The sequence below is a fragment of the Paenibacillus humicus NBRC 102415 genome (assembly GCF_004000905.1).
GTDB lineage: Bacteria > Bacillota > Bacilli > Paenibacillales > Paenibacillaceae > Paenibacillus_O > Paenibacillus_O humicus.
Genome location: NZ_BIMD01000044.1, coordinates 1 through 41,780, shown reverse-complemented (window position 1 = coordinate 41,780; position 41,780 = coordinate 1). Strand labels below are relative to the sequence as shown.

Annotated in this window: 42 protein-coding genes and 4 tRNA genes; 38 read left to right on the top strand and 8 right to left on the bottom strand. The window is 57.2% G+C overall.

The window, feature by feature from the left end; translation table 11 throughout:
* Positions 1 to 7: 7 nt before the first annotated feature.
* From PHU01S_RS20665 to PHU01S_RS20650, 4 genes are all read left to right on the top strand, one after another.
* Positions 8 to 82 (top strand) — tRNA-Gly (locus PHU01S_RS20665).
* Between the two features lie 7 nt (positions 83 to 89).
* Positions 90 to 163 (top strand) — tRNA-Cys (locus PHU01S_RS20660).
* Between the two features lie 13 nt (positions 164 to 176).
* Positions 177 to 253, top strand: a tRNA-Arg gene (locus PHU01S_RS20655).
* Positions 254 to 328: 75 nt separating this feature from the next.
* Positions 329 to 411: transfer RNA gene (locus PHU01S_RS20650), tRNA-Leu, on the top strand.
* 71 nt (positions 412 to 482) lie between these two features.
* Here the strand turns inward: PHU01S_RS20650 and PHU01S_RS20645 are convergent.
* Positions 483 to 1,457, bottom strand: coding sequence for an alpha/beta fold hydrolase (locus PHU01S_RS20645; RefSeq protein ID WP_127509650.1), 975 nt, complete (start codon positions 1,455 to 1,457; stop codon positions 483 to 485).
* A 228-nt stretch (positions 1,458 to 1,685) separates the two neighbouring features.
* On the opposite strand from PHU01S_RS20645, the gene PHU01S_RS20640 reads away from it, so the two are divergent.
* The 6 genes from PHU01S_RS20640 to PHU01S_RS20615 all read left to right on the top strand — a co-directional run bounded on the left by PHU01S_RS20640 (position 1,686) and on the right by PHU01S_RS20615 (position 5,765).
* Positions 1,686 to 1,982 carry a LiaF transmembrane domain-containing protein gene (locus PHU01S_RS20640; protein WP_021879193.1) on the top strand — a complete coding sequence of 99 codons (297 nt, stop codon included), beginning with the start codon at positions 1,686 to 1,688 and terminating at the stop codon, positions 1,980 to 1,982.
* Between the two features lie 67 nt (positions 1,983 to 2,049).
* Positions 2,050 to 2,730: a PspA/IM30 family protein gene (locus tag PHU01S_RS20635; protein WP_127509646.1), complete on the top strand. Its 681-nt coding sequence runs from the start codon at positions 2,050 to 2,052 to the stop codon at positions 2,728 to 2,730.
* Positions 2,731 to 2,734: 4 nt separating this feature from the next.
* Positions 2,735 to 3,223 carry a PspC domain-containing protein gene (locus tag PHU01S_RS20630; RefSeq protein ID WP_049869309.1) on the top strand — a complete coding sequence of 163 codons (489 nt, stop codon included), beginning with the start codon at positions 2,735 to 2,737 and terminating at the stop codon, positions 3,221 to 3,223.
* A gap of 4 nt (positions 3,224 to 3,227) precedes the next feature.
* Positions 3,228 to 3,941 carry a PspA/IM30 family protein gene (locus PHU01S_RS20625; RefSeq protein ID WP_048745076.1) on the top strand — a complete coding sequence of 238 codons (714 nt, stop codon included), beginning with the start codon at positions 3,228 to 3,230 and terminating at the stop codon, positions 3,939 to 3,941.
* A 139-nt stretch (positions 3,942 to 4,080) separates the two neighbouring features.
* Positions 4,081 to 5,073, top strand: coding sequence for a sensor histidine kinase (locus tag PHU01S_RS20620; protein ID WP_048745075.1), 993 nt, complete (start codon positions 4,081 to 4,083; stop codon positions 5,071 to 5,073).
* A gap of 38 nt (positions 5,074 to 5,111) precedes the next feature.
* A complete protein-coding gene (locus PHU01S_RS20615; RefSeq protein WP_373864551.1) occupies positions 5,112 to 5,765 on the top strand; it encodes a response regulator in 654 nt (217 codons plus the stop codon).
* Between the two features lie 27 nt (positions 5,766 to 5,792).
* Here PHU01S_RS20615 and PHU01S_RS20610 read toward each other — a convergent pair whose 3' ends face one another.
* Complete coding sequence (locus tag PHU01S_RS20610) at positions 5,793 to 6,473, bottom strand: hypothetical protein (protein WP_164763139.1); 681 nt, start codon at positions 6,471 to 6,473, stop codon at positions 5,793 to 5,795.
* A gap of 121 nt (positions 6,474 to 6,594) precedes the next feature.
* Positions 6,595 to 6,981 carry a hypothetical protein gene (locus PHU01S_RS20605; protein ID WP_127509640.1) on the bottom strand — a complete coding sequence of 129 codons (387 nt, stop codon included), beginning with the start codon at positions 6,979 to 6,981 and terminating at the stop codon, positions 6,595 to 6,597.
* Positions 6,982 to 7,117: 136 nt separating this feature from the next.
* Between PHU01S_RS20605 and PHU01S_RS20600 the strand changes: the two genes are divergently transcribed.
* The 4 genes from PHU01S_RS20600 to PHU01S_RS20585 all read left to right on the top strand — a co-directional run bounded on the left by PHU01S_RS20600 (position 7,118) and on the right by PHU01S_RS20585 (position 12,275).
* On the top strand, positions 7,118 to 7,975 hold the full coding sequence (locus PHU01S_RS20600) for a hypothetical protein (RefSeq protein WP_164763137.1): 858 nt from the start codon (positions 7,118 to 7,120) through the stop codon (positions 7,973 to 7,975).
* Between the two features lie 111 nt (positions 7,976 to 8,086).
* Positions 8,087 to 9,643: a glucose-6-phosphate dehydrogenase gene (zwf, locus tag PHU01S_RS20595; RefSeq protein WP_021879184.1), complete on the top strand. Its 1,557-nt coding sequence runs from the start codon at positions 8,087 to 8,089 to the stop codon at positions 9,641 to 9,643.
* Positions 9,644 to 9,963: 320 nt separating this feature from the next.
* Positions 9,964 to 10,590: a cyclase family protein gene (locus PHU01S_RS20590; protein ID WP_127509634.1), complete on the top strand. Its 627-nt coding sequence runs from the start codon at positions 9,964 to 9,966 to the stop codon at positions 10,588 to 10,590.
* 101 nt (positions 10,591 to 10,691) lie between these two features.
* The gene (locus tag PHU01S_RS20585; RefSeq protein WP_048745072.1) at positions 10,692 to 12,275 is read left to right on the top strand and encodes a peptide chain release factor 3; all 1,584 of its coding nucleotides are present in this window, start codon (positions 10,692 to 10,694) and stop codon (positions 12,273 to 12,275) included.
* 51 nt (positions 12,276 to 12,326) lie between these two features.
* Here PHU01S_RS20585 and sspI read toward each other — a convergent pair whose 3' ends face one another.
* Entirely contained in the window at positions 12,327 to 12,539 is a 213-nt protein-coding gene (sspI, locus tag PHU01S_RS20580; RefSeq protein WP_021879181.1) for a small acid-soluble spore protein SspI, read from the bottom strand.
* Positions 12,540 to 12,689: 150 nt separating this feature from the next.
* On the opposite strand from sspI, the gene PHU01S_RS20575 reads away from it, so the two are divergent.
* From PHU01S_RS20575 to PHU01S_RS20565, 3 genes are all read left to right on the top strand, one after another.
* The gene (locus PHU01S_RS20575) at positions 12,690 to 13,373 is read left to right on the top strand and encodes a potassium channel family protein (protein WP_048745071.1); all 684 of its coding nucleotides are present in this window, start codon (positions 12,690 to 12,692) and stop codon (positions 13,371 to 13,373) included.
* On the top strand, positions 13,370 to 14,173 hold the full coding sequence (locus tag PHU01S_RS20570; RefSeq protein WP_049869316.1) for a TrmH family RNA methyltransferase: 804 nt from the start codon (positions 13,370 to 13,372) through the stop codon (positions 14,171 to 14,173). The genes PHU01S_RS20575 and PHU01S_RS20570 overlap by 4 nt, the downstream gene beginning before the upstream one ends.
* Before the next feature lie 266 nt (positions 14,174 to 14,439).
* Positions 14,440 to 14,895 carry a DinB family protein gene (locus PHU01S_RS20565; protein ID WP_049869318.1) on the top strand — a complete coding sequence of 152 codons (456 nt, stop codon included), beginning with the start codon at positions 14,440 to 14,442 and terminating at the stop codon, positions 14,893 to 14,895.
* A 129-nt stretch (positions 14,896 to 15,024) separates the two neighbouring features.
* On the opposite strand, the gene PHU01S_RS20560 is transcribed toward PHU01S_RS20565, so the two are convergent.
* Positions 15,025 to 15,771 (bottom strand): SDR family NAD(P)-dependent oxidoreductase, encoded by a 747-nt coding sequence (locus PHU01S_RS20560; protein ID WP_127509631.1) that lies wholly within the window; start codon positions 15,769 to 15,771, stop codon positions 15,025 to 15,027.
* Positions 15,772 to 15,901: 130 nt separating this feature from the next.
* Here PHU01S_RS20560 and PHU01S_RS20555 point away from each other — a divergent pair, with 130 nt between their 5' ends.
* The 16 genes from PHU01S_RS20555 (at position 15,902) to PHU01S_RS20480 (ending at position 33,601) form a co-directional block, all read left to right on the top strand.
* Positions 15,902 to 16,798: a LysR family transcriptional regulator gene (locus tag PHU01S_RS20555; RefSeq protein WP_127509627.1), complete on the top strand. Its 897-nt coding sequence runs from the start codon at positions 15,902 to 15,904 to the stop codon at positions 16,796 to 16,798.
* A gap of 125 nt (positions 16,799 to 16,923) precedes the next feature.
* Complete coding sequence (locus PHU01S_RS20550; protein ID WP_127509623.1) at positions 16,924 to 18,687, top strand: glycoside hydrolase family 13 protein; 1,764 nt, start codon at positions 16,924 to 16,926, stop codon at positions 18,685 to 18,687.
* Positions 18,688 to 19,041: 354 nt separating this feature from the next.
* Entirely contained in the window at positions 19,042 to 20,250 is a 1,209-nt protein-coding gene (locus PHU01S_RS20545) for a branched-chain amino acid ABC transporter substrate-binding protein (RefSeq protein WP_048745068.1), read from the top strand.
* A gap of 85 nt (positions 20,251 to 20,335) precedes the next feature.
* A complete protein-coding gene (locus PHU01S_RS20540) occupies positions 20,336 to 21,319 on the top strand; it encodes a branched-chain amino acid ABC transporter permease (RefSeq protein ID WP_048745067.1) in 984 nt (327 codons plus the stop codon).
* A 9-nt stretch (positions 21,320 to 21,328) separates the two neighbouring features.
* The gene (locus PHU01S_RS20535) at positions 21,329 to 22,609 is read left to right on the top strand and encodes a branched-chain amino acid ABC transporter permease (RefSeq protein ID WP_049869838.1); all 1,281 of its coding nucleotides are present in this window, start codon (positions 21,329 to 21,331) and stop codon (positions 22,607 to 22,609) included.
* A 24-nt stretch (positions 22,610 to 22,633) separates the two neighbouring features.
* The gene (locus PHU01S_RS20530; RefSeq protein ID WP_127509620.1) at positions 22,634 to 23,419 is read left to right on the top strand and encodes an ABC transporter ATP-binding protein; all 786 of its coding nucleotides are present in this window, start codon (positions 22,634 to 22,636) and stop codon (positions 23,417 to 23,419) included.
* The gene (locus PHU01S_RS20525; protein ID WP_049869323.1) at positions 23,416 to 24,120 is read left to right on the top strand and encodes an ABC transporter ATP-binding protein; all 705 of its coding nucleotides are present in this window, start codon (positions 23,416 to 23,418) and stop codon (positions 24,118 to 24,120) included. Before PHU01S_RS20530 ends, PHU01S_RS20525 begins: the two co-directional genes overlap by 4 nt.
* Positions 24,121 to 24,213: 93 nt before the next feature.
* Complete coding sequence (locus tag PHU01S_RS20520; RefSeq protein WP_048745066.1) at positions 24,214 to 25,119, top strand: ArsR/SmtB family transcription factor; 906 nt, start codon at positions 24,214 to 24,216, stop codon at positions 25,117 to 25,119.
* A gap of 203 nt (positions 25,120 to 25,322) precedes the next feature.
* Positions 25,323 to 27,092: an ABC transporter substrate-binding protein gene (locus PHU01S_RS20515; RefSeq protein ID WP_127509618.1), complete on the top strand. Its 1,770-nt coding sequence runs from the start codon at positions 25,323 to 25,325 to the stop codon at positions 27,090 to 27,092.
* Between the two features lie 75 nt (positions 27,093 to 27,167).
* Entirely contained in the window at positions 27,168 to 28,121 is a 954-nt protein-coding gene (locus PHU01S_RS20510; protein WP_049869325.1) for an ABC transporter permease, read from the top strand.
* Positions 28,122 to 28,138: 17 nt separating this feature from the next.
* Complete coding sequence (gene opp4C, locus PHU01S_RS20505) at positions 28,139 to 29,074, top strand: oligopeptide ABC transporter permease (protein WP_049869326.1); 936 nt, start codon at positions 28,139 to 28,141, stop codon at positions 29,072 to 29,074.
* A gap of 9 nt (positions 29,075 to 29,083) precedes the next feature.
* Positions 29,084 to 30,070 carry an ABC transporter ATP-binding protein gene (locus PHU01S_RS20500; protein WP_048745085.1) on the top strand — a complete coding sequence of 329 codons (987 nt, stop codon included), beginning with the start codon at positions 29,084 to 29,086 and terminating at the stop codon, positions 30,068 to 30,070.
* Positions 30,063 to 31,028 carry an ABC transporter ATP-binding protein gene (locus PHU01S_RS20495; protein ID WP_048745063.1) on the top strand — a complete coding sequence of 322 codons (966 nt, stop codon included), beginning with the start codon at positions 30,063 to 30,065 and terminating at the stop codon, positions 31,026 to 31,028. Before PHU01S_RS20500 ends, PHU01S_RS20495 begins: the two co-directional genes overlap by 8 nt.
* A 200-nt stretch (positions 31,029 to 31,228) precedes the next feature.
* Positions 31,229 to 32,194, top strand: a complete 966-nt coding sequence (locus tag PHU01S_RS20490; protein WP_127509653.1) for an acetylxylan esterase — start codon at positions 31,229 to 31,231, stop codon at positions 32,192 to 32,194.
* 112 nt (positions 32,195 to 32,306) lie between these two features.
* A complete protein-coding gene (locus tag PHU01S_RS20485; protein WP_021879416.1) occupies positions 32,307 to 33,128 on the top strand; it encodes an alpha/beta hydrolase in 822 nt (273 codons plus the stop codon).
* Between the two features lie 35 nt (positions 33,129 to 33,163).
* Positions 33,164 to 33,601 carry an RDD family protein gene (locus tag PHU01S_RS20480; RefSeq protein ID WP_048745082.1) on the top strand — a complete coding sequence of 146 codons (438 nt, stop codon included), beginning with the start codon at positions 33,164 to 33,166 and terminating at the stop codon, positions 33,599 to 33,601.
* Between the two features lie 91 nt (positions 33,602 to 33,692).
* Here the strand turns inward: PHU01S_RS20480 and PHU01S_RS20475 are convergent, their stop codons facing one another.
* Positions 33,693 to 34,544 (bottom strand): SDR family oxidoreductase, encoded by an 852-nt coding sequence (locus PHU01S_RS20475; protein ID WP_048745062.1) that lies wholly within the window; start codon positions 34,542 to 34,544, stop codon positions 33,693 to 33,695.
* 195 nt (positions 34,545 to 34,739) lie between these two features.
* On the bottom strand, positions 34,740 to 36,563 hold the full coding sequence (locus PHU01S_RS20470; protein ID WP_053086946.1) for a galactose-binding domain-containing protein: 1,824 nt from the start codon (positions 36,561 to 36,563) through the stop codon (positions 34,740 to 34,742).
* 447 nt (positions 36,564 to 37,010) lie between these two features.
* Between PHU01S_RS20470 and PHU01S_RS20465 the strand changes: the two genes are divergently transcribed.
* The 3 genes from PHU01S_RS20465 to yunB all read left to right on the top strand — a co-directional run bounded on the left by PHU01S_RS20465 (position 37,011) and on the right by yunB (position 39,012).
* A complete protein-coding gene (locus tag PHU01S_RS20465) occupies positions 37,011 to 37,445 on the top strand; it encodes an RrF2 family transcriptional regulator (protein ID WP_048745061.1) in 435 nt (144 codons plus the stop codon).
* A gap of 80 nt (positions 37,446 to 37,525) precedes the next feature.
* Positions 37,526 to 37,891, top strand: coding sequence for a hypothetical protein (locus tag PHU01S_RS20460; RefSeq protein WP_048745060.1), 366 nt, complete (start codon positions 37,526 to 37,528; stop codon positions 37,889 to 37,891).
* Between the two features lie 194 nt (positions 37,892 to 38,085).
* The gene (gene yunB, locus PHU01S_RS20455) at positions 38,086 to 39,012 is read left to right on the top strand and encodes a sporulation protein YunB (protein WP_021879411.1); all 927 of its coding nucleotides are present in this window, start codon (positions 38,086 to 38,088) and stop codon (positions 39,010 to 39,012) included.
* 131 nt (positions 39,013 to 39,143) lie between these two features.
* On the opposite strand, the gene PHU01S_RS20450 is transcribed toward yunB, so the two are convergent.
* Complete coding sequence (locus PHU01S_RS20450; RefSeq protein WP_373864550.1) at positions 39,144 to 40,166, bottom strand: M23 family metallopeptidase; 1,023 nt, start codon at positions 40,164 to 40,166, stop codon at positions 39,144 to 39,146.
* Between the two features lie 163 nt (positions 40,167 to 40,329).
* Here PHU01S_RS20450 and lipA point away from each other — a divergent pair, with 163 nt between their 5' ends.
* Both lipA and PHU01S_RS20440 read left to right on the top strand, forming a co-directional pair.
* The gene (gene lipA / locus PHU01S_RS20445) at positions 40,330 to 41,226 is read left to right on the top strand and encodes a lipoyl synthase (RefSeq protein WP_048745058.1); all 897 of its coding nucleotides are present in this window, start codon (positions 40,330 to 40,332) and stop codon (positions 41,224 to 41,226) included.
* A gap of 34 nt (positions 41,227 to 41,260) precedes the next feature.
* Positions 41,261 to 41,780 (top strand): YutD family protein (locus tag PHU01S_RS20440; protein WP_127509615.1); only part of this gene is annotated, 520 nt, incomplete at its 3' end.

Sequence of the window (41,780 nt, the reverse complement as noted above, 5' to 3'; positions counted from 1 at the left end):
TTTATTTGCGGAAGTGGCTCAGCGGTAGAGCATCGCCTTGCCAAGGCGAGGGTCGCGGGTTCGATTCCCGTCTTCCGCTCCAATTTTGTGGCGCCATAGCCAAGTGGTAAGGCAGAGCTCTGCAAAAGCTCTACCCCCAGTTCGAGTCTGGGTGGCGCCTCCATCTTATCTAACGTGTGCCCTTAGCTCAGCTGGATAGAGCATTTGACTACGAATCAAAAGGTCAGGAGTTCGAATCTCTTAGGGCACGCCATTTTATCTCCATTTAAAATGAAGTTTGATTCCTCTGCCTCTTGAATATATAGAGTGAAGAGGAAATTTTATATGTGCTGGTGTGGCGGAATGGCAGACGCGGCGGACTCAAAATCCGCTTCCGGAGACGGAGTGGGGGTTCGAGTCCCTTCACCAGCATTCCAAAAGGCTTGTAGAATCGCTTATGCGGTTCTGCAAGCCTTTTTCTTTCGCATCCATGAAAAGAAGCATTAAAGGTTGGAACTCAGCCAAAGCCGGAGATCTTCCCGAATTTCTTTCCGATTCCATTCTTGTATAGCCTCATGACGGACATCGGGGTAAAGATTCATCGTGACGTTTCTCATCCCGGCATCCAAAAAAGCTTGGAACGTACGTTCAACGCCTTTGCCATACTGGCCGACCGGATCATCGGCGCCGGAAAAGAAGTATACAGGCATCGTTTTGTTCATTTTAGCCAGATGCATTTGATTTTGGATGTAGGGAATTCCGGTTGCAATCAAGCTGCTGAAAAACCCGACGGAAGGGATGAATCCGCAATACGGGTCCGCCATATAACGGTCAACATTGCCTTCATCTACCGAAAGCCAGTCATGACGGGTTCGATTGGGCTTGAATTTCTTGTTGTAGGAACCGAAAATGATTTTGTTCAACAGCTCGGAGCGGGCATGCTCACCTCTCAGCATCATCTCAAGCCGAATCAAGGTTTGGCCTGCCGCCAACGCAAAAGCAGGATTCCAGGCTGTCCCGCTCAAAATGCAAGCCTGCCATAAGTCCGGAGCATCGATCAGGCAGGTTCTCGCAAGAAAAGAGCCCATGCTATGACCGAATAATAGGAGTTGCAGTTCCGGAAACCGATCCTTCGCATGAAGCGCTATTCGCTGAAGGTCCATGGATGCCTCCTGCCATCCTCCCGAGGCCGGCATATGGCCTAACCCGCCTGCTGCTGCAGACCGACCATGTCCGATGTGGTCATGGCCGATAAGGATGTATCCGTCATGGGCCATCTCCCTTGCAAAAGAGCCATACCTTCCGACGTGTTCGGCCATGCCATGGCTTAATTGAATGATGCCTCTAGCTGTCCCGGACGGGCGCCATTCCATTACATGGAGCCGTTTGGGTTTTGTTGCGGAATCAATGAAATAGGAATCATGCTCGACGGTGGACTCCATAGCTGCACCCCTTGCCTGGATATAGCCCTTCTTCATTACTAGTATATACCTGTATCCCTCAAATATGGACCTCTGAATTCGACCGTTTCAGGCTTGTCTTAAGCAGGTCGCAATCCTTCCCAATTCCAGGACGGAGACCCTCCCCGACCTGAGTCCAGGTACAGAAACGTTCGCAAGTCCGTTTTGAACTTTGCCGGGATGGCCTAAAATAAGGACATAAGCAAGAGAGCATATTCGCGAATCGAAAGGCGGTGGCAATCAGAGATGAAACGCAATTCAACGGTAGGCATCATTTTGGTTGTGGCGGGCGCATTGCTGGCCATGAAATTTCTCGGTTTAGGTCATTTGATCAGCTGGGCCGTATCCTTGATCTTCCCTCTTATTGTTCTGGGACTTGGAGTCATCGGCTGGAGGAACGGCAACCGGATCGTAGGCGGAGTTCTTCTCTTCGTAGGAGCCATCTGGCTGCTTGGAAAATTAACGCCTCTGATCATGCTGCTGTTCGCAGTGGGACTGATCGTATGGGGAGTCTCCCTCTTTAAAGGAAAAAGGCTTCATTAACGAAAGAAAGAAAAACGAACGAAAGAAAAACGAAAGAAAGAGAGCAACCGGCTAGAGGAGGACAAATATGAGTATTATCCGCAGGGTCAGAGACATAACGATCGCAACGCTGAACGAGCACCTGGAGAAAGCGGAAGATCCGGTACGGCTGATCGATCAGTTCCTGTGGTCGACACGGGAAGAGATCATTCAATCGGAGCGTCTGTATCAGCAGTATTCTTCCCATAACCAGCAATTGAAAATGCAATGGCTCACCGCTGAGCAGCAGAAGGAAAAGCGGGAGCAGCAAGCCGTTACCGCACTCAAAGCCGGTGAAGAGCAGCTGGCCCGCATAGCCCTTCATGAGAAAGCATCCGCAGAGGAACGCGCCCGGCAGTATCGCGATCTGTACGAGCAAGGCCGCCAGAGCGTGGAAGACCTGGAAAGAAATCTTCAGGAGATGAGAAGCGAGTACCAGATCGTGTATGACAAGCGAGAGTACTATTCGGCCCGTATGGAATCCTTGAAGCTGCAGCAGCGTATGAACGCCCGTTACTCAGGAGCCGTATCCGGCCAGCCCGGCGGCAAACCTGACGGCATGTTCCGCAGGCTTGACGACCGGATCACGGATATGGAGCACGAAGCCCGCAGCCTCAGGGATCTTCGCAGCGAAGGTACCGCAGGTCATGGTGGAAACTCTTCCTACCAATCGGCGGTAGAAATGGAATTGGAACAGCTGAAGAGAAAGCTGGGACAAGGAGGAACCTAACATCATGAAGCAATTATATCGCTCCAGACGCAAAAAAGTTCTGTTCGGATTATGCGGCGGGCTGTCGGATTACTTCAATGTAGATGCCAATCTGCTTCGTATTCTGACGATCATCCTTGCCGTCTGCACTAGCGGCGCAGCCATTGTCATCTATATCCTGGCGGCGCTGGTCATTCCGAAGGAGCATGACTATAACCAGTTTCCTCCAGGAAACTTCGGGTCTTATCAGAATGGACGGGGCGGCGACTTCTACGGAGGACACAACGATCCGGGCCGCCCCGGATTCGGCCAAGGCGCAGGAGGCGGCCAGCATGGCGGCCCTTACCGCAACCCTCCGCAATACCAGGAAGGTCCGACAACGGCAGGATGGCAGTCCGACAGCAACCGCCAGGCAGACTTGGACAAGATGATGGATGACCTGGAGAAGAAAGCTCTGCGCAACGAGCTGGAAGAACTGAAAGCCAAACTTTCGAAGTATGAGAAGGGAGAATAACAACATGGGTATTTTCAAACGCCTGAAAGATATTACAAAAGCTTCAATGCACGAGGCGCTGGATAAAATGGAAGATCCGGTCGTTATGCTGAACCAGTACCTCCGCGACATGGAGCAGGAAATCCACCAGGCCGAGGTTACGGTAGCCAAGCAAATGGCCAACGAGCGCCGCATGCAGCAGCGCTTCGACGAAGCGGCAAGAAGCGCCTCGGATCGTGACAGCAAAGCGGAAACGGCGCTTCGTTCCGGCCAAGAGGATCTTGCCCGCAAGCTTTTGGAAGAGAAGCTGTATTTCGAGGAGAAGGTGCAAGAATATAGCCAGCTTCATCTGGAAGCGAAGAGCCAAGCAGACGAGCTGAAGCAGCAGCTGTACGGCATGAAGGACGAGTATTACCAGCTCCGCAATAAACGCAACGAGCTGGCCGCCCGTGCTCAAATGGCCAAGGCGAAAAAGCAGATGTCTCAGGCTTCCGCCAATGTCGGCTCCCTTGATACAGGCACTGCATCCCGCGGATTCGGACGCATGGAAGAGAAAATTATGCAGATGGAAGCCGAAGCCGATGTTCTCCGCAGACCTTACGGAAGCGGCTATAAAGCGGAGGGAGCTGCCTCCATCCGTCCGGAGAATCAGCTGAAGGTAGAAGAACAGCTGCAGCAGCTCAAAAACAAGCTGAATCCTCCTCAGGCAGCTGCTGCACAAGAAGACGCAGCGAATTAATTAAGCTTTGCTTTCGCAAGCCTCGGACATGGCGGCGCAGCCGCCGGGTTCCGAGGCTTGTTTGCTTGCGGCGGAGGAACGCTTGAACCGTTGACGACGGAAAGGTAAAGTAGAGAGAGAAAGAAGGGGGAGTATCACTGTGGCTGCCAAAAAGCCTCCAGGAAAGGGTCAGGGACCTACAAAGAAAAACGTTCTTGAAACGGTACTGTGGCTGCTTATCATTCTTGGACTGCTGCTCATCGTGCTGCAAGGAACCGGATATGTCGAATTCTTTGCCATACAAGGAAAAGGGGCCTTATACGGGCTGGCGGTCATCGCGGCTGCGCTCGCCGGGGCTGTGCTGAACAGCTACCTCCAGACGTCCAAGCTTAGGGAAGCTCTCCGCAAGCTGAATCAGCAGCAGAGCAGGCGCAAATCGATTACCATTCCGCATTCTCCCGAAGGAGAGGGAGCACGTCCGGAAGAAACCGAGGAGCAGGAGGAGTGGCGGGAGCAGGTCAAGTTCACCGCTGTCATCGAAGAGCGGCAGCGCCTGGCTCGCGAACTCCATGACGCCGTAAGCCAGCAGCTGTTCGCCATATCCATGACCGCAACGGCGGTAAGCCGGACGATCGAGAAGGATTGGGAGCGCGCACGCAGGCAGGTGCAGCTGATCGAGGAGATGGCGGCCGTGGCCCAATCCGAAATGAGAGCGCTTCTGCTGCATTTGCGTCCCGTTCATTTGGATGGCAAAAACTTGGCCCAGGCGCTCGAACGGCTGGTTGGAGAGCTGAAAGCGAAAGTCCCGATGGACATCACGGTTGATGTGGATTCGACCATTCTGTTCCGCCCCAGCGCCGAGGACCATTTGTTCCGGATTGCGCAAGAGGCGTTGTCCAACGCCCTGCGCCATGCCAAGGCCAGCAAGATGGTCATGAGGCTGGAGCGGGATGGAGCCAAAGCCAAGCTGAGCTTTGCCGATAATGGCGTCGGCTTCGATCTGGAAGAAAAGAAACAGGCCTCCTATGGCTTGCTGACGATGGAAGAACGGATTCATGAGCTTGGCGGCAACATACAAATTCATACGGCTCCGGGCGAAGGAACGGCCATTGAAATGTGGCTTCCCCTGGAAGACGGAAAGGGCGGATTCTAACCATGAGCATGCCGGAACGAATGGAGCGCGACAGCGGAATGGCAAGGCCCATCAAGGTGCTGCTTGTAGACGACCATGAGATGGTTCGGATCGGTCTTGCAGCGGTTCTCGATACGGAGGAAGGCATCGAGGTTGTGGGAGAGGCCGGCAACGGTGCCGAAGGAATCAGGCTGGCTACCGCCTATGCCCCGGATGTCGTGCTGATGGATCTGGTCATGGAAGAAATGGACGGAGTCGAAACGACCCGGAGGCTGATGGAGATCATGCCGGAATGCAAGGTCATCGTGCTTACAAGCTATCTCGATGACAGCAAGATGTACCCCGTCATTGAAGCGGGAGCGTTCAGCTACCTGCTCAAAACTTCCCGGGCAAGCGAAATCGCCGAAGCGATTCGCGCTGCGGCAAGAGGACAATCCGTGCTGGAATCCCAGGTGGCAGCCAAAATGATGAGCAGGCTCCGTCAACCCAAGCAGCCGGTCCAGAAACCGCCTCATGAAGATCTTACCGAGCGGGAAATGGACGTGCTCATGCTGGTCGCGCAGGGCTTGTCCAACCAGGATATTGCCGACAAGCTGTTCATCAGCATCAAGACGGTCAAATTCCATGTGACCAATGTGCTCAACAAGCTCGGCGTAGAGGACCGCACGCAGGCGGCTATATATGCGCACAAGCATGATTTGGCCGTGGATTGAGAATTCACCGCGAAGCACGGAAGAGATTCAAGCCAAGCAGCTGAATGAAGACACCTGACGATGAATCATATCATCGAGAACCCCGTCCTCGTTATAGGTTCCCGCCGAAGGCAGATGGGCATGATCGATAAGGGATGACGCAGGCTGCGCTTCGAATGAGGCGAGCAGCTGATCGGCGTAAGGAAGCAGTCCTTCCGACGAGAACAAGGCTCGAAGCACCGCATCGGGGCGGTTCTCAAGCTGCTGGTTGAGGGCGACGGGGTTGACCCTCCATTCCCCTTGCCTGTTCATGTCCAATCCGGCTTGACGTGCGGCAGGATGGGATCGCATGGAGCGCAGGTCGGTCTCGATGGAAGGATTGAGGCCAGGTCTGCAGCGGAAATAAAGCAGCTCCAGATCGTTCCATCGTTCTGCGAGCTCGTATACGGTATCGGCCAGTCCCGAGAGATCAATACCTGCCGTTCCGTCGCTCAGCAGCTGCTGGCGCCGGCGGCGCATGTCCTGGATAAGCGGATGCAGCCGGCTCGCAGCCTGGAGCCAGGATGCAGTCAGGCGAAAGTCGGAGACGAACCGGGTTGTCATGCCATCCATGCCATAGTCGGACAGGCTGGGATCTACCCGCTCTCGAGCGGCTGGGGCAACGGGGACGGTCGGCGCTACTTTTTCCACATGGAAGATGCGGTTCATTCGACGCAAAGGACCTATCATCAGGAAGCCTCCCTCAGGCTGGAATTGAAATCCATTACCCCTATAAGGTGCATAGAGAAACAGCCTGCCGAAGCTTCCTGTCCCGGAAACGTCGGCGGGCTGTTCAACTATCGCCGGATGGTCAGATCAGCAGCAGCAGAAAGGCGAGGAAAGCGAGGTCAACGCCGACCGCAGCGCCGTACCCGTATCCATATGGACCTCTGCCTCCATAGAACCCAGGGCCGTAAGGACCTGCTCCGGGGCCGTATGGATAAGCCTGAGTGTGGGCTTCCTGCTCCAGAACTTGCTCCTGCACGGGTTTGGATGCTTTGGATTTTTTCGCTTTGCCCTTTGCCGGCTTCCCTAAAATCCCGATTCCTTGCTGCTGGCGCTTATGATGCTCTTCGCCGCCGTTCAGATAAATCCGCCCGCCATGGCAAGCGGTGAGAATACCCATATGGCGTGTACCGTCCTTGAGAATGGCGCACACCGGCATTCCGCAGAAACGCTGGACATGTTCTTCGTGCAAGGGCCGAATAGGTTCCATTTTCTGTTGTTCATCCTTTCTGGTTTTCCTTGATGGATGGAATGATGCATTATATTCACCTACGGGCTGATGCGTATGGTCAAATACCCAGTCAACGGGCCAAGGGAATGGAGGGACTATGATGAGCAATCCGCGATCCAAACAAAGCGCAGGCGTTATGCTGGCCTTCCTTGCGCTGGCCGTTCTCGTTACAATTTATACAGCCGGGGGCAAAGGCTCCATCGGCTGGAGCGTGCCGGCATCGAAAAAGCCGGACGTTCAGATGTCTTCCGCAACCGGCGAGGATATGGAGAAGCTGTGGAACTGGGCCGACGGCGAGCTGGGAGGCGGCTCCAGGGCGGCCTCCTGGCATTTGCGCTGGAGCGTGGAAGGAGTGACGTCGGATCAAGCGGCCAAGACCGCGGAAGCGCTAGGCATGACCGCTGACGCGAAAGACCTTGCCGGCGGGAAGGATGAAAACAAAACCAGCGGGGGCATCCTATGGGAAGCGGTGCGTACCACTGCGAACGGCACGCTTAAAATGCAGCTGCTCGGCACGGATCAAAAGAACAGGGATGCGGCGCGGCAAGCCGTCATGACCTACCACGCTCCGCCGGCAGCGGAGCTTCAAGCTATCTTGAATGAAATGATCGAGGTCAATGCCGCTCTGACCGAGACGGGCACGGGCGGCAAGCGGATGATGAGCATCAAGCTTTACGGCAAGGCTATTCGGGTCGGCGCCGCTGGCCGCATCGCGCAAAAGGCGGCAGGAGTCGTTCTGGATGAGTATAAGGATTCCCAAACGATTGTCCGGACGTACAGCTCCCCTGCAGTGGCGGGAGCTATGCGGCTTGGAGAAGGCAAGGAAGGGAGCCGCTCCGCCAATATCCAGCTGGCGGAGCATGGCGGAGGCGATGCGGACTTCGCGGCGGAGATCACGGCCGGCATTCCGCTCATTACGGGAGACCTCTCGGAGAGCGGGGCAGAGGGAACGTGAAGGCCCCATGAAGATTGGCCGCCATGAATGGCGATTCCCGCAACGTTATGATACACTACATACCATATCAAGCTGATGCATCCAAAATTTATGACGAAAGAATGAGGGAACATGAACTACTCTAGCAAACAGGAATCATCGGCCGCTGAAGGCGCGGTCTATTATCTGTTCGGAGCCACGGGCGATCTGGCGCGGAGGAAGCTGTTCCCGGCGCTGTTCTCCTTATATAAAGAAGGCAAGCTGGCAGAGAATTTCGCGGTTGTCGGACTCGCCCGCCGTCCGCGGGACAATGAGCAGTTCCGCCAGGACGTATACGAGTCCATCATGGAGTTTTGCCGGTACAAGCCGACCGATGTCGAGGTATGGCAGAAGTTTGCCGACCACTTCGTCTACAAGCCGCTCGATATCCATAACGTCGATGGCTTCCGGGAGCTGAACCAGCTCTCCTCGGAGCTCGACGAGAAGTTCGGCATCGAAGGCAACCGGCTTTTCTATCTTGCTCTCGCTCCGGAGCTGTTCGGTCCGGTGTCGTTCAACCTTCGCGACGGAGGCCTGCTGGAATCCAAGGGATGGCACAAGCTCGTCATCGAGAAGCCGTTCGGCTATGATTTGGAATCGGCCCGCGAGCTGAACGGACAGATCAGCCAAGTGTTCAAGGAAGAAGAGGTCTACCGGATCGATCACTACCTCGGCAAGGAAATGGTCCAGAACATCCAGGTTCTGCGTTTTGCCAACCAGCTGTTCGAACCGCTCTGGAACAAGGATCATATCGCCAACGTCCAGATTACGCTGTCCGAAACGGTCGGCGTAGAGGAGCGGGGCGGTTATTACGACAATTCCGGCGCGCTTCGGGATATGGGGCAGAACCATATTCTGCAGATGATTACGATGATTGCCATGGAGCCCCCGGGACGGCTGCATCCGGAAAGTCTCCGCGACGAGAAGGTCAAGGTTCTGCGCTCCCTTCGCCAGTATGCGTCAAGCGAGGAAGTCCGTGATAATGTCGTGCGGGCGCAGTACTCCTCCGGTCAATCCAAAGGCAAGGAGCTTCCGGGCTACCGCCAGGAAGACAGCGTGAATCCGGAATCCAAGACGGAGACGTATTTTGCCGCCAAAGTGCTTGTGGACAACTTCCGCTGGGCCGGAGTTCCGTTCTTCATCCGCACGGGCAAGCGGCTGCCGGTCAAGACGACCGAGATCGTCATCGAGTTCAAAAACGTTCCGGACAACGTCCTGTTCGCCAAGCGGCATAAGCTGGGTCCGAACCTGCTCGTCATCCGCGTCAATCCGACGGAGGGCATCTACCTGAAGATCAACGCCAAGAAGCCGGGAGCGGACAACGAGGTTCAGCCTGTCGCCATGGAGTTCTGCCAAAGCTGCCAGGTCGGCATCAACACGCCGGAAGCTTATGAGCTGCTGATCTACGATGCGGCGCGCGGAGATTCGACGTACTTCACCCGCTGGGATGAGGTTGCGGCAGCGTGGACGTTCGTGGACCGCATAGCGGCTGCCTGGAGAGAATCCGGAGAGGATCTGCTTTCCTATCCAGCGGGATCCTGGGGACCGGAAGCTACGGATGAGCTCCTTCACAAAGAAGGCTTCTTCTGGTGGCCGGTCAACGGCCAAGCGGAAGACAACGTCATCTGGATCAGCGGCGGAGCGCAGTAAGGGGGCGTCTGTCAGAGAGGCGGATGCAATCAAGCTTGCTTCTCTCAAAGGGGGATGCGATCAATGCTTGCATCTCCCAGAGTGGGAATTCGATCAATACTTGCTTCTCTCAGAGGCGGACTCGATCAAATCTGCTTCTCTCCGAGGAGGATTGCGATCAAGCTTGCGCTTCTTGAGGGCGTGCCGATGCATGCGCCACTCGAGCGTCGACTTAACCGCCTGGAAAATTAACTAAGTATGGAACCCATAAGCTTCAACATCAATCCTGTCCGGCTACGGACAGGATTGAAGCGTTATTTGACGAGAGGACGGAATGAAGCATGTTTAAAATCTACGATATTTCCATGCCCATTCATTCAGATATGGCGGTATGGGCCAATGTCGAGGCCAAAAAGCCGGAGATCCGCAATATTGCGCCATTCGCCCAGGGAGGCGTGTATGAATCGGAGCTGCGGATGAATCTGCATACCGGCACGCATGTGGATGCGCCGATGCATATGCTCGAGGATGGAGCGGGAATCGAGACAATAGGGCTGGAAGAGCTGGCGGGAACGGCCCGCGTCGTCGATCTTACCCATGTATCCGATTCCATCACGAGGGCGGACTTGGAGCCTCTTGGGCTTGTGCGAGGCGATTGGGTCCTTTTCAAGACGGCCAATTCGTTCAGCAGCCGGTTCGAGGATGATTTTATTTACTTGCGCGAAGACGGCGCACGGTATTTAATTGAAGTAGGGGTTCGCGGCATCGGTACGGACGGTCTCGGAATCGAGCGTTCGCAGCCTGACTATCCGACCCATCGCCCGCTCTTCCGCAATAATATCGTTATCGTGGAGGGACTGAGGCTGGCGGATGTGTCGGCCGGAACCTACTTCATGGTCGTAGCCCCGCTCAAGCTGAGCGGAGTCGAGGCGTCGCCGGCCCGGGCGATCCTCATCGGCAGGCCGTAGGAGCGACAGCATGCAACCGATTTGATCCCGCAGGCAGCGAATGGATATGCGGCCCGCTAGCCTGATTCATGAATAATAAAGCGCGATATAAGGGGAATACCATGACTAAACTGCTCGACGAAATCAAGCAAGAAGTAGACAAACGGCGTACATTCGCCATCATTTCTCACCCGGATGCGGGGAAAACGACGCTGACGGAAAAGCTGCTGCTGTTCGGCGGCGCCATCCGCGAGGCCGGCTCGGTCAAAGCCCGCAAAGCCAACAAGCACGCCACCTCCGACTGGATGGAGATCGAGAAGCAGCGTGGAATCTCGGTAACCTCTTCCGTCATGCAGTTCGACTATAAGGGACACCGCGTCAATATCCTGGATACGCCTGGTCACCAGGACTTCAGCGAGGATACGTATCGGACGCTGACCGCGGCCGACAGCGCTGTCATGCTGATCGACGTGGCCAAAGGCGTCGAAGCCCAGACGATCAAGCTGTTCCAGGTTTGCCGAAGACGCGGCATCCCGATCTTCACGTTCATCAACAAGCTGGACCGCGAGGGCCAAAGCCCGTTCGATCTGATGGAGGAGCTGGAGCGGGTGCTCGGCATCCGTTCCGTTCCGATGAACTGGCCGATCGGCATGGGACGGGAGCTTTGCGGCGTCTACGACCGGATGAAGAATCAGGTCGAGCTGTTCCAGGGCAATGACCATTCCACCATCGAGGTGCGCAAGGTCGGAGATTACAAGGACCCCGTCATTCGGGAGATGGCAGGCGATTATCTCGCCGATCAGCTCGAGCAGGATCTGGAGCTGCTGGATGTAGCCGGCGACCAGTTCGACTTCGAGAAGGTACGCGCTGGCGAGCTGACTCCGGTGTTCTTCGGCAGCGCCGTCAACAACTTCGGCGTGCAGACCTTCCTCGAAAACTTCCTGCAGCTCGCTCCTAAGCCCGAGCCCCGGAACAGCACGGAAGGCCCGGTCGAGCCGACGAGCGAGAAGTTCTCCGGATACGTGTTCAAGATCCAAGCGAATATGAACCCGGCCCACCGAGACCGCATCGCTTTTCTGCGCATTTGCTCCGGGCGGTTCGAGCGCGGCATGAGCGTCAAGCATGTGCGGATCGGGAAGGACATCAAGCTGGCCCAGCCGCAGCAGTTCCTCGCGCAGGACCGGGACATCGTCGAAGCGGCCTATCCGGGAGATATTATCGGGCTGTTCGATCCGGGGATTTTCCGCATCGGCGATTCTCTCTCGCAGGGCAGCTCGATCGTGTTCGACGAGCTGCCGACGTTCTCGCCGGAAATTTTCGCCAAGGTCTCGATCAAGAACGCCTTGAAGAAAAAGCAATACGAAAAAGGAATCGACCAGCTGACGGAGGAAGGCACTATCCAGGTGTTCCAGTCCGCCAGCGGCTTCGAGGATACGATTCTAGGCGTCGTCGGCCAGCTGCAGTTCGAGGTTTTCGAATATCGGATGAAGGCTGAATACGGGGTGGACGTCATCCTCCAAAGGATGCCTTTCCAGTTCGCGCGCTGGATCGTGGACGACAAGATCGATCCGACCAAGTTCCGGATCAACTCGACGCTCGTCAAGGACAAAAAGGACAATTACGTCGCCTTGTTCGAGAACGAGTATGCGATGCGCACCGCTGTCGACAAGAATCCGACCTCCAAATTTCTGGAGACGGCTCCATAACCACGGAATGAAAACAGCCCCTGCCGCGAAAATGCGGCAGGGGCTGTTCCTTTACGATGAATGGAGATGCCCGTACAGCTTGCCGATCAATTGCTGCTGTTCCTGGCCGCCGCTGTCTTTCCAGATCATCTCGAACAAGACGCCGAGACCGGGAAGAGCTTTTTCGTCGCCGTCGATGGATTCACGGATGATATCGCCGAGCTCATTCTCCGACTTGTCCTTGACAATCTGGGCGATGGCTTGGCGAAGGTCGAACTCATTCATGGACGCATTTCCCCCTTGAGTCATTTCCTCCATAGCATGCCCCCATCGGATTCGTTCATGTAAAGAATGCGGTCCGCATGAGGGAAAGAAAGGAGCTGGATATGGTATACTGAACGGTATGCAGCCCTTAAGAAAGGCGGAGAACTATTCATGCGCAAAAAACAATATACCGTGATCGGCATGGGCCGTTTCGGCTCCAGCGTAGCCCAGTCCCTGTCCGAGATGGGATTCGAAGTGCTTGCCATCGACAGCGACGAGCAGCGGATCCAGGAGATCTCTCCCGTCGTCACCCATGCGGTCACGGCGGACACGACGGATGAAGAAGCTCTGCGCGCACTCGGCGTCCGCAACTTCGACGTCGTCGTCGTCGCCATTGGAGAGGACATTCAGGCCAGCATTCTGACCACGCTGATTCTGAAGGATCTGGGAGTCCCCTATTTGATTGTCAAAGCCCAAAACGAGCTGCACGGCAAAGTGCTCAGCAAAATCGGAGCGGACCGTGTCGTCTTCCCGGAGAGGGACATGGGCCTGCGCGTGGCGCATCACCTCATCTCGCCCAATGTGCTGGACTTCATCGAGCTGTCCCCGGATTACGGCATCATCGAGATCCAGGCTCCCCCAGCCATGGTCGGGCGCACGCTCAAGCAGCTGGATATACGGGCCAGGCATCGCTGCAACGTCATGGCCATCAAAACGCATGGAAAGCTGGATATATCCCCGATGCCGGATCATGTCATCGAAGCGGATGAAGTGCTTGTCGTCGTCGGAGCGAACCGCGATCTGACCGGCCTCGAGGTCGCTTATTCCGTCGAGGAGGAATTGAACCGGAAGTGATTAGCGAACCGTTGACCTCAACCTCCAATTCCCGCGTAAAAGCATGGACGGCCTTGCTGGATGCCAAGGGCCGCAAGCGCAGCGGCCAATTCCTGGCTGAAGGCGTCCATATGGTCAAAGAAGCGCTTCTATGCGGAGCCTCTGTCGGCACGATCGTATACGATGCCGGGCGAGGCATGCCTGCCGAGCTGGAGCCCCTGCTTCGCGATTCGTCGGCGGAGCTTGTCCCTGCTTCGGCAGCGGTCATGGCCAAATGCACCGGAACGGATTCGCCGCCGCCGGTGTTCGCCGTCGTCGACAAGCCGTCCCACGACGAAGCGGCGCTGCACAAGCCGGACGCGCTTGTCGTCGTGCTCGATGCCGTCCGCGATCCCGGCAATGCGGGCACAATCATTCGCAGCGCGGATGCGGCCGGAGCCGATGCCGTCATTCTCGGCCGCGGCTGCGTCGATCTCTACAACCCCAAGACCGTCCGCTCGACGATGGGCAGCCTGTTCCATCTTCCGGTGCTGGAGATGGATCTCGCCGAGGCGCTGCCGAAGGCTCGGGAGCGGGGCATGCTGCTGGCAGGAACGAGCCTGCAGGCGGCAAGAAGCTGTTATGAATGCGACTTCACCGGGCCGGTATGGCTGCTCTTCGGCAATGAAGCCGAAGGCCTGTCCCCGCAGACGTTGAACCAGCTTGATCTCGGCATCATTATCCCGATGAAGGGCCGAAGCGAATCGCTCAACGTCGCGATGGCGGCGACCGTGGTGCTGTATGAGGCGCTGCGCCAGCGGGAGCATGCAGCCGGCAAGTAGCCATCGTTGGTGTGCAAGCTGCAATTCGTTTGACACCAGCTTGGGGCTTGTCATAATGTCGATTTGCAAGGCGAGCCGGGCACCTTTTGTCAGTCCTGATAATCAAGAATCTCTTGATTTATCAGGACTTTTTTCATCTTCTATGACTCGAATGAATGGACAGAGTTCTCATTAGTCAAATAAATTCAAATAAATTCAAATAAATTCAAATATGGGACGCTTGAAACCTACGCCATTCAAGGAATCAAAGACGAGGGGGAACCCGAATGAAGACGATTAAGAGCATGATGGACCACCTGTACTGGGCGGACGGACGAATCCTGGACGCGCTCGAGGAGAGCGGGACGAACAACAAGGACCTTCTGAAGCTGGTTCGGCACATCGCGGTCGCGGAACAAGTCTGGCTGTCCCGGCTGCAAGGCAAGGGCAGCGCGCACTATACGTTGTGGGAGGTTGAGGAAAACCTGTCGGCCATTCGGACGATGTTCCAAGAAAACGCCGTGCAATACCGCGTCTATATCGATGAGCTTAAGGAATCCGAGTTGGACGGGGTGATCGACTATGCGAACCAGAGCGGGGTTTCATACCGGGCATCCGTCCGGGACATCCTGCTGCAGGTTCTCCTGCACGGGCAATATCATCGGGGACAGATCAACCGGGCACTTCGGATCGAATCGGCAGAGCCTGTCCCAGTCGATTACATCCTGTTCGCGAAGCTTTAACAGAGCCGAACAATAATAGGCAAGCGATGACAACGCTGTACTCCAGCAGCTGGTGCACGCGAAAAGGAAAGCCCGCAAACTGGCGATTGCCGGAATGCGGGCTTTTCTGACCTTTTAACGCTTATGCGTTTATTTGAACGATGCGTATCCTTGATCGACCATGACGACACTGCCATTGATGGCGTCAGCTTCCTCAAGCGACAGCAGGTACACCGAGCTTGCGACGCTCTCCGGCTTGGTCAGCTCGCCCCCCATGACCTTGGCTTTCATGCTGTCGAGCAGGCCGGATCTTTTGTAGCCTTGGATAATCGGCGTGTCGACCGCTCCGGGAGCGACGGCGATGACGCGGATTCCGTGCGGGGCAAGCTCGAGAGCGGCCGATTTGCTCATCATGATGACCGCGCCTTTCGTGGCGTGGTAGGCGAAGGTTCCGGGGGAAGCGAGGAAGCCGAATACGGATGCCGTATTGATGATGGCGCCTTTGACGCCCAGCTCCTTCATCTTGCGGCCGGCCTCGATGATGCCGTAGGCGACGCCGTGCTGGTTGACGGCAATCGTTTTATGATAAAGGTCCATGTTCTGGTCCAAAACCGGACCTGCGCCGCCGATGCCGGCGTTGTTGAACATGACTTCCAGGCTGCCGTAAGTGACGACAGCTGTTTCCACCAGATTTTTCACGCTTTCCTGAGAGGAAACATCGACCTGGACAAAAGCCGCTTCGCCGCCGCCGTCGCGGATGAGCTCGACCGTTTCGCTGCCGCCGGCTTCGTTGAAGTCCGCCACGATGACCTGATCACCCTTGGATGCGAATTTGAGCGCGGCCGCCCTGCCGATGCCGCTGGCTCCGCCTGTAATAACCGCTGTGCGTTTGGACATGATAACAGCCTCCTGTTTGTTCTGAATCGATGCCGTTCCATTTCTGCTCCATTGTATCTCTGTCTCCGGAAAGCGTATACTTCCTATTGGTCAAGCTGCCTTAACCTGGGGTTAACGAAGGGGTTTCAACATGAATTTCGATCAGCTGGAAATGATAACTGAAGTTGCGAGAACGGGAACGGTGTCGGAGGCTGCCGCTCAGCTTCATCTCAGCGCAGCCGCCATCAGCCGCGCCATTACGAGGCTGGAGCAGGAGCTGGGCGTGCAGCTGTTCGTGCGCTCGCGCACGGGAGCCGCCATAACGGAGGAAGGGCGCCGGATCGTCAGACTGGCGGAGCGGATTCTGGGCGAGGCGGAAGAGCTGCTTGCCGAGGCGGGGAGATGCCAAAAGCTGGTCAATGCGAAAGTGCGCATTTCCACTGTCCCGGCTCCTACCTGGCTGCTCGTCCATGCTTTGCTTGAGCTTAGAGAGGATATTCCTTCGCTGGAGCTGGAGATCGGGGAAAAGGGCACTCAGGAGGTCATTGAGGACATTCGTCAAGGCAAGGCGGATATCGGCCTCATCGTGTCCGAAGCCGATGCGAAATACCCGGATATAAGGCTGGAGAAAATCGCCGACGGCCAGATGGCGCTTGGAGTCGGCAGGGAGCATCCCCTGGTGTCGCGTGCTTCCGTAACCATGAAGGATTTGGAGCAGCTGCCCCTGGTCATCTATCCGGACAAACATCTTGAAGCGATCATTGCCGCATTGGGACCGGCGGCCACGGTGCTGTTCCGCACAAACAACCGCGATGCGCTCCTGCTGGCCGTGCGAAGGAATATGGCCGCCACCCTCGGGACGGATTACTCCTTCCGCGGCATCCAGGAAGAAGCCGGTTCGGATATCATCGCGGTGCCGCTGTCGATCCAGACGGACTCGGATCTAAGCCTATGGCTGGTCAGGCCGCGCGACCGCAAGCCGTCCCAAGCGGTCCGCCTGCTGGCGGGAAGGCTTCGCAGACTGCTGAAGAAGCGCATGCAGGAATAGGCGGCGCGACCGGCGTCAATCATGAAAATGAGGCTTTTTCCACTCCTTTGAATTATGCTATAATTGCTTTTATGCAAACGTTTGTACAAAGAAAATTCCGGTCTATATAAGAGGAGACAAGCACCATGCAAACCGCATCCATTCAATGGTGGAAAGAAGCCGTGGCCTATCAGATTTACCCGCGTTCCTTCATGGACAGCAACGGAGACGGAATTGGAGATCTGCAGGGCATCATCTCCAAGCTCGATTATCTCAAGGGGCTGGGCATCGGCATCATTTGGATCTGCCCCGTCTTCAAATCCCCGAATGACGACAACGGCTACGATATTTCCGACTATCAGGATATCATGGCCGAGTTCGGCACGATGGAGGATTTCGATCTCCTGCTGGAAGAAGTGCATGCCAGAGGGATGAAGCTTATTCTCGACCTGGTCATCAACCACACCTCCGACGAGCATCCATGGTTTATCGAGTCGCGCTCCGGCAAGGAGAATCCGAAGCGGGACTACTACATTTGGCGTGATCCTGCGGCAGACGGCAGCGAGCCGAACAACTGGGAGAGCATCTTCAGCGGCCCGGCATGGGAATTCGACGAGAAGAGCGGACAATATTTCATGCATATCTTCTCCCGCCGCCAGCCGGATCTGAACTGGGAAAATCCCGAGGTCCGCAAAGAGCTGTACGGAATGGTCAACTGGTGGCTGGACAAGGGCATCGACGGCTTCCGTGTGGACGCCATCTCGCATATCAAGAAGATTCCGGGACTTACGGATATGCCGAATCCCGAAAATCTGAAGTATGTCCCTTCCTTCGACGGGCACATGAATCGCGAGGGAATCCATGAGTTTCTGAAAGAGCTGAAGCAAGAGACGTTCGCGAAATACGATATCGTCACCGTCGGCGAAGCCAACGGCGTCAAGGTTCAGGATGCCGAGGTATGGGTGGGCGAGGACAACGGCGCTTTCAACATGATTTTTCAATTCGAGCATCTGGGCCTATGGAACAAAAGCGTTGCCGGAGGCATCGATCTGGCGCAGCTGAAGTCCACGCTTACCCGCTGGCAAAAAGGGCTGGAAGGAATGGGATGGAACGCTTTGTTCCTGGAAAACCACGACCAGCCGCGTTCCGTATCCACCTGGGGCGACGACAGCGTCTATTGGAAGGAATCGTCCAAGTCTCTGGCGACGATGTATTTCCTGATGCAGGGAACGCCGTTCATCTATCAGGGCCAGGAGATCGGCATGACGAATGTCCAGTTCCCTTCCATCGATGATTACAATGACGTAGCCATCAAGAACCTGTACCGGTTCGAAACGGAAAACGGCATGAGCCATGACGAAATCATGCGGATCATCTGGAAAACCGGACGCGACAACTCCCGCACGCCGATGCAGTGGAGCCGGGAAGAGAACGGCGGCTTCACGGAAGGAACGCCATGGCTCAAGGTCAATCCGAATTATTCGGAGATCAACGTCGAGCAGGCGATGGAGGATCCGGATTCCATCTACCATCATTACAAGCGCCTGATTCGGCTGCGTGCGGAAAATCTCGCCGCCGTATACGGGACTTACGACCTGATTCTGGCCGACCATCCGCAAATATACGCCTATACGAGAACCTATGGAGACGAGAAGCTGCTCGTTCTCTGCAATCTGTTCCCTGTCAAGGCGACCGCACAGCTTCCTGAGGAATATGCCTTCCGCCCTTCCGAGCTGCTGCTTGCCAATTACCTGACGGATGCCGATGAGAATATCGCCGAAATCGCGCTGAAACCTTACGAGTCCAGAGTGTACAAGCTGGTCGGCGTGCAGGGGAGCGCAGGCTTTGCAGCCGGAATGAAGCCTCCTGCTGCAGCGGATGGCCAATCGCCCATCACCGAAACGGTTTAGTTCCTAAACAGCCTTCGACAACGAAAGACCTTCATCGTCCCCGATTGAGTCGGAAGACGGCGAGGGTCTTTATTTGCGTTGAAACCATTCCATGGCCCAGCAGAATTTGTTGGCAAAATCGGATTAATGATATAAATAATCTTCGTTTCAATAATAATTTGAAATTTCATTCCATAAATGAGAGGGATAACTCTTCCTGTTAATATCCCGTTCCCTATTTATGGGAATTATATTTTTACAAACTGTAAAAGGATAGGTTACACCGGATTGCTGAACGTCATCTTCGTAGGTATACTAACCTTGCGTTCGTCACATATGCGTCAAGTAATATTACACGAAACGGGAGGGCAATGAATGAAATCAAAGGGGATTGGAAAAGGAAAAGGGCTTGCCGCGATTGTTCTGGTGATGGCATTGGCAGCCGGATGCGGCTCCGGAAACGGCAATTCGTCATCGAATCAAGAGAGCGGGGCCAAAAGCGGCGGACAGGTCATCAAGATCGCTTCGCAGTCTCCGCTGTCGGGCGGAAGCTCGATTCAGGGAGAGGCGATCAAGCTCGGAGCCCAGCTGTCGCTCGACGACCACAAGGACGAGTTCTCCAAGCTGGGCTTTACGCTTGAGCTGGTCCCGTATGACGACCAGAGCGATGCCAAAAAGGGTGTCGCCAACGCCGAGCAGATCGGCGCCGACCAGGCCGTCGTGGGCGTCATCGGCCATCTGAATTCCGGCGTTTCCATTCCCTCCTCTGTCGTCTATGAAAAATACAATCTGCCGATGATCTCGCCCGCCAGCACGGCGACGGAGTTCACCGACCGCAAGCTCAAGGTGGCCAACCGCGTCGTCGCGCGCGACGACTTCCAGGGCCCTGCCGGAGCCCAATACGCGGTGAAGACGCTGAATGCCAAAAACATCTTCGTCATTCAGGACAAGACGGCTTACGGCCAGGGACTGGCCGAAGCTTTCCGGGATGCGGCCAAGGAAGCGGGAGCATCCATCGTCGGGTATGAGGGCATAACGGTCGGTGAGAAGGATTTCAACGGCGTGCTGACGACCGTCCAGAGCAAGAAGCCGGATCTCATCTTCTTCGGAGGAATGTACGCCGAAGGCGCCCTGCTTGTGAAACAGGCGAAGGACAAAGGGATCACGGCCCCGCTCATGGGCGGCGACGCGCTGGATTCCTCCGGCATGGCGGACATCGCCGGACCGGATGTCGCCGGCACCTTGTACAGCTCCGTCGCAGGGGACATAACGAAGTCCAACAAAGAGTGGGCGGACAGCTACCAGGCGAAATTCAGCAAAGGACCGGAAGGCTACTCGGTTTATGCCTATGATTCGATGTCGGTCATGCTTGCCGCCGTCAAGAAGAGCATCGAGGACAACGGGGGCAAGTTGCCTGCCCGCGAGAAGATCCGGGATGCGGTGCGGGCGACGAAGGACTTTGAAGGCGTAGCGACCAAAGTGAGCTTCGACGACAAAGGCGACAATAAGTATGCCAAGGTGTTCATCTACAAATTCGAAGGAGCTTCCTATCCGGGCAGCATGATTTCGGAAGTCAGCCAGTAGCAGCCGGACAAGCCGTGCAGGCGTGCGCGATTCCCGCAAGGAACCGTTCCGCGCCTGCTTTTTGAATCGGAGAGGAGCCCATAAGATGAACGACATCCTGCATACGCTTCCCCAGGTGCTGATCGACGGCTTGGCGCTAGGAGCCATTTACGCGGTTGTAGCGCTGGGCTACACGATGGTATATGGAATTCTTGAGCTGATCAATTTTGCGCACGGAGAAATTTTCATGACGGGCGCTTTCGTCGGCACGGCTGTGCTGCTCGCTGCCCAAGGAACGGGACTCGCCGCCAGCCTGCCGCCGTGGCTCTTCTATCTGCTCATCATGCTGATCGCGATGATGTTCACCGGCGCGCTCGGGGTGGGCATCGAGCGGGTGGCTTACCGCCCGCTGCGCAAGGCTCCGAAGCTGATCTCGCTCATTGCCGCTTTCGGCGTCTCCTTCGTTCTCCAGGACGTCGTCCGCTTCATCGCAGAGCTGCGGACAGGCAATTATATCGTGAGCAGCAGCTCCCTTTACGGGGAGCGGATGAGCCTGCCCGCCTCCTCCATCAGCAGCCTATTCGGCGATGCGACCGTCAAAACCAACACCCTCATTATTCTCGGCGCGGCCCTGCTGCTCATGGTCGCCCTGGACCGGTTCGTCAACCGGAGCAAATGGGGAGTTGCGATGAGAGCCGTTGCCCAAGACCGCGAGACGGCATCCCTCATGTCGATCAATGTGAACAAGGTCATCGTCCTGACGTTCTTCATCGGCTCTGCGCTCGGCGGAGCTACCGGCGTGCTGTTCGCCCAGCAGTACGGAACAATCGATCCCTATATCGGCTTCATTCTCGGCATGAAAGCGTTCACGGCAGCCGTTCTGGGAGGTATCGGCAACATCCGCGGCGCGATGTTCGGCGGCTTCGTCATCGGCATTCTGGAGATGTTCGCCTCCTCGAACCTCGGGACGCTGACCGGCGGCAGCTTCGGAGCCGAATACAAGGACGTCTTCGCCTTCTCCATTCTCATCATCGTCCTGATCTTCAAACCCGAGGGCTTGTTCGGCAGAGCCGTCAAAGAGAAAGTGTAGGTGGCGGATATGGAAATCAATTCAACCCGCGAGAGGCTTGCCGGCAGCAAGTCCCTGCAGGCCGGGCTTCTGGCCGCTTTTGTCGTCGTGACATCCGGTGCCGTCTATCTGATGGACAAGTCCGTCCTCGCCTTCCTGCTGCTGCTCGGCTCGCTGCTGCTGCTGTATTACACCGGCTTTTCAAACGGCATCAAGTGGGCGTCTGCCGGCATCCTGCTGCTGCTGGTCATTCCCTTCGCGGCCTCCGGGGGATCGTCGCACGAGGCTTATATGGAAGTCGCGGCTCAATGCGGCATTTATGTCGCCATGGCGCTCGGCCTCAACATCGTCGTCGGCTTTGCCGGCCTTCTGGATATGGGCTTCGTCGCCTTTTTCGCGGTCGGAGCGTACACGTACGGCATCTTCGCCACAGCGCAGGCGAACAATTTCATTCCCGGCAGCCTGTTCCCGCTCCCGGGCGGCAGCTTCTGGATCTTCATCCTGCTGGGCGGCTTCATGGCCGGCATCTTCGGCATTCTGCTCGGTCTGCCCGTGCTTCGCGTCAAAGGCGACTATCTGGCCATCGTCACGCTTGGATTCGGGGAAATCATCCGGATCATCTTCAACAATATGGAGAAGCCGATCAATATCACCAACGGCGCCATGGGCCTCTCCTCCATCCAGCCGCCGGATTTGTTCGGCTTCAAGTTCACGTTTCCCCATCAATTTTACTTTATCGTGATCGGGATTCTTGCCGTTGTCATCTTCGCGGTGCGCAGGTTGGAGCATTCCCGGCTCGGTCGATCGTGGAAGGCGGTCCGCGAGAACGAGATCGCCGCGCAGTCGATGGGCATCCCTTTGATTCGGACCAAGCTGACCGCCTTCGCGATCGGAGCGTCCTTCTCCGGCATGATGGGCGTCGTATTCGCAGCCAAGCAGACCTTCATCGATCCGACGAGCTTCACGCTCGTGGAATCCACGACCATTCTCGTCATGGTCGTGCTGGGCGGAATGGGCAGCGTGCCGGGGGTGATATTGGGAGCGAGCCTCGTTACGATCCTGAATCTGCAGGTGCTGACCGAACTGACGAGCGCGCTGAACGCCCTATCCAACAACGGCTACATCGGGATCCCTACGGCGTTGTCTCCTTCCAAAATGCAGCGGCTGATTTTCGGGCTGATCCTGATCCTGTTCGCGATATTCCGGCCGAACGGCCTGATCCGGGCGCGCAACCGCAAAGTCAGTCTGGAATCCGTCGCGGGAAGCGGCGTCTATCCGGCGCCTGCCGGCAGGGCGGCCATCCGCAAATGAAGAGTTCGATAGGGGAGGTGCCTCATGGCGATACTGACGGTTGCAAGTCTCAAAAAGCGCTTCGGCGGCCTCGTTGCCGTCAATGGAGTTGATTACAGCTTCCCCAGTGGAGAAATATCTGCGGTCATCGGTCCAAACGGGGCAGGGAAAACGACCTTTTTCAATCTGATCACCGGCATCTATGTTCCGGACGGGGGCCGCATCGAGCTGGACGGGAAATCCTTGGTACGGGTCAAGCCGCATGTGATCGCAAAGCTCGGCATCGCGCGGACGTTCCAGAACATCCGTCTGTTCGGAAGCATGAGCGTCCTGGAAAACGTCATGGTCGGCATGCATATCCATCTCAAGTCGGGGACGCCCGGCACTATTCTTGGATGGGGCAAAGTGCGCCACGAGGAGCAGGAAGCGAGGCGGAAGGCTTACCGGCTGCTCCAGTATGTAGGCCTTGAAAGGCACTTCAACGAGGAGGCGTCCAGCTTGCCCTACGGCGCGCAAAGGAAGCTGGAGGTCGCCCGGGCTCTTGCCGTCCAGCCGAAGGTGCTGCTGCTGGACGAGCCGGCGGCGGGGATGAATCCGCGCGAGACGGCCGAGCTGACTGCGCTGATCCGCAGGATGCAGCGGGAGCTCGAGCTGACGATCATCCTGATCGAGCACGACATGAAGCTGGTCATGCAGCTGGCCGAGCATATCCTCGTGCTCGATCATGGGGAGAAGATCGCGGAAGGAGGCCCGGCCGCCATCCGCAACAATCCGAAGGTCATTGAAGCCTATTTGGGCAAAAACGCCGTGGAAGAGGGGGTGATGGCATGAGCTTGCTGGAGCTGAACCGGGTGCAGGCTTATTACGGAGGAATCGAAGCGCTGAAGGGAATATCGCTGACCGTCGGCGAAGGCGAGATCGTCACCTTGATCGGATCCAACGGAGCCGGCAAGTCCACCACGCTCAAGTCGATATGCGGACAGGTCAAAACCTCGGGAGAAATCCGCTTCAAAGGGGAGGCGATCTCCTCCTGGCTGCCCCATCAGATCGCGGCCTCCGGCATCGCCCACGTCCCGGAAGGCAGAAGGATTTTTCCAAAGCTTACGGTCAAGGAGAATCTGGAGATGGGGGCTTTTTCCGTCAAGGACAAAGCTCTCGTCAAGGAAAGGATCGAGCAGGCGTTCGCTTATTTCCCCAGGCTCAAGGAAAGATACCGGCAGGCGGGCGGCACGATGAGCGGAGGGGAGCAGCAGATGCTGGCGATCGCCCGCGGACTGATGATGAAGCCGGATATCCTGCTGCTCGACGAGCCGTCGATGGGGCTGGCGCCTGTGCTTGTCGATCAGATTTTCGAAATCATCCAGGAGCTCAACGCGTCCGGCATGACGATTTTGCTCGTGGAGCAGAACGCCTACCACGCGCTGCAAATCGCGGATCGGGGCTATGTCATCCAGACCGGGGAAATTACGATGCAGGGCAAGGCGTCCTCGCTCATCGCCGATGAGCAGGTCAAAGAAAGCTACTTGGCCTGAGGCTTGATTTTTGGCTTGCAGAACAAACGGTTTTTCGTGTAGAATACGCCCAAACTGGTATCTTTAAGGATAGCGCAAAAAGGGCGTGCCATTATGACCTATCAAGTCCACATCATGTTCAAGCCGCTGCATGAAGCGATGAGCAGTCTGCACGCTTATATATGCCGCAAGTCCCATAAAAAGCTCGATCTTCCGTCCTCATGGGCGGCGGAGGTCAGAGATCGGCTCACGCCGGATTTTGCCGCGCTGCTGGACGAGCTGGCGATCGACGCCAACTGGAAGTTCACCTTTTTGCTGATCCACCTGTGTCCCGCGGATGACGCCGCGGGCTTCGTCGCTTGGCTCCGCGGGCTGAGCGCAGGAGACATGTACGAAATGATGGCGCCCTACAGCAGCCAGTTCCCGGAGGATATGGCGGCGTTCAGGGAGCTGACGGCTTCCGTCTTCTCCCGCTGGCAGGAGCAATATTTCCACTCGGCCGATCCGGCGGTCCTGGAAAGGCTGAGGCAAGTAGAGAAGGAGCGGAACGCGGTCCTGCCCCGGTCGGAGGAGAAGGCTTTCGTCGATGAGACGACCAACGGTCTCGTGTTCGAGACGGTGCCGGGACTGGAGGATCTGGTGCTTATCCCCCAGATGCATTTCCAGCCGGTCAATATCATCAGCCATTTCCGCCGGCTTACGATCTGCTACTATTCCGCCAGAATCGATATGAGCGAGGAGGACTTCCTCTCCGCCCATGATTTCCGCGTCATCCGAACCCTCGGCGAGAAGAGCCGGCTCAAAATTCTCCGTTACCTGCATGGAGGACCGCGCAGCTTCATCGAGATCGTCAGACATCTGCAGCTGTCCAAGGGGATTACGCATGACCATGTCGGCAAGCTGCGGAGCGCCGGGCTCATCCACGCCCATTTCGAAGGGGAGACGCTGACCGTGTACAGCCTGCGGCAAGGGACTCTGGAGAGGATGCAGGCGGCTTTGAAAGCCTATATCGAAGGCTGAGCCGAACCCAACCATTTTAGATTCGATGTCACGATCGACTGGAATGGTTCTTTTTGTGGCCTCGTAGATTCTTTGTAAGGAGAAAATATTTAAAGTTCTCTCTTTACAGAACCGAACAAGGCTCCTATAATGGGGATAATTCAGTAATTCATACTTAATCAATCGGAATTATACACTACTATTCGATTGAGCGGGAGGGTCTTATGAAAAAAAGAACGACAGTCTCTGCATCCATTTCCATCTTGCTGGCAGGAACGCTGCTGCTGTCCGCATGCTCGGACAACAGCGGCAACGGAAACAGCGCCGCCAATTCGGGCGGAGCAACGGGATCCACGAACACAGCCGTGAACGCAGGCGCGGACAATGCAGGCGGCGCCTCGACGGACGGAGCTGCGGGAGCGATCCAGGCAGCCGACCTATCCAAGCTTCCGGCGGCAGCCAAGCAGCGCACCGACACGATCATCGTCGGCCTGACGGATCCGAGCGGCGCCTTTACGCCTTACTTCCAGCAAAGCGGTTATGACGGCAACGTATCCTCCCTTCTGTACACCCCGCTCGTTCTCGTGAACGACAAGGCGGAGCCGATCCCGGGTCTGGCCGAGAAATGGGAAGCCTCCGAGGATGGACGGACGTATACGTTCCATCTGCGCCAGGGACTGAAGTTCAGCGACGGCTCGCCGCTTACGGCCGAGGATGTCGCCTTCACCTGGACGATTCTGAACGACAAGTCCTATGACGGCGACTCGCAGGTGAACACTCTCGGCATCAAAGGCTCCGACGCTTATAAAGAAGGCAAGGCCGCTTCCATCGAAGGCATCAAGATCGCGGATCCGCAGACGATCAGCGTGACGCTGGAGAAGGCCAATGCAGCCGCGCTGACGACGCTCGGCGGCGATGTGCTGTCCAAGGCGTACTACGGCAAAGACTACAAACAAGGCGACACGGGATACATGAAGTCGCTGAGCACCACTCCGGTCGGCACCGGGCCTTATAAGCTGGTCAAGTTCACGCCTGGGCAGGAAGTGCGCTTCGCAGCCAACGAGAACTATTATGGCGACAAGCCGAAAACGCCGAATTTCATCTACAAAACATCCGAAGGCGACACTTGGCAGTACCTGGAGACCGGAGAGGTCGACTACGCCTCCTTCAGCGCCACCCAGGAAAACATCGACAAGCTGAAGTCTCTCGGATTCGTGAATATCGTTCCGTATACGCCGAGCACATACGGTTACCTGCAGGTGAACCTGGAGCATGAAGCGCTCAAGGACAAAAAGGTGCGCCAGGCGCTGACCTACGGCCTCGACCGTCAAAGCATCTACGTGGATGCGGCGCAGGGAGCGGGCAGCATCGCCAACATTCCTTCGTCCCCGATCTCGTGGGCGTACACGGAAGAAGGCATCAACCCGTACAAGTACGACCTGGACAAAGCGAAGTCGCTGCTGGACGAAGCCGGCTGGAAAGAAGGCGCTGGCGGCATCCGCGAGAAGGACGGCAAGAAGCTGACGATCCACTATCTCGGCTCCAAGAGCAAGAACACGGATATCTTCATCGCCGTAGCCAAAGAGAACTATCAGGCGCTGGGCGTGGAATTCCAGCCGGAAATCTTTGCCGACTTCAACTCTCTCGTCTCCAAGGTGGAAGGCGGGGATTACGATCTCGTCTCCTTCTCGACTCCGATGCTTACGGATCCTTCGGACGGCCTGATGCAGTTCGTGGATGGAGAGGTCAAAGGCTACAGCAACCCGAAATTCATCGAGCTGTACAAAAAAGGTCTGGAGACGACCGACATCGAGCAGCGCAAAGCGATCTACAAGGAAATCTACCAGCTGCTGAACGACGAGCTTCCGGTCATCTTCACAAGCTACAAGAAGAGCGTGTACGCGTACAACGCCAGGATCGAGAATCTGGCTGTGAGCCCGTTCTACGGCCTGGCGGCGAGCCTGCCGCAATGGTCGCTCAAGGACGTCCAGTAATCGTTTCGCTGCGATAAAAGAATCCATCCCCTGCCGGGCTGAGCGCGGCAGGGGATGACCTGTTAAGGAGCCGATATGAGCACATATTTGATCCGCCGCCTGAGCTATATGATTCTGATCCTGCTGGCAGCCTCCTTCCTGATCTTCTCGCTGTATGCCTTGACGCCGGGCGACTTCATCAGCGGGAACATCAAGCTGACGCCGGAGCGGAAGGCAGAGCTGCGCGAGATTTACGGCCTCAGCAAGCCGCTGATGGAACGGTACCTCACCTGGATGGGCAACGCCCTGCACGGCGACTTCGGCTACTCGCTCGCGCAGCAGAAGCCGGTGCTGACGATTTTCAACGAGTACATCTGGAATTCATTCCTGCTCGCCGTCGTGTCTACCTTCCTCACCTGGTTCATCGCCGTCGTCATTGGCGTCATCGCGGCGTACAAGCAGTATTCCTGGTTCGACACGATCGTCATGCTGGTCATATTCGGAGCGATGTCGATTCCTTCTTTCTTCATCGGCCTGTTCCTGATCAAGATTTTCGCGGTCGATTTCCACTGGCTTCCGCCGGGAGGCATGACGACGACAGGCAGCAATGCGACCGGCTGGGCTTATGCTCTTGAAGTCATCCGCCATATGACGCTGCCGGTCGCCGTCATGACGCTGCTCGGCCTCGGCTCTCTGACGAGATACTTCCGCAGCAATATGATCGATGTCCTCAAGCAGGACTATATCCGCACGGCGCGGGCCAAAGGGCTGACCGAGCGCAAGGTGCTGTTCACCCACGCGCTGCGCAACGCCCTGCTGCCGGCGATTACGCTCGTCGGCTTTGAGCTGCCGGCTCTGTTCGGAGGCTCGCTTATCATCGAGAGCATCTTCAACTGGCCGGGCATCGGCCAGCTGTACATGAAGTCGTTCGGCTTGCGCGATTATCCGCTGCTCATGGGCTTCACAATGTTCCTGGCCGTTCTGACCGTCATCGGCACGCTGCTGTCCGACATTCTGTACCGCGTGGCGGATCCGCGCGTCAAACTCTAGGAAGGAGGCTGTCATTCATGTCACTAGCAAAAGGCGAGCTCGCCGGACCGGGCAAGGCCGGCGCGAAAGCGAAAGCGGCGGCGAAGTCCTCGCTCTGGAGCGATTCTCTCCGCAGGCTGCTGAAGAACAAGCTGGCCGTATTCGGCTTTGCCGTCGTCGTCTTCATGTTTGCGGTCTGCTTCCTCGGCCCCATGTTCTCTCCGTACGCGGACAACAAGATCAATATGGCGCTGATGAACAAAGCCCCAAGCGCCAAGCACTGGCTGGGCAACGATGCGCTCGGCAGGGATGTGCTGACCCGCGTGCTCCAGGCGGGCCGCATCTCGCTCACGGTAGGACTGGCATCCATGGTGCTGTCCGTCTTGCTGGGCGGCCTGCTCGGCATCATCGCCGGCTATTACCGCGGCGTAGCCGATCAGATCATCATGCGAGTGGCGGATCTGCTGCTGACCATTCCCAGCCTTCCCCTGCTCTTCATCGCAGGCGCGCTCCTCTCGGAATGGAAGGTTCCTCCCGACTACCGGATGTACATCGTCATGATCATGCTGGCGATCGTCGGCTGGCCGGGACTGGCCCGCATGGTCCGGGGCCAGATTCTCAGCCTCCGGGAACGCGAGTTCATGCAGGCGACGACGGTGCTCGGCCTGCGCAGCCGCCGCAAGCTGTTCAACCATCTGTTTCCCAATCTGGTGCCGCTGCTGATCGTCATCGCCACGCTGAATATCGGCGGCGCGATTCTCAGCGAGTCCGTACTCAGCTTCTTCGGCCTCGGCGTCACGCCGCCGACTCCGACCTGGGGCAACATGATCGACGCGGCCAACAACATGATCGATTTCGAGAAGCGTCCTTGGCTGTGGATTCCGCCGGGTCTCTCCATCTTCGTGACGGTAGTCGCCATCAATATTTTCGGCGACGGTCTGAGGGACGTTCTGGACCCGAAAAAGGGAAGGTAGGTGCGGGTCGTGAAAGACTTGCTGCATATTGAGCAACTGAAAACGCATTTCAGCACGGAAGCCGGCACGGTGCGGGCCGTCGACGGAGTGAGCCTGCATGTGCGGGCCGGCGAAACGGTGTGCATCGTCGGGGAATCCGGCTGCGGCAAAAGCATTACGGCGATGTCGGTCATGGGGCTGGTGGAAGGCCCGTCCGGCAAAGTCGTCGGAGGCGCCATCGAGTTCGACGGCCGCGATCTGCTTGCCATGAAGGCGAACGAGCTGCGGACCGTGCGCGGCAACGACATTGCCATGATCTTTCAGGAGCCGATGTCGTCGCTGAATCCGGTGCTCAAGATCGGCGAGCAGATTGTCGAGCCGCTGATGGAGCATCGCAAGCTGAGCCGGAAGGAGGCGCGGGCGCGGGCGATCGACCTGATTACTCTCGTCGGAATCTCGCGGCCGGAGCAGATCATGGACTCGTATCCGCATGAGCTGAGCGGCGGCATGCTGCAGCGCGTCATGATCGCGATCGCGGTGTCCTGCAATCCGAAGCTGCTCATCGCCGACGAGCCGACGACCGCTCTCGACGTCACGATCCAGGCTCAGATTCTGGACCTGCTGCGCAGCCTCAAGGATGAAGGCGGGATGTCGATCCTGCTCATCACGCATGATCTCGGCGTCGTCGCGGAGATGGCCGACTACGTCGTGGTCATGTATTCCGGCAAGGTCGTCGAGGAAGGCGAAGTCGTGGAGCTGTTCAACAATCCGAAGCATCCGTATACGCAAGGGCTGCTGAAGTCCAAGCCGATCATCAACCAGCGCAAGGACACGCTGTATTCCATTCCCGGACAAGTGCCGAATCCGCTTGAGCTGACGGAATCCTGCTACTTCCACGATCGCTGTCAGCATTGCATGGAGATCTGCCGGACCCGGGAGCCGAAGCTGAAGGATGTCGGGCAAGGCCAGAAAACGGCTTGCTGGCTGTATGAAGAGGAGGCGCTGGCCCATGTCTGAGGCTTTGCTGGAAGTGCGGCATCTGAAGAAATACTTTCCGATCAAGGCCGGGGTGCTGAACCGCACCGTCGGACATGTCAAAGCGGTAGACGACATCAGCCTGACGATTCGTCCGGGCGAAACGTTCGGGCTTGTCGGCGAGTCCGGCAGCGGCAAGAGCACCGTCGGCAAAACGATCGTGCGGCTGACGGAAAAAACGGAAGGCGAAGTCCGCTTCAAAGGAAAGGATCTGTATCATCTTCCTTCCGAAGAACTGCGCAAGCTGCGTCCCGAGCTGCAGCTGATCTTCCAGGATCCTTACAGCTCTCTCAATCCCCGCGTGCGGATCGGCGATGCCATCGGCGAGGCGCTCCTGGACCACGGGCTGGTACCGAAGGAAGAGATCCGGGAGCGGGTGCAGGAGGTTCTGGCTTCCTGCGGGCTGTCGGCTTACCATATCGACCGTCTGCCCCATGAATTCAGCGGCGGACAGCGCCAGCGGATCGGCATCGCCCGCGCGCTTGCGCTGAATCCGGATCTGATCATCGCGGACGAGCCGGTGTCGGCGCTCGACGTTTCCATCCAGGCGCAGATCATCAACCTGTTCCGCAATCTGCAGGAGACCCGGAATCTTTCCTATCTGTTCATCTCTCACGATCTCAGCGTGGTGGAGCATCTGTGCAACCGGATCGGGGTCATGTACCTCGGGTCCATGATGGAGACGGGCACGCGGGACGAGCTGTTCCTCACGCCGCTCCATCCGTATACGAAGGCGCTGCTGTCGGCGGTGCCGGTGCCGATTCCGAAGCTGAAGCGGGAGCGGATCGTGCTGCGGGGGGATATCCCGAATCCCGCCAACCCGCCATCCGGCTGCAAGTTCCATACGCGCTGCCCGCTGGCCGTGGAGCGCTGTAGGCTGGAGGTTCCAGAGTTCCGCCATATGGGCGGAGAGCATTATGTGGCCTGTCATTTGGCTTGACGGCTTGCTTGAAATCCAGAATCGCCTTTCCCCTCGAGACGAGGCCGGGAAGGCGATTTTTTGTACGAGCGCACAATGCCGTGCACAGCGGACCGAAAGCAAAAGGAGATTGCCTCAAGGGAGGACTACAGGCGTTATAGTCGAATGTTGAAAGCATGGATTGGTTTTTCGAGTCGATCAGAAGGGAGCATCAAGCGGGAATGGGATATATCGAGAAGGCAACGAAGGAGCTCTACGGTTATTTGCCCGGGCTGACTAAAAAGGAGGATTTTGAGGCCTTTTGGGAGCTTACTTTGAATCAGGCCAAGAAGGTGCCTCTGCAGCCTCAGCGGACGGAGATCGACTATCCGAGCCGGCATGTCGGCGTCTACGATATCGCTTATAACGGAATGGACGAGACCTCCATCCGGGGATGGCTGATCGTTCCGCATTTTTTGAAGAAGGAAAGCTATCCCTGCCTCATCCATTATCATGGCTTCTCGGGAAGCAGAGGCGAGCCGTCGGATCATATGCATTGGGCGATGATGGGCCTTGCCGTGCTCTCCGTCGACTGCCGCGACCAGGGCGGACCGACCGGGAACAGCGCTTCCTACACGCATGGCTTTGTCGGGAACGTCGCCGTCAAAGGCGTTCATGACAAGATGGAGTACTATTATCGGTATGCCTATATGGACTGTCTCAAGGCGATCGACTTCGCCTGCGCCCAGGCGGAGATCGATCCGACCCGCATCGTCATCGAAGGCGTCAGCCAGGGCGGGGCGCTCGGGATGGCAGTGTCGGCTCTGGACGACCGTCCCGCCGCCGTCCTGGTCGACGTGCCGAGCAACAGCAATCTCGAGGCCCGCGTCGAGGGCTGCCACGGCGCTTTCGGCGGCGTCACGGAATATTTGAAGCGGCATCCGGAGCAGACGGATCTCGTTTTGGACAATCTGAGCTACTTCGACACGATGAACATGGCCGACCGCATCCATTGTCCGGTGCTCGCTTCGGTCGCCCTCAAGGATGAGGTCTGTCCGCCGCAGATGTATTTCGCGACCTATAACCGGATCCGGACGGAGAAGGAGATGAACATTTATCCGTTCAATGGCCACGAGGGCGGCGGGTCGAGGCAGACCGAGGCCAAGCTGGCCTATTTGCAGCGGAAGTTTCCGGGTTGGTTTGCGTAGCGGGATGGATTCGCGAAGCAATAGCTTCAGGCAAGATCGGGTTTCAATTGTCTCCGCTTAAGCAGAGACATGGCTTGCAGGGGAACGAAATGGAAAAAGGAGATGGCATGTCATGAGCGACAATCGCCAAATGATCGAATTATGGCCTTCCGGCGCACCTCTGGCAGCGGGCGACGGAGAGGAGGACCGTCCGGCGCTGGAGGCTTACCTGGTTGAAGGCGCCGTAAGCGCCGTCGTCGTATGCCCTGGCGGCGGTTATGGGATGCGGGCCGAGCATGAAGGAGAACCGGTCGCGCTGTGGTTGAACGGCCTCGGAATTTCTGCTTTTGTGTTGCGTTATAGAGTCGCGCCTTATACGTATCCGTCCCCGCAGGACGATGTGCAGCGCGCCATACGCCATGTTCGCTATCATGCGCTGGAATGGGGCCTCGATCCGGATCGAATCGGCGTGCTCGGCTTCTCTGCAGGCGGGCATCTCGCCGCGACTGCGGCGACGCTGTACGATGACGGCCGGCCGGATGCCCAGGATCCGGAGGACCGGATATCGAGCCGGCCGAACGCGGCCATCCTCTGCTACCCGGTCATCTCGATGGACCTCGCCTATACCCATGAAGGGTCCCGCATCAATCTGCTCGGCCTTGATCCCGATCCGGCGCTGGTGGAACGGCTGAGTCCGAATCTTCACGTAAACGCAGACACTCCGCCCGTGTTTCTCTGGCATACATCGGACGACGGCGCCGTCCCGGTAGAGAACAGCCTGATGCTTGCAGCCGCTCTCAGCCGCGCCGGCGTACCGTTCGACCTGCATGTCTATGAGAAGGGAAGGCACGGCATGGGCCTCGCGGATGAGGATCCCCATGTCGCGAACTGGCACGCCGTCTGCGGGCTTTGGCTCCAGCGGCAAGGGTTTGGACGTGTGGAGGATGGTTTGTAGCTTCGGTTTGTATTGAGTACATATACAGCCATATCATAAAGGATCAACCGGAAAGAGGGACAGAAACGAACGGAAATGAAAATGCCGGCTTTTGGATTCGGCTGGGCGCGAGCCTTCTTGACTCTCTTATTGTTGCACTGCCGATTTCCCTTCTCTTCATGCTTTTCACCGGAAGGGATTTTGGGGATGATTTTATTTCGAATTTATTGATGTTTCTGTATTCCTTGCTTGTGCCTGTCTTTTGGTACGGGTACACCGTTGGGAAACGGATATGCGGCATACGAATCGTGAAGGTCAGCGACGGACAGCCGCCAGGTGTCGGCACCATGCTGCTGCGTACGTTGGTAGCGGGCCTTGTCTACGCCATCACACTTGGCGTTGGAGCCATTGCGAGCGCAATTAGGGTCGGCGTTCGAGAGGACAAGCGCTCTATTCATGATTTTATCGCCGGTACCGGGGTCATAAAGGAATAAAGCCCGCGAACAAGACAAACAACCCGCGGCTAAGCGAACGTCAGCGTTCCCTTGGCCGCGGGTTGTTTGGAGTTGGTATGATGGGAATGTTCTATTGTTCCTCGTCTATGTTCAAATGAAGCCTGCGCGTATTCTTCAGACCGATAAGACCGGTCGGATCCTGCTCCGTCTTGAATCGGGCAAAGGCTTCCGCTGCCTCCGAAGTGCGGATGCGAAGCGGCTTGTCCGCCGCCTGCACGAGACTCCAGACGACTTCGGCCACGGATTCGGAGGTTTGCGGCACCGAGGTGCGGGCAGCGAAATTGTCCATATACCGGGTGAGGATCGGCTTGTACTCGTCTTCCAGAATCCCGCCGGTCTGCTGCAGATGATTCATGACCGTACCGGTGAATTCGGTCGCGATCGCACCCGGCTCCAGCAGCGTGATATCGATGTTGAAGGCAGGCTTGTAATAGGTAGCGAGACTTTCCATCAGTCCCTCCACCGCGAACTTGCTTGCGCAGTAAATTTCATTGAAAGGCTGCCCGACGAGTCCGCCGACGCTTGAAGTCGTCATGATATATCCTTGCCCGGAACGCCGAAGCAGCGGAAGAGCGGCCCGGATCGTATTCATCACCCCATACACATTGGTATCGAATACACGCTCGATATCGGCCATCTCCGCTTGTCCGAGCGCTCGCAAGCAGCCGAATCCGGCGTTGCAGAACAGCAGATCGAGCCGGCCCTGCTCTTCTTCAATCGTCCGAAAGGCGCGCTCCAGAGAAGCGGGATCGGTAACCTCCATTTCCAGAAAAGTAAGATTGGCCGTTCCGGCATGACGCATGGAATCACGCTCCAGATTACGCGTGCCGGCATAAACCCGGACGCCTTCCGAGGCAAGCTTCAGAGCCGATGCGAGGCCGATTCCGGACGAGGCTCCGGTAATGGCTGCTGCTTTTGACATTGGGCATTCCTCCTGCGATTTCGTTGCGATCCATTCTTTCATAACTAAACCATATAGCGGGACCATGCCAGGGTCAAGCTGACGCGAACATGAAGTTCAAGCCGAACAGGCCCGCATCATGCGGACCTGAAGGCGAGGAGAAGTCTGTGCCGGACGTTTTTTGTCGATCCATGGCTGGAAAGGCGATGCTCCTGACTATTTCCAGCCCGGCATTTCATCGAGCGTCAACACGTTGGCGGCAGCGTAAATGCCCGGGAGCGCGCTTCGATTGTCCTCGATGAAGTCCGGCCAAAGCATCGCGTAAATCCATTTGTTCTGGCTGGCGAGCAGCGAGGAGGAAGGCATGAACTGGCATTCGCCGATCGCAATCGGCTTCCCGCCCGACACTCGTTGCATCGTATTGTAATTCGTCGTGGTGTATCCCGTGTTATAGACGTCCAGCGAAGCGATATCGAAGTAGGAAGCACCCGGATTGTAGGCGTCGATTTCCGTACTGAGATTGGAGAAGTCCTGGATGTTCCAGACCCAAATGATGTTCTCCAGTCCTTTTGCATTCGTCAAATAATCATGCGTGATCTGGTACAGCTTGGCGGTTCCGTTCGACCCTTTGTGGCAGGACCACCAGAAGACGCATTGGTTCATCTCGTGGAAGGGGCGGAACAGGACGACGACATTGTTGTTCTCCAGGTCCTGCAAATACGTCGACAGCGTGTCGAGGCGGCCGATCCAAGCGTTGTACAGGCTCGTTCCCGGCGTCGTGAGCTGGGTGAATTGGGCATCGGTCAGCTTGGCCGGATTGGCTCCGCCGATATCGTCCCAGCTGCAGTATTCATCCCGGTTCGGAGCGCAGGCATGATACATCAGCGTGACGAGCGCGCCTTTGTTGAACTGGTTTTTGGCTTCGTTGATCATCGTCTGGCGCTTGTCGACAGCTCCGCTGCCGAAGCCGAAGTCGCCGCCCCACAAGGAGGGCGTGCGTCCGGCGATGGAGGCGACAGTGTTGCTGTCGCTTGTCGGCGTACCGGCGTTTTTGTTCTCGATGCCGACGATCGTATGGTTGCCGGAAATTCCGTTCAGGTAATCCAGAACGCGCTGCTTGACGGCCGCGACGCCGGTGCCGCTTCCGCCCCCGGCGCTGTTGTAGACCTCGAATTCATAGAGAGAGAAGCCGTAGCTCGTAGCGCGCTGGATCAGATATACCTTGACATAGCGTGCTGACGCGGGAGAGAAGGTGATCGTTGTGGTGCCGCCGGTGCCGCTGTAATTGGAATAAACGGTCGTCCAGGTGCTGTTGTCGGTCGAGGTCTGCACCTGGAACTGCTTGGCGTAGGCCGCTTCCCATTTCAGCACGACCTTGGCGATGCTTTGCGGGGACCCGAGATCGACATAGATGAACTGCTGGTCGGCATAGGATGAGCTCCAGCGAGTGGAACCATTGCCGTCGACCGCATTAGATGCCGGAGTCGTGGAATCCTCGGTGGAGGAGACGGTGACAGGCTTGCCGAGAGCCAGATTTCCGGTAGAAGAGCTGCCGCCATCGTCGCCGTAAATTTCGAATTCGTAAAGGGAGTAGCCGTAGGCGGTCGCGCGCGTGAAGGCGTACATTTTCACATAGCGGGCGCTGGCGGTGAAGGTGATCGTGTTGGTGCCGCCTGTGCCGCTGTAATTGGAATAGACGGTTGTCCAGGTCGAATTGTCGTTCGACGTTTGAATCTGGAAGCCTTTGGCATAAGCGGCCTCCCAGCGCAGCACAACGCTGGAGATGGAGCGGGCTGCGCCCAGATCGACGATGATATACTGCTGATCGCTCGTATTGGACGACCAGCGGGTGGATGTATTGCCGTCGACGGCGTTGGAGCCGCCATATTCGGAGCTTTGGACCGAGGAGACCGTTACCGGCTTGCCTAGCGCCAGGTTGACCGTTGCGGCCTCGGCGGAAGGGGAGTGGACGGCTCCGAGCGCAATCGAGACCAGAATCAGCGCAATAGCGCACAGCCAGGCGGGGCGGGAAATGGACACGTTACAAAACCTCCTGAAGGTTGATGGGCCAAGCCTTACCTTGGTGCCGACTCATGCTGCTTGGAGCAAAATCGGCAGCAGCTGCTTTCCATAGGAAGCCGGCGACTGCGCCTCAAGGCGATTCGATAAGCGACGGTCACCTCCTTCAGAATAAATGAATGCGTTTCCATAATTCAACAATAGTATAGGATTCGAATAAAACTTTTGCAACAATTTAATTTTGTTTAATTTAAAAGAATTTAAAGCCGCCTATATTCGAGTAAATGAGTGCTGGCACCCATACTCCTTCCATTGTGCCGGTTAGGCATTGGATGACGGCGCGGCTTGCACGCTCCGGTGAGCGCCGGCAGTGGCGAGTAGGCCGTTCAATCGTCATTCCAGGTTCAGTTGACTTCGACAACTGTTACCGATAGAATAACAGTAAGCTTGCAGAGGGGAGAGGATATCATGAACAGTGAATTCACGATTGCCGTGCATAGCCTCGTCTATTTGGCATACCGCCCTGATCGGATGGCGACGAGCGAAGCGATTGCGAACAACGTGAATACGCATCCCTCTCGAGTCCGCAAAGTGATGAGCTGCTTGAAAAAGCGGAATTACGTTGTGACCAAGGAAGGGCTGGGCGGGGGCTATATTCTTCATTGCAGCCCGGAGAGCGTGACGCTGGCCGAGATTTACCGAGCGACCTCCATCGGAACGATGAAGCCTTCGTGGTGCTCCGGTACCGAAGAGGGAGATTGTCTTGTCGCCTGCAATATGGCGAACGTCATGGATGTCATCTTCATGGAAACCGAGGAGAAGCTGCTTCAGCATCTGGAAAGCATGACGATCCGCGACGTGCTGGAGCGCATCAAGTCCGCCCGGACCGCAGCGCTCGGATAGGCTGCCGAGCGTTGGTGCGGAGACGTTTTACGAGCTAACTGTCACTTTTTTGAATATAGATTCTGGGGAGGCATGGGAAAATGAGTTCAGTAGATTACCTTATCGGCATGGGGGACTGGGTCAGCGGGACTACAGTCATGGATGAACGCTTCATCGGTTTTATCGATTCGGTCGACTCCGACACCTGCCGGATCCACGTTACCCAGAGCGACCGCGAACGCATCGTAGGCAAAAAGGTCGGAGCGAGAACATCGAAGGTGCGCAAGCTGGATGTCCATAAGCCTGCCGCCGATGCGGAACTGAGAAGCCTGATCGAGCTGGCGCTGATGACCAAGGACGAGGACTGGTTCAAGGAGCTTGCAGCCCGTCTTTCCGGCGTCGACGAAAATGCGGCTTCCAGCCCGGCTAACGGGGGTCCCGTGCATCGCTTCGCTGTCTATGAATGAGTACGGCAGCCGCAAATGGCACGCCAACTGCTCACGCGGGCGGCGATGATTCCGGCAAGCCCCTGTCTGCAGCTTGCAGGCAGGGGCTTTTTCGCAGGAGCGGGTCATAGCTGAAATCCCGGCATTGTCCTTCTGATTGCGGCCTTGTACGCATAGGCTGTAGCAAAAGCGATTGAAGCCGGGAGGGATGGCCAGTGGCCCGATGGGGAAGGCGAGTCAGATGGAAGCTGCCGGTTGCTCCGGCCAAACGAATGCGCATGGCCAAGCCGCGTGCTTCCGGAGGCTGGAGGCCCGGAGCTTCCAAGCCGCCCGCGCAGTGGAGGCCGTCGGCCCGAACGGCCTCGCGAAGAATGAGCGCTGTTCGAGTTCAAGGGCGGACGCCTCCATCCGTTCCGCGCCCGCGGAAAATCCGCAAGCGGTGGTGGCTGCTGTTTCTGGCCCTTCTCGTTCTGGCCGGCACGGTGAACGCATACGTGTTCGTCGAAAGAAAGCTTCAGCCCCCTTTGATGAGGGTGGCGCAGATCAAGGTGAAGCAGATCATGACCGAAGCGATCAACAAGGCGATTACGGAACAGGTGGCTTCCGGGACGGATCTGCAGAACCTGATCGATTGGAAGACAGGCGACAACGGCAAGATAGCCGCTTTCATGATGAATTACAACGAGCATATGAAAATAACCGCGCAAACGGTCCAGACGGTGCAAAGCACGCTGAAGGACAGCGACAAGTTCAAGGAGGGCATTCCGATCGGCCAGGCTTTCGGAAGCGCGCTGCTGTCTTCCTTCGGTCCCCGCATTCCGGTCCGCTTCGAGCCGCTCGGAGACGCTCAGGTGGAGCTGGGCACGCGCAAAAGCGATGCCGGCATCAACATGGTTCTGGTTGAGGTCTATATCCGGATCAAAACCGAGCTGGCCGTCATCATTCCTTTCGATTCCAGCTCCCAGTCGCTGGAGACGGAAATACCGGTCTCTTATCTGATGGTGGTCGGCGATGTTCCGAGCTATTATTACGATGGCAAAGGCAATCCGGTCGGCGACGCGAAAGCCAGCGCGCCTGCTCTCGCCCTGCCTCCCGTCCCGACGACTCCGGAAACGGCCGGCGGCGGCTCCGGGCAGCATTGAGAGAGAGGGGACACAGCCTCCAGGATAACTCCGATGCGCTGGTTCAGGCGAGCGGCGAGCCTTGATTTATCAACAGACAAGCAATAAAGCAGGCGAAGGCCGCGAGCCTTCCGCCTGCTTTATTTGCGGAATCATTTCCCTTTCGCCTTCTTGGCTTTGAGCTCCTGCCGCTCCCACTGCTTCAGCAGCGGATAAGGATCGAAAGCCCACTCCACCATGCCCCGGTCGCGATAAATGCCGTAATGCAAATGGGGCGGGAATTTTCCCGATGTGCCGGGCTTGCCGTATCCGGAGCTGCCGACCCAGCCGAGCGTCTGGCCGGGCGTGACGGCTTGTCCGGTTTTCAGCGATTTGTCGAAGCCGGACAGATGGGCGTAATAGTGGTAGCGGTTCTCGGCGTCGCGAATTCCGATTCTCCACCCTCCGTAGTTGTTCCAGCCCATGTTCTCGACGATGCCGTAGCAGGTGCTCCGCACAGGAAGGCCGTAGTCCGCGAAAATATCCGTTCCCTCGTGCGTCCGATGGCCTCCCCAGCCGCGCGCGGTGCCCCAGGTGCTGCGATAGGAGTAGTTGGTTCCAACGGGGACGGGGAACGCGCTTCCGGACAGATCGACCCGTCCGTAGGTCTTGTACAGCTGGGCGAATTGGCTCACCCGCTGGACGGCCCGGATATTATGGTAGTATTCCCACACGCCGATGACGAAATCGTCCGGCGCCGTTCCATATTTGGCGACCGCGGCCGATTGGGAGTACAGCAGATCGAGGTCGCTGGCCGGATCGGCCTTCCCGTCACCGTCGCCGTCCTTGCCTATCCCGCCGAAGACGAGGATGGAATCGGGATTGCGGTCATCGGCATCGGGGTTGAGAGCGCCGGTCCATTGTTCCGGGGTCACATATAAGCCAGCCCATTTCCCGAGTTTCGGCCTTGATTTGGGACGGGCTTTGCCGAGGGTCCGCTCGTATTGGTCGAGGGCGGCGACCTGCTCCCAGGACAGCCCGGTAAGAAGCGCCATCCGGGCGTATACCGGCTTGCGCTCTTCCTTGGACGACGCTTCCAGAGCCTGCTCCTGTCCGGCGGATTCCGGCACGGCCGCGGCGGATGCGGCTCCGCAGCCTGCGGACAGCAGCAAAATCGAGGCCGCCGCGAACATCATTCTTTTCAACACGGTATTCCACCTCCACGGCAAAATGAAGCTTTGCCCTAGGTTCTGCATGGCGATTGGTTTTTATCCGAAACATGTTATAATAGATGACAGTTTGACGCTATCGTACCTTATACGCGATTTATGAGCGATTTACAGGAAAGCAGGGGATTTCATGAGCACGAGAGCTCCCAAGCCGAAGCTCCCGAAGCCGGAATGGCTGAAGATCAAGCTGTCGACGGACGGCAACTATGCCGAGCTTAAAGATATGATGCGTTCCAAGACGCTGCATACGGTATGCGAGGAAGCTCGCTGCCCCAATATTTACGAATGCTGGGCCAACCGCACGGCAACCTTCATGATTCTGGGCGATATCTGCACGCGGGCCTGCCGCTTCTGCGCGGTCAAGACGGGCCTGCCGACGGAGCTCGATCTCCAGGAGCCCGAGCGCGTGGCCGAAGCTGCGGAGCAGATGGGACTGCGCCACTGCGTCGTCACCTCCGTTGCACGCGACGACCTCTCCGACGGCGGCGCGATGATTTTCGCCGAGACGATCAAAGCCATCCGCAAGCGGCTTCCGCTGTGCAGCGTCGAAGTTCTCATTCCCGATTTTCTCGGGAAGCGGGAATCGCTGCAGATTGTCATGGACGCCAAGCCGGACATCCTCAACCACAACATCGAAACGGTCGAGCGCATGTCCGACCGAGTCCGGGCCCGCGCCAAATATGCCCGCTCGCTGGAGCTTCTGAAGCGCGCCAAGGAAATGAATCCCGACATTCCGACCAAATCCAGCATCATGCTGGGCGTCGGAGAGAAATACGAAGAAATTCTGGCTTCAATGGACGATCTGCGCGCCGTGGACTGCAATATTCTGACACTGGGCCAGTATCTGCAGCCGTCCCCGAACCATTTGGCTGTCGAGCGCTACGTCCATCCGGACGAGTTCAAGCAGCTCAAGGAAGAAGGAATGGCGCGCGGCTTCAGCCACGTGGAATCCGGTCCTATGGTGCGCAGCTCCTACCATGCGCATGAACAGGTGAAATCCGCAACTGGAGCGGCTGCAGGCGTCTAAGCAGCAGCTGCCTGCCCGCGAGGAGGGTACGGACTTGATATTCGTCGGCACGAGAAAGTACGAGCTTATCCATGAGCACAAAGCCGCCTGGAATGCGGAGGTGTTCCGCGATCGCTACAGCGACATCCTGGAGCGCTACGATTATATTCTCGGCGACTGGGGCTACAGCCAGCTCAGGCTCAAGGGCTTCTATCGGGACGATAGCCCCAAAGCGAACCGGGATACGGCTTTTTCCGCTATCATGGAATATGTCAATGAATATTGCAATTTCGGGTGCGCTTACTTCATCATGGAGCTGAAGGAGCCGCTCAGCGCCGATCCGGATGCCCCTCCGGAGGAGCCGGGTCCGGACGACATTGTGATCGTGCCTGGCGTGCGCCGATTCGAAGAGGACAGCTACAGCCGTCCGCCGGCAGCCGATCGGCGCGGCCGCGGCGACCGCTCCTCCGGCAAGCGCGGCAGCGATCAAGCCGACGGAACCGACGCGAAGCAAGGCGAGGCCGCTGCGGAAGCCGGCGGCGGCGGGGAAGCCGCAGCCGCCACCGAGCGGCGCG

Coding starts and splice junctions, on each gene's coding strand:
- PHU01S_RS20645 (WP_127509650.1), bottom strand. CDS start 1,457: ATGAAGAAGGGCTATATCCAGGCAAGGGGTGCAGCTATGGAGTCCACC.
- PHU01S_RS20640 (WP_021879193.1), top strand. CDS start 1,686: ATGAAACGCAATTCAACGGTAGGCATCATTTTGGTTGTGGCGGGCGCA.
- PHU01S_RS20635 (WP_127509646.1), top strand. CDS start 2,050: ATGAGTATTATCCGCAGGGTCAGAGACATAACGATCGCAACGCTGAAC.
- PHU01S_RS20630 (WP_049869309.1), top strand. CDS start 2,735: ATGAAGCAATTATATCGCTCCAGACGCAAAAAAGTTCTGTTCGGATTA.
- PHU01S_RS20625 (WP_048745076.1), top strand. CDS start 3,228: ATGGGTATTTTCAAACGCCTGAAAGATATTACAAAAGCTTCAATGCAC.
- PHU01S_RS20615 (WP_373864551.1), top strand. CDS start 5,112: ATGGCAAGGCCCATCAAGGTGCTGCTTGTAGACGACCATGAGATGGTT.
- PHU01S_RS20610 (WP_164763139.1), bottom strand. CDS start 6,473: ATGATAGGTCCTTTGCGTCGAATGAACCGCATCTTCCATGTGGAAAAA.
- PHU01S_RS20600 (WP_164763137.1), top strand. CDS start 7,118: ATGATGAGCAATCCGCGATCCAAACAAAGCGCAGGCGTTATGCTGGCC.
- zwf (WP_021879184.1), top strand. CDS start 8,087: ATGAACTACTCTAGCAAACAGGAATCATCGGCCGCTGAAGGCGCGGTC.
- PHU01S_RS20590 (WP_127509634.1), top strand. CDS start 9,964: ATGTTTAAAATCTACGATATTTCCATGCCCATTCATTCAGATATGGCG.
- PHU01S_RS20585 (WP_048745072.1), top strand. CDS start 10,692: ATGACTAAACTGCTCGACGAAATCAAGCAAGAAGTAGACAAACGGCGT.
- sspI (WP_021879181.1), bottom strand. CDS start 12,539: ATGAATGAGTTCGACCTTCGCCAAGCCATCGCCCAGATTGTCAAGGAC.
- PHU01S_RS20575 (WP_048745071.1), top strand. CDS start 12,690: ATGCGCAAAAAACAATATACCGTGATCGGCATGGGCCGTTTCGGCTCC.
- PHU01S_RS20565 (WP_049869318.1), top strand. CDS start 14,440: ATGAAGACGATTAAGAGCATGATGGACCACCTGTACTGGGCGGACGGA.
- PHU01S_RS20560 (WP_127509631.1), bottom strand. CDS start 15,771: ATGTCCAAACGCACAGCGGTTATTACAGGCGGAGCCAGCGGCATCGGC.
- PHU01S_RS20555 (WP_127509627.1), top strand. CDS start 15,902: ATGAATTTCGATCAGCTGGAAATGATAACTGAAGTTGCGAGAACGGGA.
- PHU01S_RS20550 (WP_127509623.1), top strand. CDS start 16,924: ATGCAAACCGCATCCATTCAATGGTGGAAAGAAGCCGTGGCCTATCAG.
- PHU01S_RS20545 (WP_048745068.1), top strand. CDS start 19,042: ATGAAATCAAAGGGGATTGGAAAAGGAAAAGGGCTTGCCGCGATTGTT.
- PHU01S_RS20540 (WP_048745067.1), top strand. CDS start 20,336: ATGAACGACATCCTGCATACGCTTCCCCAGGTGCTGATCGACGGCTTG.
- PHU01S_RS20535 (WP_049869838.1), top strand. CDS start 21,329: ATGGAAATCAATTCAACCCGCGAGAGGCTTGCCGGCAGCAAGTCCCTG.
- PHU01S_RS20530 (WP_127509620.1), top strand. CDS start 22,634: ATGGCGATACTGACGGTTGCAAGTCTCAAAAAGCGCTTCGGCGGCCTC.
- PHU01S_RS20525 (WP_049869323.1), top strand. CDS start 23,416: ATGAGCTTGCTGGAGCTGAACCGGGTGCAGGCTTATTACGGAGGAATC.
- PHU01S_RS20520 (WP_048745066.1), top strand. CDS start 24,214: ATGACCTATCAAGTCCACATCATGTTCAAGCCGCTGCATGAAGCGATG.
- PHU01S_RS20515 (WP_127509618.1), top strand. CDS start 25,323: ATGAAAAAAAGAACGACAGTCTCTGCATCCATTTCCATCTTGCTGGCA.
- PHU01S_RS20510 (WP_049869325.1), top strand. CDS start 27,168: ATGAGCACATATTTGATCCGCCGCCTGAGCTATATGATTCTGATCCTG.
- opp4C (WP_049869326.1), top strand. CDS start 28,139: ATGTCACTAGCAAAAGGCGAGCTCGCCGGACCGGGCAAGGCCGGCGCG.
- PHU01S_RS20495 (WP_048745063.1), top strand. CDS start 30,063: ATGTCTGAGGCTTTGCTGGAAGTGCGGCATCTGAAGAAATACTTTCCG.
- PHU01S_RS20490 (WP_127509653.1), top strand. CDS start 31,229: ATGGGATATATCGAGAAGGCAACGAAGGAGCTCTACGGTTATTTGCCC.
- PHU01S_RS20485 (WP_021879416.1), top strand. CDS start 32,307: ATGAGCGACAATCGCCAAATGATCGAATTATGGCCTTCCGGCGCACCT.
- PHU01S_RS20475 (WP_048745062.1), bottom strand. CDS start 34,544: ATGTCAAAAGCAGCAGCCATTACCGGAGCCTCGTCCGGAATCGGCCTC.
- PHU01S_RS20465 (WP_048745061.1), top strand. CDS start 37,011: ATGAACAGTGAATTCACGATTGCCGTGCATAGCCTCGTCTATTTGGCA.
- PHU01S_RS20460 (WP_048745060.1), top strand. CDS start 37,526: ATGAGTTCAGTAGATTACCTTATCGGCATGGGGGACTGGGTCAGCGGG.
- PHU01S_RS20450 (WP_373864550.1), bottom strand. CDS start 40,166: ATGATGTTCGCGGCGGCCTCGATTTTGCTGCTGTCCGCAGGCTGCGGA.
- lipA (WP_048745058.1), top strand. CDS start 40,330: ATGAGCACGAGAGCTCCCAAGCCGAAGCTCCCGAAGCCGGAATGGCTG.